We start from the raw sequence: 55,351 nt of genomic DNA, 5'->3' as shown, positions 1-55,351 counted from the left end.
TTTCTCTATCGGCGACGTCGTGCGACACCGGCTGTTCGACTTTCGCGGGGTGATCTTCGACGTGGATCCCGTGTTTGCGAACAGCGACGAATGGTATGCGGCGATCCCCGAGGATATTCGGCCGCGCAAGGACCAGCCGTTCTACCATCTGCTCGCGGAGAACATGGAGTCGAGCTACGTCGCGTACGTCAGCCAGCAGAATCTGGTGCCGGACGACAGCGACGAGCCGGTCGACCATCCGGCTATCGACGGGCTGTTCAGCGATTATGCCGACGGTCGGTACGCGTTGCGGCGGGTTCACCGGCACTAGAGGCGAATCGCCCTAGTCTAGCTAAGCTTGTTCTCCCGCGATGGCGGGAGTCTAGTCTGGGTCCCCGCCTTCGCGGGGAAACAATCTTGCGAAGTTGTGGTGAACGACCCTACGCCGCCCCTCTTTACGACCCTTTCCCGCCCCTTCGCGGTTGACAACGCCGCCCCCCTCCCTTAGCTGCCCGGCTTCTCCCGGCGGACCCTGCGTTCGTGGGGCACATGTATTTGGAAAGTGACAAGGGCCATGTTCGCAGTCGTGCGCACGGGCGGCAAGCAGTATCGCGTCGCCGCCGGAGATAAGATCGTCATCGAGAAGATCGAGGGCGATGCAGGTGCGTCGGTGACGCTGGGTGACGTTCTGCTGGCGGGCGAAGGCTCGGAGCTGCGGTCCGTCGAGGGCTTCGTCGTCGCTGCAGAGATCATCGCGCAGGCGAAGGCGGACAAGGTCATCGTCTTCAAGAAGCGTCGTCGTCATAACTATCGTCGCAAGAACGGCCATCGCCAGCAGCACACGATCCTGAAGATCGTCAGCGTTGGTGGCCAGACTGCCCAGGCGAACTCGGCGAGCAACGAGGGCGACACCGCCCCGGCCGCTCAGGCATAAGGAGTAGCTTCAGATGGCACATAAGAAAGCAGGCGGCTCTTCGCGCAACGGTCGCGATTCGGCAGGCCGTCGTCTCGGCGTAAAGAAGTTCGGTGGCCAGGCGTGCGTCGCCGGCAACATTCTCGTGCGTCAGCGCGGGACGAAGTTCTACCCGGGCACGAATGTCGGCATCGGCACGGACCACACGCTGTTCGCGCTGGTCGACGGCCGCGTCGTGTTCAGCCAGGGCAAACTCGGGCGCAAATTCTGCTCGGTCGAGCTGGCAGCGAACGATACTGGCGATATGGCAGCAGCAGCCGAATAACATCGGGTAACCATCCGGGTTGCCCACCAGGGTGACCCGGGTCGCGAAAGCGAACCTGAACAAGGGAGACGGGTCACCCCGGCTCCCTTTTTTATTGCTCCCTCCACGCGGCTGTCGCGGTCCCGTCATCCCGACGTGGCATGCGCGCAGCCAATGACGCGATAGGAGAGAGCCGTGTTCGCGCGCACCAAGAGACTGACATTGCGGCCGGGTTGGCCGGAAGATGCGCCTGCACTGGCGCGGGCGATCGGGCATGAGAGCGTGGTCGCCAAACTGGCGCGGGCGCCCTGGCCGTATGCGCTGGGGGATGCCGAGGCGTTTCTGGCGCAGCCGCGCGGGCCGCACGAACCACATTTTATGATTGAGACGATGGAAGCGGGGACGCCGCGACTCGTCGGCGGGATCGGAATCCGGGCGGCGGATGCCGGGCATGAGCTTGGCTATTGGCTGGCGCCGGACGCCTGGGGGCGCGGCTATGCGACCGAGGCTGGCGAGGCCGTGGTGGCGATGGCGCGGCATGCGCTGGGGCTTCACCGGCTGGATGCGTTTCATTTCGTGGATAACCCGGCGTCGGGACGCGTGCTGGCGAAGCTCGGGTTTCGGCCTACGGGGCGGGTCGAGGCTCGGACTTCGCGTGGGCGGGGTGGTGAGGCGCCAGCGGTGATGTTCGAGCTGGATCTGGATGACGACCGATGTGCGCCGATGCCTTTGGCGGCGTGATTTAGGCCGCCGTTTCCTGAGCACTTACCACCACCCCGGCGAAGGCCGGGGCCCAATTGGAAAGGTTGCAGTAACGGAACGATGTCCTTCGTTAGCAACGTCTCCGAATTGGGCCCCGGCCTTCGCCGGGGTGGAGTTTGTTGCCGACGGTACAGCCATCACTACCCGTTCCCCCGCGAAGGCGGGGGTCCAGGAATCACGGGCGGTGCCGTTTGGTACCCTGGGCCCCCGCCTTCGTGGGAGAACTAGGAGGGGAGGTAGAAGCCCGGAGTGCGCGCCTCAGGCCACCGCCACCGCCCGCTTCGCCACCGGCAGGACCGCCGCCTCATACTCGCTCTCCGCCAGCCCGATCAGCGCGCGGTCGTCGTGCTTCCACGGATGGAAGCCCGGCAGGAAATATGCCGCCCACACACCCGCCACCTTCCGCGCCATTCCCGGATTGCCGAACGCGTACCACGCCATCCGTGCCCACACCTTCGGCCCGGTCAGCCCGTCCTGTCGCAGAAGCTCCGCCATTCCCCGCGCCCTGCCGGTGAAGAAGCGCCACGTCGTGATCAGCATCACCAGCGACTTCACCCGCCAGCGCTTGAAGCGCGGCCAATCGCGAGTCGCGTGCAACCACGTGTCGTAGGCGACGCCCTTGTGCTCGATCTCCTCCGCAGCATGCCACAGCCACAGCGCCGCCGCCTGCTCGTCGCCACCGCGGAGATGGTTCGGGTTCGCGATCAGTTCGTGCGCCAGCATCGCGGTGAAATGCTCGAGGGCGGTCGTCGCCGCCAGACTAGCAATCTCCGGGCGCCCCTTGGTCAGCGCCAGGGCAGCGTCGACGTCCACGATCAACGGCGCGACGTCATAGCCCTGGTCCGTCACGTGGCGGTTGAAGGCGACGTGCTCGCGGGTGTGGATCACCTCCTGCTTGATGAAGGCGTTGATCTCGGCGTGAAGCTTGGCCGGCGTGCCCTCGCGGAACATCCGCACGCTGTCCACGAAATAGCCCTCGCCCTTCGGAAACGTCACCGACAGCGCGTTGTAGAACGCAGTCGCGATCGGATCGTCGTTCAGCCACCAGCGGCGAATCGCGGCACCGCGGCCGAAGCGGCGGTCGCGCGGGGTGATCGTCAGATCGGCAGGCGTGGTTGCTTTCGCCACGGAAACCTCCAAACAGGAATGAACACTCGTTACTTACATTGATGTAAATAGGTTTCCCGGTCCGTGACGTCAACTCCCCGCAAGCGCCTCTCCCCCACCGAATCGCGTGAAGCCGCCGTCGAGGCCGCGCGCGCGCTGCTCGTCGAGAGCGGTCCCGGCGCGGTGACGTTGAAGGCGGTGGCCGGCCGCGTCGGGCGTACGCATGCCAATCTGCTTCACCATTTCGGCTCGGCGGAGGCGCTGCATACCGCGCTGATCACGCGGATGGCGGCGGACATCGTCGGCACTATAGGTGCAGCGGTTCTGCGCGTGCGGGCGGGCGAGCTTGACCCGCGGGAGGTGGTGGAGATGACCTTCGACGCGTTCGGCAAGGGTGGCGCTGGGGCGCTGGCGAGCTGGATGATCCTCTCGGGCAATACCGACGCGCTCGATCCGATTCTCACCGCGATCCACGATCTGGTCGACGAGCTTGCGGAAGGTGACATGCCCGGCGACCAGCCGATCCAGGAACAGACTTTGACGCTGGTGCTGATGGCGCTCGGCGATGCGCTGATGGGGGCACCGATGGCGCGCGCGCTCGGGCTGCCGGTCGGGAAGGCGCGCGAACTGGCACTCGATGCGCTGCTCGCCAGCAAGGACGCGGCCGCCCCTGCCCGCTGCTGACAGCCCCGAATCGCAGAGGGTGGAGATTTTCGCCAATTTCGCTATGGGGCGGCGATGCATTTTCTAGACCAAGCCAAGATCTACGTACGTTCGGGTGAGGGCGGCCCCGGTGCCGTCAGCTTCCGCCGCGAGAAATATATCGAATATGGCGGCCCCGACGGCGGCAATGGCGGCAAGGGCGGCGACATCGTGTTCGAATGCATCGCCGGCCTGAACACGCTGATCGACTTCCGTTACACGCAGCATTTCCGCGCGCCGCGCGGCTCGGGCGGATCGGGCTCGAACCGGACCGGCGCGGGCGGCAAGGACCTCGTCATCCGCGTTCCGCTCGGCACGCAGGTCCTGTCGGAGGACAAGGAAGAGGTGCTGATCGACTTCACCGAGGTCGGCCAGCGCGAAGTGCTGTTTCGTGGCGGCGACGGCGGGCGCGGCAATGCGAGCTACAAGACCTCGACCAACCGCACCCCGCGCCAGCACGGCACCGGCTGGCCGTTCGGCGAGGCGTGGCTCTGGCTGCGGCTGAAGCTGCTCGCCGATGCGGGCCTCGTGGGCTTGCCGAATGCGGGCAAGTCGACCTTCATCAACCAGGTGACGAACGCGCAGGCGAAGGTCGGCGAATACGCCTTCACGACCACACGGCCACAGCTGGGCGTGGTGCGCCACAAACAGCGCGAGTTTGTGGTCGCGGATATTCCGGGGCTGATCCAGGGCGCGGCCGAGGGTGCGGGGATCGGCGACCGGTTCCTCGGGCATATCGAGCGGTGCCGGGTGCTGCTGCATCTGGTCGATGCGAACGACCGTGACGTGGCCGAATCGTACCGGATCGTGCGCGACGAGCTGGAGAATTACGGCGAGGGGCTCACCGACAAGAAGGTGATCGTCGCGCTGAACAAGATCGACATGCTCGATCCGGAACTGATCGCGGCACTGTCGGCGGAACTGGCTGAAGCGAGTGGTGCCGAGGTGATGGCGATTTCGGGGGCGAGCGGCGCGGGGATCGAGGCGGTGCTGGACCAGCTGATCGAGGCGATCGGGCCGGCGCCGGGCGCGCCGAAGGAATTGGAAGAAGGCGAAGTGCCGGTCGCATGGTCGCCGCTGTAGGCGCTTACTTAGCCCTCTCCCCTTCGGGGAGAGGGTTGGGTGAGGGGCTGTTCCGGGCGGTGTGCTGCTTGGCTGCCCCTCACCCCGGCCCTCTCCCCGAAGGGGAGAGGGAGCAGTGATGTTTCCACCTTCGTCTTGCGCAAGGCTGATCGTGAAGATCGGGTCGGCGTTGCTCGTCGATCCTAACGGGAGCGTCCGGCGGGAGTGGCTGACCGGTCTCGTTGCCGACATTGCTGCTCGGACTGGTGAAGGCCAGCAGGTTGCGATCGTGTCGTCTGGCGCGATTGCCTTGGGTGCGCGACGGCTTGGTCTCGCTAAGGGCGGTCGGGCGAGTCTCGAAGACGCGCAGGCCGCAGCCGCCACCGGCCAGATCGCGCTGAGCCAGGTCTGGGCCGAACTGCTCGCCGCGCAGGGGCTGAACGCGGCGCAGATGCTCGTCACGCTCGACGATCTCGAAGACCGCCGCCGCTATCTCAACGCCGCGGCGACGCTCAACCGGCTGTTGTCGCTGAAGGTCGTCCCCGTCATCAACGAGAACGACAGCGTCGCGACCGAGGAAATCCGGTTCGGCGACAACGATCGCCTTGCTGCGCGGGTGGCGCAGGCGGCGGGCGCGCAGGGCGTGATCCTGCTGTCCGACGTCGATGGGCTCTACACCGCCAACCCGCATGCCGATCCGTCCGCGACTCATATCGCCAGCGTACCGCGGATCGACGCGGTCGCGGGGATGGCGGACGACGGGTCGGGCTCGGGCATGGGCTCGGGCGGGATGGCGTCCAAGATCGCCGCCGCGCGGATCGCGACCGGCGCTGGCATTCCGCTCGCGATCGCGTCGGGTCGGATCGAGCATCCACTCTCCACCCCTGCCCGCCACACGATCTTCACCGCCGAACGCACCGCGTCCGCGCGGAAGGCTTGGCTGGCGGGTGGGCTGACCGCGAAGGGTGCGATCCATGTCGATGCGGGCGCTGCGGCAGCGCTTGGACAGGGGCGGAGTTTGCTCGCCACTGGCGCGACTCGGATCGACGGCGGGTTCACGCGTGGCGATCTCGTGACGATAGAGGGGCCGAACGGGACGGTTGCGCGAGGCCTCGCCGAATATGATGCTGCCGATACCGCGCGTCTGCTTGGCCGGCATAGCGACGATCATGCGGCGATCCTTGGTTACGCGCCCCGGTCTGCGCTGGTGCACCGCAATCATCTGGCGCTCATATGACCGGCCGCGTCTTGTTCACCCGCGAAGGCGGGTGTCCAGACTGGGCACCCGCCTTCGCGGGTGAACAAGCTTTTACCACGGGAGCGCCGGCATGATCCTCGCCATTACCGGCGGTACCGGGTTCGTCGGCAGCCATTTGATCGATCATGCGCTCGAGACCGGCCACACCGTTCGCGCGCTTGCCCGGAAACCGCAGGCGAAGCGCATCGGCGTGACCTGGATCGAAGGCGCGCTCGATCGGCCCAAGAGCCTCGCGACGCTGGTCGAAGGCGCGGACGTGGTCATCCACGTCGCCGGTGTCGTCAACGCGCCCGACCGCGCGGGCTTCGGCAAGGGCAATGTCGCCGGCACCGAAGGCATCCTCCAGGCAACGCGGGCGGCCGGCATCCGCCGTTTCGTCCACGTCTCGTCGCTCGCCGCGCGCGAGCCGACGCTGTCGAATTACGGCTGGTCGAAGGCCGAGGCGGAGACGCGCGTGCAGACATCGGGGCTGGACTGGACGATCGTCCGCCCGCCTGCGATCTTCGGCCCGCGTGATCTGGAGCTGCTCGACGTCTTCAAGGCCGCGCGGTCGGGCTTTGTGCCGATGCCCCCGTCCGGCACGCGCGTTTCGCTATTGTACGTTGAGGATCTCACCGCGCTGCTGCTCGCACTCGCCGAGAGTGTCGACGCGCCGTCGATCATGGAGCCCGATGACGGCGTGCCGAACGGCTGGGACAACCGCGATTTCGCACGCGCGATCGGCACGGCGGTGAACGGGGCGGTCGGCAAGCCGGTCAGGGTGTTCTCGACCCCCCGCCCCCTCCTGAAACTGGCATCCGCCGTCGACCGCCTCGTCCGCCGCCGCAGGGCCAAGCTCACGCGCGACCGGGTCAGCTATTTCTGTCACCCGGACTGGGTGTCGCACAAGCCGCCGCCCGCCGCGCTCTGGACGCCCTCGGTCCCGACGCCGCAGGCGCTCGCGCAAACCGCGGCGTGGTATCGCGCCGCCGGGCTGCTATAGCGCCGAAAAGCCGCCGCAATTTCCTGTCAGATATGCGTGGCGACACCCGGAAGGATTACGATGAGCGACCGCCAGCAGATCTACGACACCATCACCGCGCAGATCGAGCCGTTCAACAAGAAAGGCGTGGCGCTGACCGATGCGACGACGTTCCAGGGCGACCTGGAGTGGGACAGCCTGACGGTCATGGATTTCGTCGCCGCGATCGAGGACGAATTCGACATCATCATCACGATGAACATGCAGGCTGAGATCGAGACGGTCGGCCAGCTGGTCGACGCGGTCGCGAAGTTGAAGGCCGCCTGAGCAAGCCCAAGGCCCCCGCCCCCCGTTCGGGCTGAGCGCAGTCGAAGCCGCGCCCCAGGGGCCACCCTTCGACTTCGCTTAGGGCGAGCGGGGTGGTTGGGGGATCGACACATTCCAACCTCATGGAATCATTAGCATGACCGAAGCCGCCACCACCGCCCACGCCCTGCCCGTCGACGCTCCCGAATTCGCGCCGGAACGCGATCTCATGTCGAAATTCGACGCGCTGATCGCCGAACGCGAGGCACTGATCGCCAGTGGCGTGCGCAATCCGTTCGCGATCGTGATGGACGAGGTGAAGGGCCCGACCCAGGCGGTGATCCGCGGCAAGGACACGATCCTGCTCGGCACGTACAATTACATGGGCATGACGTTCGACCCCGACGTCATCCAGGCGGGCAAGGACGCGCTCGACGCGTTCGGATCCGGCACCAACGGCAGCCGGATGCTCAACGGCACGTTCCACGATCATATCGACGTCGAACAGGCGCTCCGCGAATTTTACGACATGACCGGCGCGATCGTGTTCTCGACCGGGTACATGGCCAATCTCGGGATCATCTCGACGCTCGCCGGCAAGGGCGAATACGTCATCCTCGACGCCGACAGTCACGCCTCGATCTACGACGGCTGCAAGCAGGGCAACGCCGAGATCGTCCGATTCCGTCACAACGACGTGAGCGATCTCGACAAACGCCTCGGTCGCCTGCCCAAGGAAGCCGGCAAGCTGGTGGTGCTGGAGGGCGTCTATTCGATGCTCGGCGACATCGCCCCGCTGAAGGAGATGGTCGCGGTCGCCAAGAAGCATGGCGCGATGGTACTGGTCGACGAGGCGCATTCGATGGGCTTTTTCGGCCCTAACGGCCGCGGCGTGTATGAGGAGATGGGGCTGACCGACGAGGTCGATTTCGTCGTCGGCACGTTCTCCAAGTCGGTCGGCACGGTCGGCGGGTTCGTCGTGTCGAACCATCCGAAGTTCGAAATGGTGCGCTTTGCCTGCCGCCCGTACATCTTCACCGCCTCGCTGCCGCCGTCGGTGGTGGCGACCGCAGCGACGTCGATCCGCAAGCTCATGCACGCGCACGACAAGCGCGCGCAGCTCTGGAAGAATGCGCGCCGGCTGCACGGCGGGCTGAAGGCAATGGGCTTCAAGCTCGGCACCGAAACGTCCGACTCGGCGATCATCGCGGTGATCCTCACCGACCAGCAACAGGCGATCGCGATCTGGCAGTCGCTGCTCGAAGGCGGGCTGTACGTGAACATGGCGCGCCCGCCGGCGACGCCTGCGGGGACGTTTCTGCTGCGGTGCTCGCTGTGCGCGGAGCATACCGACGAGCAGATCACGACGATCCTCGGGATGTTCGAGGCTGCTGGTCGCGCCGTAGGGGTGATCAGCTAAGCCGGCTAACGGTCCGGGCGTAAGTCTCGTCTGGGAATCTCGTCATCCTGACGAACGTCAGGACCCAGGGTTACGAATGCCGCGGTGCTTGGCTCTGGGTCCTGACGTTCGTCAGGATGACGAGGGACTTGAGTTCGATGCTCGCGCTCGAAGCACCGCCATCACCCCGCCGCCAAAAATCGAAGTCATTGCGCGGTAGCAACGACGCGTTAGGATGGCACCGTGACGCGAGACGAGGTCGAGACTGCGGTCCAGGTGGGCGGGGCAAGATGGCGCATCGCGATGCTGGTCGTCATGGGCCTGCTCGGTACGGCGGTACTGGTCGCGCTGATCGTGACCCTCGGCCACGCCAACCGCCAGCGTGATCGCGCGCTGGAGCTACAGGCGCACAGCTACGACGTGATGATCCTTGCCCGCACGCTGTCGGGCACGATCGCGCGGTCGGAGGCGTCGCTGGGCCGCTATGTGATCAGTGGCGACAAGCAATTGGGGCAGCTCTATTTCGACGAGTGGCTGCTCGCGGGCACGCAGATCGACCGGCTCGACCGGATCACCAACGACAATCCCGGGCAACAACCGCGTGTCGACCGGCTCCGTGCCGCCTATGATTCGCGCGGTCGGGAGCTGTCGCTGACTGCGCTCAACACGAGTTACGGCAAGAACGGCCAGGCGTTCGCGCGCTATTACCAGGCGCGAAAATCATCGACGCTCGCCGAGATCAACACCACCCTCGATACGCTGATCGCGGGCGAGCGCGCGCTGCTCGACGACCGGACCGCGGCGGCGATGGGGTCGGTCGAACGGTCGAGCTGGATCGCGCGCGTGCTGGCGATATTCGGCGTGCTGATCGTGCTCGGTGCGATCGTGCTCGGCTGGTTCACGATCCGCGCGGTCGGCGAGCGTGCGACCGCGCTGGCCGATGCCGAGCTGGAACGCGAGCGGGCCGACGAGCTGACCACCGCGGTCGCCACCGCCACCGCCGAACTGCGCGTGCAGGAGGCGAAACTGCGCCAGATCCAGAAGATGGAGGCGGTCGGCCAGCTGACCGGCGGGATAGCGCACGACTTCAACAACATGCTGGCAGTGGTGCTGGGGGGGCTAGAACTCGCGCGGCGCAACTTGGGTAACGATCCGAAGAGCGTCCGCCGGCATCTCGACAGCGCGACGGAGGGCGCGAACCGGGCGGCGGCGTTGACCCGTCGGTTGCTCGCCTTCAGCCGCGAGGATTCGCTGAAGGCCGAGACGATCGACGCCGCCGCACTGGTCGCCGGGATGTCGGACCTGCTCGACCGCACCTTGGGCGATGCGATCACCGTCATCGTGCGCGACGATGCGGCCGGCGGGTGCGTCCGCGCCGACCGCGTCCAGCTGGAGAATGCGGTCCTGAACCTCGCGGTCAACGCGCGCGACGCGATGAACGGTCGGGGCACGCTGACCGTCGCGACCGGCATAATGACGTTGGCAGCGGAGCAGGTCGGCCGGTGCGCGGCGGGCGATTACGTCACGATCATGGTCGGCGACGATGGTTGCGGGATGGCGCCGGACGTCGCCGAGCGTGTGTTCGAGCCGTTCTTCACCACCAAGGAAGTCGGCAAGGGCACCGGGCTCGGCCTCAGCCAGATATTCGCGCTGGTGCAACAGTTGCAGGGCGAGATCGGGATCGTCTCCGCACCGGGCGAAGGGACGACCGTCACGCTGTATTTCCCCCGTGCCGCCGGTCTGGTGGCACGCTCCCTGCCGGCCGCCCCGATCCCGGTGGTCGAGCCGATCGCACCCACGATGCCCGAGACGTTGCAGATCTTGGTCGTCGAGGACGATCCGCGCGTGCTGGCCGCGACGACCGGCGCGCTTGAGGAGATCGGCCATCACGCGATCGCGTGCGGCGATCCTCTCGCCGCGCCTGCGTTGCTGGCCGCGAACCCGGGGATCGGGCTGATCATCTCCGACGTGCTGATGCCGCGTCAGACCGGGCCGGAGATGATCGCGGCGCTGTCGCCGCTCTATCCGCACGTCGCGGTGCTGTTCGTCACCGGGTTTGCCGGCGAGGTGAACGTCGCGCAGTTCGGCGGGCACGAGGTGTTGCGTAAACCCTTCACGCTCAACGGGCTGGAGCGCGCGGTCGTCACGGCGATGGCGGCAGAGCGCGGCGAGACGAATCACCCGATCGCCGCGGAATGATCGTTCACTAGGGCGTTGCGATAGGGGATGACGCTTCGCCCCGGCGCCCCTATACCCGCGCGACCCAGCATACCGAGCCCAACCCGCGCATGAAATCCATCGACCGCTACATGGCCCGGCTGATCGCGGTGCCGCTCTTTTCGACGCTGCTGATCGCCGTCATGCTGTTCGTGCTCGATCGCATGCTCGGGCTGTTCAATTTCGTCGCGACGCAAGGGGGGCCGATCAGCGTCGTGTGGCGGATGCTCGCGAACCTGCTGCCGGAATATCTCGGGCTCGGTATCCCGATCGGGCTGATGCTCGGTATCCTGCTCGCCTTCCGCCGGCTGTCGACGTCGTCGGAGCTCGACGTGCTGCGCGGTGTCGGCATGAGCTACAACCGGCTGCTGCGCGTGCCGTACATGTATACCATCGCGCTGGCGCTTCTGAACCTCGCGATCGTCGGCTATGTCCAGCCGATTGCGCGCTATTATTACGAGGGCCTGCGGTTCGAACTGCGTACCGGCGCGCTCGGCGCGTCGATCAAGGTCGGCGAGTTCACCAATCTCGGCCAGCGGATGACGCTGCGGATCGAGGAGAGCAAGGACAAGGGCCGCGAGCTGTCGGGTATCTTCGTCCATGCGTCGAGCCAGAACGGCGACTGGTTGGGCGTCACCGCGGAGAAGGGCAAGTTCCTCGCAACCGACGATCCCAACGTCATCACCTTCCGGCTTGCGAACGGCACGCTCGTCCACAACAAGCCCGAGTTCAAGACGCCGCGCGTGCTGACCTTCACCAGCCACGACCTGCCGATCAACCTGCCCAAGTTCGAGAGCTTCCGAACCCGCGGCGGCCGTAATCTCGAATACACGCTGCCCGAACTCGCCAAGCAGGGTCAGCGGGGCGCGACGCTGGAGCAACGTGACGGCAGCCGATCCGAATTCCACTTCCGCCTTGCCGAGGTCGCGACGATGTTCCTGTTGCCGCTGCTCGCGCTGGCGCTCGGCGTGCCGCCCAAGCGATCCTCGTCCGCGCTCGGCGTGTTCCTGTCGATCGTGATGATCGTCACCTATCACAAGGTGAACCAGTACGCGGCGGACGTCGGCGAACTCGGCCGGATCGACCCGATCATCGCGCTGTGGGTGCCGTTCACGATCTTCGCCGGGCTGATCCTGTGGATGTACTACACGATCGCCTACGTTCCCGGCGGGCAACCGATCGGTGCGCTCGAACGCGTCTTCTCGAAGACGTTCAAGGCGATCACCAAGCGTATCCCGGGCTTCCGGCCGAAGTCGCACGGGGGCAAGACCGCATGAAACTCGTCAGCTTCTTCCCGTCGCGGACGGTCGCGATCTACATGGGCCGGATGTTCCTGGTGCGGACGTTCGCGGTCCTTGCCGCGCTCGTTCTGGTGCTTCAGGCGCTCGACCTGCTGAGCAACTCCGGCGACATCCTCGCCTTTCCGGGGAACGGCGATGCGCAGGTCTGGCAATACGTGTCGCTGCGTGCGCCGCAGATCGTCTCGCGTTTCCTGCCGTTCTCGGTCCTGCTCGGGACCATCCTGACGCTGATCACGATGAACCAGAACAGCGAGATCGTCGCGCTGAAGGGCTCCGGCCTGTCTGCGCATCAGGTGCTCGCGCCGTTGCTGGTGGCGAGTCTCGGTGTCGCGGTGATCAGCTTCGTGTTCAACGACCGCGTGGTTGCACGCTCCACCGCGACGCTGAACCAGTGGCAGAAAGTCAATTACGGCAAGCTGCCGATCGATCGCGGCGACCGTGCGAACGTCTGGGTGCGCGACGGCGACGACCTGATCGAGGTCGCGCAGAGCCGCGGGCGCGGTGACGCGACACGGCTCGGTGGGATCACGCTGTACGATCGTACGGGCGGCAACCTGGTCGCGATCCTGCGCGCGGATCACGGCAAGCGCGTCGCGAACGGTTGGGAGGTAAGCCCTGCGACCCGGTTCGACGTGCGGAGCGGCACCGTCCGCTCGCTCGGCGCGGTGGTGATCGCGAAGGACGTGCGGCCCGACCAGTTCACGCTGGCGAGCGTCGATGCGGACGGGCTGTCGTTCGGTGCGTTGAAGGCGGCGATCGGTGACCTGTCCGACGCGGGGCGGCCGACCAAGGCGCTCGAGGGATCGTTGTGGCACAAGCTGTCGGGGCCGCTGTCGTCGGTACTGATGCCGTTGCTGGGCGCGGTCGCGGCGTTCGGGATCGCGCGATCGGGCAAGCTGTTCGTCCGCGCGGTGATCGGCATGGGCCTCGGCTTCGCGTTCTTCGTCGCGGACAATTTCGCGTTGGCGATGGGCAATCTCGGCGCCTACCCGCCGTTCCTCGCCGCTTGGGCCCCGTTCCTGCTGTTCTTCCTCATTGGTGAGGCTGTGCTGATCCGGTCGGAGGAATAGCGCGCCGGTCCGCACGCCCTTTCACGCGGTGCCGCGCGTTCCTATCTGCTGGTCCGAACAACGCTCGGAGCAAGCATGAAATACCTCCACACGATGATCCGCGTGACCGACCCGGCGAAGACCATCGCGTTCTTCGAACTGCTGGGCCTGAAGGAGGTCCGGCGGATGGAGAACGAGAAGGGGCGGTTCACGCTGATCTTCCTGTCGGCGCCCGGCGACGAGAGTGCGGAGGTCGAGCTGACGCACAATTGGGATCCAGAAGAGTATGGCGAGGGCCGCAATTTCGGGCACCTCGCCTACCGCGTCGACAATATCTACGACACCTGCCAGCGGCTGATGGACTCGGGCGTGACGATCAACCGGCCGCCGCGCGACGGGCACATGGCGTTCGTGCGGACGCCCGACAATATCTCGATCGAGCTGTTGCAGGCGGACGGCGCGCTCGATCCCGCTGAGCCTTGGGCGTCGATGCCGAACACCGGCAAATGGTGACGCGCTGATGCTCGATATCGTCCGCGTGCCCGTGCTTTCCGACAATTACGCCTGGTTGATCCACGACACCGTCTCGGGCGAGACGGTTGTGGTTGATCCGGGCGAGGCGGGGCCGGTGATCGCCGCCGCAAAGATGCGCGATTGGCGGATCGACCGCGTGTGGACGACGCACTGGCATCCCGATCACACCGGCGGGAATGCCGAGATGAAGGCGTATGGCGCGACGATCGTCGGCCCGGCGGCGGAGGCGGATAAGATCCCGACACTCGACGAACAGGTCGGCGAACGCGATGTCGTTCGGCTTGGCGATCACGTCGCTACGGTGATGACCGTGCCCGGGCATACGCAGGGGCATATCGCGTTCCACTTCGCCGACGATGCGGCGATCTTCACCGGCGACACGCTGTTCGCGATGGGCTGTGGGCGGCTGTTCGAGGGGACGCCGGCGGACATGTTCGCGAACATGCAGCGCTATGCGGTGCTGCCAGACGAGACCGAGGTGTTCTGCGGGCATGAATATACGCAGAGCAACGGGCGGTATGCGCTGGTCGCCGAGCCGGACAATGCCGACATCGTCGCACGGATGGTTGAGGTCGATGCGGCGCGCGCGAAGGGCGAACCTACCGTGCCGACGACGATCGGGATCGAGCGCGCGACCAACCCGTTCCTGCGGGCGACGTCGGTCGAGCAGCTCGCACGCTATCGTGCGGCGAAGGATGATTTCCGCGGGTAAAGGGCGTATGAGGATGGCGGGGATTTTGAGGAGCGTTGCGATGCGGATGCGGACCCTGCCACTCTTGATGCTTCCGGCTGTATTGCTCGGCGCGTGTACGCAGACCCCGGCGGAGGTCGAGCGTGCGCAGGTGCGCGAGGCTGGCGTGCAGGAGAAGCTGGCGAAGGAGCTTGCCGGGCTGGTGCCGGGTAAGCCCGAGACATGCATCAGCCAGTTTCCGCAGAAGCAGAGCTCGGGATACGGCGCGACGATCCTGTACCGCGTGAATAGCGGGCTGGTGTATCGCAGCGACACGGCCGGCGGGTGCGAGGGGATTGGGCGCAGCGATATCCTGGTGACGCGGACGCCGAGCGGGCAACTCTGCCGCGGTGATATCGCGCAGACGTTCGACCAGGCTTCGCGCTTTCCGACCGGAAGTTGCAGCTTCGGCGAGTTCGTGCCGTATCGGAAGCCATGATGCGCGGGGCGGTTCTGGCGGCGGCGGCGCTGCTGACGGTGGGGATGCTCGGGGCGGGGAAGTCTGACCCGCTGGCGGGACGGATCGCGGGACCACCGGTGCGGTGCATCGATCTTCAGCAACTCAACGGCCCGGAAATCATCGATTCGCAGACGATCCTGTACCATCAGTCGGGAAAGCGGACCTGGAAGACGGGGCCGGTCGGGAAGTGCGCTTCGCTGCGGCCGCTCGATACGTTGATCGTCGATGTCTATGGTGGGCAGTTGTGCCGGAACGATCGGTTTCGGACGGTGTCGACGGGCATGTCGATTCCGTCGGGGTATTGCCGGTTTCGAGATTTCACGCCTTATGACCGGGTGAAGTAGGGGGTCGCCCGCCCTGCCGCGCCGCGCCCTTGCCTCGCATCACTCCGCCATCCGTATCGCACCACCCCGGCGGAGGCCGGGGCCCAATTGGGAGACGTCGCTGACCGAGGACGGCGCTCCGTTACTCCGGCCTTTCCAATTGGGCCCCGGCCTTCGCCGGGGTGGTTGGAAGTGGGTAGTGCCTTTCGATCACCAGTCCCCTCCCCCCGTCATCCTGACGAAAGTCAGGACCCAGGGTTACTGAGGGCCGCGCGTGGTACTCTGGGTCCTGACTTTCGTCAGGATGACGGAATACGGGTGGGTCACCCCGGACAACGGCAGGTCCACGCGCTCAGTCGGCGAACACTGCGGCGCGCTTTTCTATGTTGGCCCGCACCTGCTCGACCTGGTTGGGGGTGCGGATCACCTTTAGTTGCTCTTCCGTCTCGGCGAGCAGGACCGCTGCAGCGTCCGCATCCGCCGCGAGGTTGTAGAGGCGCTTCGAGCCCCGAATCGCGTGGGGGTTCCTTGCCGCGATCTCGCGGGCGAGCATCATCGCCTCGCCGAGCGGGTCTTCGGACAGGCGCGTGACGAAGCCGTGCCGCAAGGCCTCCGCGCCGTCGAACTCCCTCGCGGTGTAGGTGAGTTCGCGCAGCACGTCGTCGCAGGCGAGCGTGCGCCAGAGGGCGATGCCGGCCATGTCGGGGACCAGGCCCCAATAGGTCTCGCGGATTGCAAAGCGGGCGCTGGGGTGCGCGATGCGGATGTCGGCGCCCGACATGATCTGGAACCCGCCGCCGAACGCGACGCCGTGGACCGCGGCGATCACCGGCATCGGCAGGGTGCGCCAGCCCCAGGCGACCTGTTGGACGAGGTTCGCACCCTCCGCCGTTCGCTCGCCGAGTGCCAGCCCCGAGCCACCGCTTGCCATCGAGGCCATGTCGAGACCGGCGCAGAATGCCTTGCCCTCGCCTGAGAGAACCACGCAGCGGACTTCGGTCATCCCCTTGAGCCGGTCGATCGCGGCGGCGATGCCTTCGAACATCGCCGGGTCGATCGCGTTCATTTTCTCCGCGCGGGCGAGGCGGACGTCTGCGATGCCGTCGGCGACGGTTATGGTGACCCGGTCGTTCATTCTGGCGATCCTCTCGATCTTTGCCAGGACGCTAACCGCCCCTGCCCCCACCTGCAACGGCGCCCGCAATGTTGCGTGCGCTCACGCGGCGTGTAGAGGCTCCGCGCATGGCTGGTTTTGATCCACAATGGTTTGCGACGCGCGGGTTCGGCGGGCACGGTGCCGCGCTGGGGATGCGCTATCACGCGCATGGCGACGACTGGGCGGAGCTTGCGCTGCCCTATGACGAGCGGCTGATCGGCGATCCGGCGAGCGGCGTGATCGCGTCGGGGCCGATCATCACGATGATGGACATGGCGACGAGCCTCGCGATCTGGATCAAGCGCAACGCGTTCGTGCCGCATGCGACGCTCGATTTGCGGGTGGATTATTTGCGCCCCGCGACACCGGGGAAGACCGTGATCGGGCGCGGCGAATGCTACCGGATCACGCGCTCGATCGCGTTCGTGCGGGGGCAGGCGCATGACGGCGATCCGGGCGATCCGCTCGCGCATGTCGCGGGGACGTTCATGGTTGTCGGCGATGTCGCGGGCATGGGTCTCAACAGAAGGAGCGAGGCATGACGATCGGCCTACCGCCCTATGCTGAGATTCTCCGCGTGTCGGTCGAAGCCGAAGACGGCGCGCCACCGGTACTGCTGATGCCGTTTGCGGATGACGTGCTGGGGCGGCCTGGGTTCTTGCATGGCGGTGCGATTGCGGGGTTGCTGGAAATGGCGGCGATTGCGGCGTTGCAGCATGCGCTTGAGGCTGAGGGTGGCGGGCGGATCAAGCCAGTGAACGTCACGGTCGATTTCATGCGGGGTGGTCGGGATAAGCCGACGCGGGCGGCGGGCGTGGTGACGCGGCTGGGGACGCGAGTGGCGAATGTCGAGGCGACCGCGTGGCAGGACGAGCGGGACAAGCCGATCGCCGCGGCGCGGATGAACTACCTGATCGTGCGCGACTGACTTCCTCCCCTCCCGCTTGCGGGAGGGGACCGAGGGGTGGGCGCGCGGTTCCGGCACTGGCTGACGGTGCAATGAAGATTCGCAAACTGCAAAGATGACGCTGGAGGTGAGCGCGTGCCCACCCCTAGCCCCTCCCGCTTGCGGGAGGGGGATGGCGTTGTGGCTTACTTCGCGGTCAGTTTGATCAGGCGGCCTTGCGATTCACCGCCGTCCTCGAGCACCCAGATCGCGCCGTCGGGGCCTTGTTCGACTTCGCGGATACGGGCGCCCATGTCCCATTGGTCGCCCTTCGCGGCGTTGGTGCCGTTCAGGTCGACGCGCACCAGCGCTTTCGACGACAGGCCGCCGATGAACGCGTCGCCCTTCCACTGCGGGAACATCGCGCCCGAATAGATCATAAGGCCGCCGGGGGAGATCACCGGGTTCCACGATACCTTGGGCGGCTCATACCCATCGCCGGGCTTGTGGTCGGGGATGTCGCGGCCGTCATAGTGGCTGCCGTTCGAGGCGTTGGGCCAGCCGTAATTGAGGCCGGGCTTGATCAAATTGACCTCGTCGCCGCCCTTCGGCCCCATCTCCTGCTCCCAGAGATTGCCCTGCGCGTCGAACGCGATCCCGAGCAGGTTGCGGTGGCCGTAGCTCCAGATTTCGGGTGCGAAGCCCTTCGAGACCAGCGGGTTGCCGGGGGCGGGCTTGCCGTCGAGCGTGAGGCGCAGCACCTTGCCGAGCGTCATCTTCGGGTCCTGCGCCGGCGTAAACTTCTGGCGCTCGCCATTGGTGAAGAACAGATATTTACCGTCGGGCGAGAAGGCGATGCGGCCGGAGTAATGGCCGTTGCCCTCGACAAAGGGCCTCGCGCTGAAGATTGTCTCGATATCGCCGAGACGCTCGCCGCCGCCACCGTTCGCACGCAGGCGACCCCGCGCGAGGACGACGCCCTTGCCGCCCTCACCGGCGGTCGAATAGCTGAAATACACGCGCTGGCTGGTGGCGAAATCGGGGGCGAGGACGACGTCCATCAGCCCGCCCTGCCCTGCCGAATCGACCGTGATCGTCGCGACCGTCTGGCGCGACTTGCCGTCGGCGGAGACGAGCAGCATCTGGCCCTGCTTTTCGGTCACCAGCATGCGCTTGTCGGGCAGGACCGTCATCGCCCAGGGCGAATCGAAATCGGCGACGACCGTCTCCCTGAACGGCTTGCCCCCCGGCGCCGGTTGCGCGGAACAGGCCGTGGAGGCGAGCAGCGTGGCAGTTAGCAAACCCGTGGCGAACAGTGTGTTGCGAATCATGATCTTCTCCCGGAAATCTCTTCGCCAACGCGGCGTTACCAATGAAGGTTGCGCCGGCTTGCGGACCAGCGCCACCCCGCGTATAGAGGCACCACTTCTCTACATCGCCAGATGAAGAGGCTGCGGGGCTTGCTCCGCGGCGGCAATCACCTGTGCTTTGGCCCTGTTTGGAATTTCGATGGCGAACATCGCCCTGCTGACCGACCTGATCGAACCCGAGGCGAAGGCGCTTGGCCTCAGCCTCGTGCGCGTGCGCATGCAGGGCGGCAAGTCCGATCCGACGTTGCAGGTGATGGCCGAGCGCCCCGACACGCGCCAGTTGGTGATCGAGGATTGCGCCGAGCTGTCGCGCCGCATCTCGGACAAGTTCGATGCGCTCGAAGCCGAGGGCAAGGACCCGGTCGGCGAGGACGCGTACCGTCTCGAAGTATCGAGCCCTGGTATCGATCGCCCGCTGACGCGGTTGCAGGACTTTGCCGACTGGGAAGGCCAGGAGGCGCGTATCCGCCTCGTCGAGCCGTTCGAGGACCGCAAGCAGATCTCGGGTAACCTGATGGGCGTCGAGGGGACGAAGATCACCGTCGACGTCAACAAGCACAAGATCATGACGATCGACTTTTCGCAGGTCGCCGACGCCAAGCTCGTCATGACCGACCGACTCATCGCCGCGACCGCGCCGCTTTCGATCGAAGGCGCGGACGAAGTTTTCTATCAAGACGTGGCCGAGCCTGATGCTCAGGGCACCGAGACCGAAGAAGGACAGCATTGATGGCCACGGCAGTCACCGCAAACCGCGCGGAACTGATCGCGATCGCGAATTCGGTCGCGTCGGAGAAGATGATCGACAAGGCGATCGTGATCGAGGCGATGGAGGACGCGATCCAGCGCGCCGCGCGCTCGCGCTACGGCGCCGAGAACGACATCCGCGCGAAGCTCGATCCGAACACCGGCGATCTGCGCTTGTGGCGCGTCGTCGAAGTGGTCGAGGCGGTCGATGACTATTTCAAGCAGGTCGACGTCAAGGGCGCGCAGAAGCTCCAGAAGGACGCGGCACTCGGCGACTTCATCGTCGATCCGCTGCCTCCGATCGAGTTCGGCCGCATCGCCGCGCAGGCCGCCAAGCAGGTCATCTTCCAGAAGGTCCGCGACGCAGAGCGCGAGCGCCAGTTCGAAGAATATAAGGACCGCGCGGGCGAGATCATCACCGGCGTCGTCAAGCGCGTCGAGTTCGGCCATGTCGTCGTCGACCTGGGCCGCGCCGAGGGCGTGATCCGGCGCGACGCGCAGATCCCGCGCGAAGTGGTGCGCGTCAACGACCGCATCCGCTCGCTGATCCTCAACGTCCGCCGCGAGAACCGTGGGCCGCAGATCTTCCTCAGCCGCGCGCACCCCGACTTCATGAAGAAGCTGTTCGCGCAGGAAGTGCCCGAGATCTACGACGGCATCATCGAGATCAAGGCCGCGGCCCGCGATCCGGGTTCGCGCGCGAAGATCGGCGTCATCTCGCATGATTCGAGCATCGATCCGGTCGGCGCGTGCGTCGGCATGAAGGGCTCGCGAGTCCAGGCCGTCGTGCAGGAGATGCAGGGCGAGAAGATCGACATCATCCCCTGGTCGCCCGACATCGCGACCTTCGTCGTCAACGCATTGCAGCCGGCTTCGGTCAGCCGCGTCGTGATCGACGAGGAAGAAGAGCGCATCGAAGTGGTCGTTCCCGACGACCAGCTGTCACTGGCGATCGGTCGTCGTGGCCAGAACGTGCGGCTCGCGTCGCAGCTGACCGGCAAGGCGATCGACATCCTCACCGAGGCCGATGCGTCCGAGAAGCGCCAGAAGGACTTCGTCGAGCGCTCGGCGATGTTCGAGAAGGAGCTCGACGTCGACGAGACGCTCGCACAGCTGCTGGTCGCCGAAGGGTTCACGAACCTTGAAGAGGTCGCCTATGTCGAGGTCGAGGAGATCGCCGGCATCGAGGGCTTTGACGAAGATTTGGCGGGCGAGTTGCAGAACCGTGCGACCGAGGCTTTGGAGCGTCGCGACGCAGCGAGCCGCGAGGAGCGCACCGCGCTCGGCGTGGAGGACGCGCTGGCTGGCATGCCGTATCTGAACGAGGCGATGCTGGTCACGCTCGGCAAGGCGGGCATCAAGACGCTCGACGACCTCGCCGATCTGGCGACCGACGAGCTGGTCGAGAAGAAGCGCGTTGAGCCACGCCGTCGCAATGAAGATGCGCCGAAGCGTCCTGAGCCTAAGGGCGGGATCCTCGCGGAGTACGGCCTCAGCGACGAGCAGGGCAATGAGATCATCATGGCCGCTCGCGCGCACTGGTTCGAGGACGAGGCTCCCGAGTCTTCGGCTGACGACGTTGAGGCGGACGAGACTCCGATGGAAGAGGCTTCTGCTGATGACGCTGTTGTCGAGGACGCTGCGGTTGAAGAGACGACGGCCGACGAAGCCGTGGCTGAGGACGCTTCGGCGGACGACGCTTCGGTCGAGGACGCTGCGGACAAGACCGACTCGAAGAGCGAGGGCGACAAGGCCTGATGCCCTTCGTCAGCATCCGCATCTCGGGGTCCGCCACCAAGGACCAGAAGTCCGGCATCGTCGCCGACGTCACCCAGTCGCTCGTGCAGCGGCTGGGAAAGAACCCGGCTGCGGTGCAGATCGTGATCGAAGAGGTCTCGACCGAGAATTACGGCGCGGGCGGCCAACTCCTGGTCGACCGCGACGCTCCAAAGACGGCCCCGAATACTCCGGCGCAGGAGGACGCACATGCGGAACCCTCCCGATGAGGCGCTAGGCGCTATCGACACTACTCCTTCCTCCCCTCCCGCAGGCGGGAGGGGACCGAGGGGTGGGCGCCCGGCTTCCGGTAAAGCCAAGGGCGGCAATGGGGGTGAGCGCGAGCCCACCCCTAGCCCCTCCCGCATGCGGGAGGGGGATGACGATATGCCCGTTCGCAAGTGCATTCTTTCGGGTGAGCGCGACGTCAGGCCGCATCTGGTGCGACTCGCGTTGTCGCCGGACGGTCAAATTCTGCCCGACGTTCGCGCCAAGGCTCCAGGTCGCGGCGCGTGGATCGGGGTGACTCGGGTCGAACTCGAAGCCGCGATCAAGAAGGGCAAGCTCAAGGGCGCTCTTTCGCGCGCGTTCAAGACCGGCGAGTTCACCATCGATCCCGAGCTTCCAGCCAAGATCGAATCCGCGCTGGAACGTAACGCGCTCGACCGGCTCGGGCTCGAATCGCGCTCGGGGACGGTGTTGATCGGCTCCGACCGGATCGAGCAGAACGCGCGGCAGGGGAAGCTGAAGACGCTGTATCATGCGTCCGATGCTGCCGAGGATGGCAACCGCAAGCTCGACCAAGCCTGGCGCATCGGCAACGATGAAGAAGGCTCGGGTTTGCGGGGGTTGGCACTCCCTGTGTCGCGCACCATATTGGCATTGGCGCTGGGGCGGGAAAATGTGGTACACATTGGCCTGACCGACCGCGCTGCAGCAAAGCGGGTGAGCGAAGCGCTCGACCGTTGGCTGCATTTTATCGGCCCCGAACCTTCTTCCGTGTCTTGCGAAACGGCCTCGCAGGGCGCATCGGCGTCACCACAAAATGGGGCGCCACCGATACAACAGGCGTCCGGATCGACCGGAACACGCCCGGCCGTGGACATGACTGAGGAATTTGAGTGAGCGACACGGACAACGAGAAGCCGAAACTTGGCATGCGCGCACCTTTGGGTGTGAAGCGCACGGTCGAGACCGGCCAGGTGAAGCAGAGCTTCAGCCACGGCCGATCGAATACGGTGATCGTGGAAACCAAGCGTGCGCGCGTCCTGCGCCGTCCGGGCGAGCCCGACGTGCAGGTTGCGGACGCCCCGGTTGCCGCGCCCGCCCCGGCCGCGGCGCCCGCCGCTCCGACACCACAGGCGCGCGCACCGCAGCCTGCGCCCGCCCCCGTGCGTCAGCAGCAGAGCAATCTGTCGCCGCAGGAGCGTCAGGCCAAGCTGCTCCGCGAGGCCGAAGAGCAGCGCATGAACACGCTGGAAGAAGGCCGTCGTCGGCAGGAAGCCGAGCGCGCGAAGGCGATCGAGGACGAGCGTAACCGCGTCGCCGATCGTGCGCGTGCCGAGGCTGAAGCCAAGGCGCCCGCGCCGAAGCCAGTCGAGGCCCCTGCGCCTGCGCCCGCACCAGCCCCGGCGGTCGAAGCGGCTCCCGCTCCGGTCGAAGCACCGACGCCAGCGCCTGCGCCGGCTCCGGTCGAAGCGCCTGTAGCCGCGGCGCCCGCCCCGGCTCCGGTCGCTGCACCAAAGCCTGCGCCCGCGCCGGTCGCGGCGGCTCCTGCACCGGCTCCCAAGCCTGTGCCGGCCCCTGTCGCACCGCCGGCACCGCCGCCCATTCTGGAACTGACCCGCGATCCGGCGTTCCCGGCACCGCGCCGGTTCTCGCCGGTCGCGCGTCCAGAGCGCCCTCCGCCGCCGCCAAAGCCTGTCGCAGCACCTGCTGTCGCAGCGCCAGCAACGACGGGCAACGCCGGCACGACCGCCGCTCGCCCTGGTGCGACCGGTGCGAATGCTCCGGCCGGTGGCGTCCGTCGCGATGCCGTCCCGGCGCGTCCGCAGCAGCGTGACCGCAAGGGCGACGATCGTCGCACCTCGGGCAAGCTCACCGTCAACCGCGCGCTCGGCGATGGTGATGGCGCACGCGCTCGCTCGCTCGCCGCACTGAAGCGTGCACGTGAGAAGGAGCGTCGTGGTACCGGTGGTCCGCGCGAGGCGCAGGCCAAGCAGATCCGCGACGTCGTCGTTCCAGAGGCGATCACGGTCCAGGAACTCGCCAACCGCATGGCCGAGAAGGGTGCCGACCTCGTCAAGGCGCTGTTCAAGATGGGCATGCCCGTCACGATGACGCAGACGATCGACCAGGATACCGCCGAGTTGCTCGTCACCGAGTTCGGCCACAACCTGACGCGCGTCAGCGATGTCGACCAGGATCTGGCCAACGACACGATCGACGATGCCGAGGAGACGCTGCGCCCACGTGCCCCGGTCGTCACGATCATGGGTCACGTCGATCACGGCAAGACGTCGCTGCTCGATGCCCTGCGCGGCACCGACGTGGTGCGCGGCGAAGCGGGTGGCATCACCCAGCATATCGGCGCGTACCAGGTCACGCTGAAGGACAAGTCGAAGATCACCTTCCTCGACACCCCGGGCCATGAGGCGTTCACGCAGATGCGTGCGCGTGGCGCGGACGTCACCGACATCGTCATTCTGGTGGTGGCGGCGGACGACGGCCTGATGCCGCAGACGGTGGAGGCGATCGCCCACACCAAGGCGGCGGGCGTGCCGATGATCGTCGCGATCAACAAGATCGACAAGGAAGGCGCCAATGCCCAGAAGGTGCGCGAGCGCCTGCTGAGCGAGGAGATCGTGGTCGAGGACATGGGCGGCGACGTCCAGGACGTCGAAGTCTCCGCGACCAAGAAAATCGGTCTCGATGCGCTGATCGAGAAGATCCAGCTTCAGGCCGAACTGCTCGAACTGCGCGCCAATCCGGATCGCGCGGCCGAGGGTACGGTGATCGAGGCCAAGCTCGACAAGGGCCGTGGTCCGGTCGCGACGATCCTCGTCAACCGCGGTACGCTGCGGGTCGGCGACATCTTCGTGGTCGGCGGCGAGAGCGGCAAGGTCCGCGCGCTGGTCGACGACAAGGGCAAGCAGATCAAGGAAGCGGGTCCGGCGATGCCGGTCGAGGTCCTCGGTCTGTCGGGTGTCCCGCAGGCGGGCGATCCGTTCCAGGTCGTCGAGAACGAGGCACGAGCCCGCGAAGTCGCGGAATATCGTCGCAGCGTGAAGACCGACAAGCGGACGGCTTCGGTTCCTGCCAGCCTCGAGAGCATGTTCTCGGCGCTGAAGGAAAAGCAGGCGATCGAATATCCGCTGGTCGTGAAGGCGGATACGCAAGGCACGGTCGAGGCGATCGTCGGGGCGATCAACAAGATCTCCACCGATCTGATCAAGGCGCGCGTGCTGAGCTCGGGCGTTGGCGGCATCACCGAGTCGGACGTCACCCTGGCGGCCGCTTCGGGCGCACCGATCATCGGCTTCAACGTTCGTCCGAACGCCAAGGCACGCGAGATCGCCGAGCGCCAGAAGGTCGCGTTCAAGTACTACGACGTGATCTACGACTTGATCGACGAGATTCGGGCGGGGATGGCCGGCGAGCTTGGGCCGGAAGCGTTCGAGACGGTGGTCGGTCGTGCCGATATCCGCGAGGTCTTCTCGGCGGGCAAGCACGGCAAGGCGGCAGGTCTGCTCGTTACCGAGGGCAACATCCGCAAAGCACTCAAGGCGCGCATCACGCGCAACGACGTCATCATCTACCAGGGCGAAATCGCATCGCTGCGTCGCTTCAAGGATGATGTCGCCGAGGTCCGTGCGGGGCTGGAGTGCGGCGTGACGTTCACGTCGAACTTCGTCGACATCAAGGCCGGCGACGTCCTCGAGACGTTCGAAGTCGAGATGCGCGAACGCACTTTGTAACTTACTGCTCCCCCTCCCGCTCGCGGGAGGGGGCTGGGGGGTGGGCACCCGCCATCCACGGCACGATACGCTGAGGCCGGGCGCCCACCCCCGGCCCCTCCCGCAGGCGGGAGGGGAGTTAAAGATTATGAAAACCGATACCCCAGAAGCAAAGGCCGTCCGCTCGTTGCGAGTCGGCGAACAGGCGCGTCATGCGCTGTCGGACATCCTCGCGCGCGGCGACGTCCACGATCCCGTGCTCGAGAAGCACCTCGTGACGATCACCGAGGTCCGCATGTCCCCCGACCTCCGCCACGCCACCGTCTTCGTGAAGCCGTTGCTCGGCAAGGACGAGGAGAAGGTGCTGAAGGCGCTGCGGACCAACACCGCCTACCTCCAGCGCGAGGTCGCGAACCGGGTGCAGATGCGGTATGCCGCCAAGTTGAAGTTCCTGGCGGACGAGAGCTTCGACGAGGGTACCCATATCGATACGCTGCTGCGTGACCCGCACATCGCGCGGGATCTCACGGAAGATTGACTTCAAGCTTGGTAAGACGCATCTTACCTCGATGAATTTTCAAACTAAAATGTCGGAAAAGGGCCAAGTCGTCATCCCCAAGGATGTGCGCGATTCGCTTGGCTTGAACCCCGGTCAGCAGTTCGACGTCCTGCAAACGGGTGGCGACATTGTATTGCGACCAACGGGTAGGACGACTGGAAAAAGCGTTGCGGAGGTGATGACCGACCTGCGTGCGCGCGTTCGGTACGAGGGGCCGGCCATTCCTGTCGACCAATTGAGCTGGTCGCCTGATTTCGACGAGGACGGTCGTTCGGCGTGAAAGCCGTCGACACCAATATTCTCGCGCGTTTCATCCTTGCGGACGACGAGCGTCAGTCTGCGATGGCGTCCGACATACTGAGCGCACCAGTCTGGGTCGGCCTGACCGTCTGGCTCGAACTCGGGTGGGTGCTGTCGACGCGCGCCGCGCTCGGTCGTGCGATGGTGGCCGATGCGATTGAAACGCTGCTCCAGTTGGGGACTATCCATACCGCGGATCGCGATGGTCTGGCCTGGGCGGTCACGCGATACCGAGCGGGGGCAGATTGGGCCGATATGATTCATCTCGTTTCAGCTCGGTCGGTCGCGGACGGCTTCGTGACGTTCGATCGCGGGATCGCGACCTATGCCGTGCAATCGCCCCTACCTGTCGAGACGCTGATCTGATGGCCAAGCTGTATTTCTACTACGCCTCGATGAACGCGGGGAAGTCGACGAACCTGTTGCAGGCGGACTTCAACTACCGCGAGCGGGGGATGCGGACGATGCTGTTCACGGCGGCGATCGACGATCGGTTCGCGGCGGGGACGATCACATCGCGGATCGGGCTGGAGGCGCCGGCGATCGCGTTCGATGCGGGGACGGATATCGGGGCTTGCGTGGTTCGGCAGCACGGCGCGGACGCGATTTCGTGCGTGCTGGTGGATGAGGCGCAGTTTCTGACTTCCGCGCAGGTCGATCAGCTTGCGCATATCTGCGACGTGGTTGGGATTCCGGTGCTGGCGTATGGCTTGCGGACTGATTTCCAGGGGGCGCTGTTTCCGGGGTCGGCGCGGTTGCTGGCGCTGGCGGACTCTTTGGTGGAGATCAAATCGGTGTGCGGATGTGGGCGCAAGGCTACGATGAACCTGCGGGTCGATGGGAGCGGGCGGGCGATCGCCGAGGGGCAGCAGACCGAGATTGGTGGGAACGACCGCTATGTCGCGCTGTGTCGGCGGCATTTTTGTGAGGCTTTGGGCTGAACCTTGCTCCCCTCCCCGTTCGTGCTGAGCGAAGTCGAAGCACCTTTGCCCCGTGTCCTTCGACTTCGCTCAGGACGAACGGGGGGACACCAATATTCTAGGACTGACGCGCATGCATGGCTGGATCATTCTCGACAAGCCGCTGGGGCTGGGGTCGACACAGGGGGTTTCGGCGGTGAAGCGTGCGTTGCGAAGCGGCGGGTATGGGAAGTTCAAGGTGGGGCATGGGGGGACGCTCGACCCGCTGGCTACCGGCGTTCTGCCGATCGCCGTTGGGGAGGCGACCAAGCTTGCCGGGCGGATGCTCGATAGCGACAAGATTTATGATTTTACGGTGATGTTCGGGATGCAGACCGATACGCTGGATGCGGAGGGGGTGCCGGTGGCTACCTCTGACGTGCGACCGACGATGGCGGCTGTCGAGGCGGTGCTTGCGCAGTTCACAGGGCCAATCTCCCAGGTGCCGCCTGCTTACTCCGCGCTGAAGGTGGATGGAGAGCGGGCTTATGATCTGGCGCGGGCCGGGCATGAGGTGGTGCTCGCGAGCCGGAATGTGACGATCCACAGCTTGAGATCCTCCCCGGCACGGGGAGGGGGACCAGCGCAGCTGGTGGAGGGGGGCTTCCGCGAGCGTTCCGCTGGTGACGCGCCCCCCTCCACCACCGTCCAAGCGGACGGCGGTCCCCCTCCCCGTTCCGGGGAGGAATTGCAGCCCACCCTGCCCCACGCCCCGCTCGAAGAGGTCACGCTTACCGCGCATGTCTCGAAGGGCACCTACATCCGCTCTCTCGCGCGCGACATCGCGATCGCGCTCGGCACCGTCGGCCACGTCACGATGCTCCGCCGTACCAAGGCCGGTCCGTTCGACCTCTCGCAGGCGATATCGCTGGACAAACTGGACGAACTCGCTAGAGGCAACGCGCTTGAAGATGTACTTCTGCCCTTGAGGGTGGCGCTGGACGACATCCCGGCTCTCTCCCTCACCCCCGACCAGGCAGGGGCGCTCCGACAGGGGCGTATCTTGGCCGGGATCGCCGCAGACGATGGCCAATACTTCGCCGAACTGGACGCTGTCCCGGTCGCGCTGGTCGAGGTCGAGGACGGAGACGTCCGGGTCGTTCGCGGTTTCAATCTGTGATGTCGAGGACATGAATTCATGACGATTACCGCTGAACGCAAGACCGAGCTCGTCAAGGAGCATTCGCGCGCCGAGGGCGATACCGGTTCGCCGGAAGTCCAAGTCTCGATCCTGACCGAGCGCATCAAGAACCTGACCGAGCACTTCAAGGCCCACAAGAAGGACAACCACTCGCGTCGTGGTCTTCTCATGATGGTCAACAAGCGCCGGACGCTGCTGGATTATCTCCGTCACAAGGACGGCCAGCGCTACCTGGATCTGATCGCGAAGCTCGGTCTCCGCAAGTAACCAAGTAACCAGAGGGGCGGCCGAAAGGTCGCCCCTTTTGGCATTATGGCAAAAAGAATTTAAACTGGCGGCGCGCGCGACAAGCAGCGTACCCCAATTGGGCCCCGGCCTTCGCCGGGGTGGAATTTAGGGAGAGGCAATTCGGCCGATCCCTTTAGGAGCGACAACTCGCTCCACACCGCCGCGGGCCGGCTAAGCCCGCACATAGGCCCCAAACGCATCTGGCGTTTGGAGTGAAGGAAAAAGAATGTTCGATACCAAGACCGTAAGCGCCCAGTGGGGCGGCAAGACGCTGACGCTCGAAACCGGCCGCGTTGCGCGCCAGGCCAACGGCGCAGTGCTCGCCACCCTCGGAGAGACCGTCGTTCTGTGCGCCGTGACGGCTGCACGGACCGTCAAGGAAGGGCAGGATTTCTTCCCGCTCACCGTCCATTACCAGGAGAAGTTCTCCGCGAGCGGCCGCATCCCCGGCGGCTTCTTCAAGCGTGAGCGCGGCGCGACCGAAAAGGAGACGCTGACCAGCCGTCTCATCGATCGTCCGATCCGTCCCCTCTTCCCCGAGGGTTTCTACAACGAGATCAACGTGATCTGCCAGGTTCTGTCGTATGACGGCGAGAACGAGCCGGACGTCCTTGCGATGGTCGCAGCCTCCGCAGCGCTGACGATCTCGGGCGTGCCGTTCATGGGCCCGATCGGCGCAGCACGCGTCGGCTACGTCGATGGCGCCTACATCCTCAACCCGACGCTGGAAGAAGCCAAGGCTGGCGATCTCGACCTCGTCGTCGCCGCCACCGGCCAGGCCGTGATGATGGTCGAATCGGAAGCCAAGGAGCTTTCGGAAGAGATCATGCTCGGTGCCGTGCAGTTCGCCCACAAGGCCTGCCGCGAAGCCGCCAACCTGATCATCGATCTGGCCGAGATGGCCGCCAAGGATCCTTGGGAAATGGCCGAGCAGGCTGATCTCTCGACCGCCAAGGACAAGCTGAAGAAGCTGATCGGCAAGGACATTGCGGCCGCCTACAAGGTGACCGACAAGTCCAAGCGTTCGGACCTGCTGAACGCGGCGCGTGCGAAGGGCAAGACCGCATTCGCCGATGCCTCGCCGCAGGACCAGATGGCAGCCGGCAAACTGATGAAGAAGCTGGAGGCGGAGATCGTCCGCGGCGCCATCCTGAAGGACGGCACCCGCATCGACGGCCGCACCACCACGCAGATCCGTCCGATCGAGGCGATGGTGCATTTCCTCCCGCGCACGCATGGTTCGGCGCTGTTCACGCGCGGCGAGACGCAGTCGATCTGCACCACCACGCTCGGCACGCGCGATGCTGAGCAGATGATCGACGGCCTGAACGGGCTTTCGTACGAAAACTTCATGCTGCACTACAACTTCCCGCCCTACTCGGTCGGTGAAGTCGGTCGCTTCGGGGCGCCGGGTCGTCGCGAAGTCGGCCACGGCAAGCTCGCCTGGCGCGCGCTGCATCCCGTGCTGCCGTCGAAGGAAGACTTCCCGTACACGATCCGCGTCCTGTCGGACATCACGGAGAGCAACGGCTCGTCGTCGATGGCGACGGTCTGCGGTGGTTCGCTGAGCATGATGGATGCGGGCGTTCCGCTGAAGCGTCCGGTGTCGGGCATCGCGATGGGCCTGATCCTCGAGGGCAAGAACTTCGCGGTTCTGTCGGACATCCTGGGCGACGAGGATCACCTCGGCGACATGGACTTCAAGGTCGCGGGCACGTCCGAGGGCATCACCACGATGCAGATGGACATCAAGATCGCCGGCATCACCGAGGAGATCATGGGCAAGGCACTGGCGCAGGCCAAGGAAGGCCGCGCGCACATCTTGGGCGAAATGGCCAAGGCGCTCGACCACACCCGTGAGGAACTCAGCGCCCACGCACCGCGCATCGAGAGCTTCCAGATCGACAAGTCGAAGATCCGTGAAGTCATCGGCACCGGCGGCAAGGTGATCCGCGAGATCGTCGCGCAGACCGGCGCCAAGGTCGACATCGACGACGAGGGCGTGATCAAGGTGTCGTCGTCCGACCCCGCGCAGATCGAAGCCGCGATCAAGTGGATCAAGGGCCTCGTCGAGGAAGCCGAAGTCGGCAAGGTCTATGACGGCAAGGTCGTCAACCTGGTCGATTTCGGTGCGTTCGTGAACTTCATGGGTGGCAAGGACGGTCTCGTCCACGTGTCCGAAATCAAGAACGAGCGAGTCGAGAAGGTCAGCGATGCCCTGAGCGAAGGCCAGGAGGTCAAGGTCAAGGTTCTCGAGATCGATCCGCGCGGCAAGGTGCGCCTGTCGATGCGCGTCGTCGACCAGACGACCGGCGAAGAGCTGGAGGACACGCGTCCTGCACGTGAGCCCCGTGAGGGTGGCGATCGTGGTCCGCGCGGTCCGCGTCGTGATGGCGATGGCGGTCGTGATGCCGGCAACGGCGGTGGTCGTGATGGCGGCGGTCGTGGTCCGCGCGGCGAAGGCGGCGGCGGTGACCGCGGCTCGCGTGGTCCGCGTCGTGACGGCGACGGCGGCCGTGACGCAGGCGGCAACGGCGGTGGCCGTGGCCCGCGTCGTGACGGCGGCGGCAACGGCGGTGGCGAGCGTGCTGCACGCACCGATGGCGACAAGGCTCCCGAGTTCGCGCCGGCGTTCCTGACGGGCGATCGCGACTAAGCCTTTGCTGCATATGGCAATCGATGGAGGGGCTCGGGAAACCGGGCCCCTTTTTCATGAAGGGCTCGCTTCGCCCCGTTTAGTTAAGGAAGACGATTAATATCGGAACGGAGTAGCATGCCGGATGTTCGAACCGCCATGGTCGCTATTTCCAAGTCCGTGATTCTCGTCGTCGACGACGATGCCCTGGTTCGGGTCCATTCCAACCTCGCGCTGGAGGATGCCGGCTACGAAGTCGTAGAAGCCAGCAATGCGGCCGACGCTTTGGTGAAGCTCGAGGAGCGTCCCGACATCTCAGCCTTGTTCACCGACGTCCGCATGCCGGGAATACTAAACGGCATCGACCTGGCCAAATTGGTGCATGCACAACGCCCGGATATCGCGATCCTCGTCACCTCGGGCGCCGACAATGGTACGACCGACGCACTGCCAAAGGCAGCCCGGTTCGTACAGAAACCCTATACGGGCGCACAACTGAGCAGGCTTCTCCAACTCTGAACGGCGACGGTTAGGAACACTAACCTACGATATCGCACCGACTATTCTCGGTAAGCCTCTACACATCATAAACGTTGCCGCTCGGCTCTATTAGGATCATCCTCCCTGATCTGAGGATCGACTCGCGGGGGCGGCATGATGGCAACGCAGGACATTACGAAGCCACTGCGAAGCAACGTCGTCGCAAGCGAGCGCCGTTTCTTTCTTGGCATGGCGATAGCGATAGCGGTTACGGTCATCTTCGGATTCACGCTGAACGCCGCGCGGATGCACTGGACGTTTCTCGAACTGCCGGCCCAAGTCCACTTGCACGCCGCCGTGTTCTCTGCGTGGATCATACTCTACGTCATGCAGAACTGGCTGATCGTCCGTGGCTCGATCACGCGACATCGTCAACTTGGCATGCTCGGCGCGGCTATCGCGGTATCGATGGTCGTGCTCGGCATCGTCACTACGGTCGCGGCGGTCGAGCAACACCGGGTACCGCCCTTTTTCCCGCCGGGCGTTTTTCTCGTGCTCGACGTGCTGGGGATCGTCGGCTTCGGTATCCTGACGGCGTGGGCGATCGTACTGCGAAAGCAGGCAGCGTGGCATAAGCGCCTGATGCTGTGTGGGACGATCCTGATCATGTCGCCCGCGCTCGGGCGGATCCTGCCCTTGCCGTCGCTGGGCGAGTTCGCACCGCTCGCGGTGTTCGCGTCGATGGCGGTGTTCGTCATCGCGGGGATGATCTACGACCTGCGCCTGCACGGGAGAATCCATCCGGCCTATTATTGGGGTGGTGGCGTGCTGGTCGTCGCGAATGGTCTGGTAGGGCCGCTCGGCTTCAGTCCGCCGGTGCTGCGGTTGGTCGAACGCCTAGCCGCTTGATCGAGGGCGCATGATCCAGAGAGTGGGGAGCTTCTGTTGCTCGGTGCCCCCCGTACCGCCGGTTTCCACTTCTGTTGCCCGGTGTGGCCCGAACCGCGCTTTCGTCCGTATAACTTAGGTCGTTAGACCGTCAGTTATGCGGCAATTGCGAGTGCTTCGTTATCGTTGGCACTTGTGTATGGGCCGTTGCGGTGGTCCCATTCCGAGCGAAACATAGCGTCGTTGAACACACGTCGATCCTAGTTCGACCCCGTCATCGTCCCCCTCTTGCGAAGAGGGCGGTGGTGGAGTCGCCGGGTACTGCCCCCGGGTCCGCTGTGTCTATGACACGCCACGGTTTATCGCCATAGCCGCCAAGAGAAGATTCCCCCGACGGCATGCCCGATATAGGCGCGCCGCAACGCGATGAAAAGCCCGAGCCCCGATGGTTTTTTATCGAGAAACGTCAGTGCCGTAGCATGCGGCATGCCAAACCGCCTTCCGCTCGCCACAAAGCGCGTGCATAGCAACCTGCATTATGTTGACGCAGCGCTCCCGCTACGCGCTTCGCGCGATGATCTTCCTTGGCGGTGCCCCCGCCGGTGGCCCGCCCATCCCGATGACGCGCATCGCCGCCGAGGCGAACGTGCCGCGGAAATTCCTCGAGCTGATCCTCGCCGACCTGCGCGAGTCCGGCCTGTTGCACAGCCATCGCGGCAAAATGGGCGGCTATCGCCTGTCGCGCCCGAGCCACCTGATTTCGCTCGGCGAGATCATCCGGATTATCGAGGGGCCGCTGGCGCTCGTGCCGTGCGTGAGCCGGACTGCTTACCGGCCATGCCTCGACTGCAAGAGCGAGGCGGATTGCGCGATCCGCTATGCGATGATGCGCGTGCGAGACGAGACCGCGCGGATCCTCGACGGGACGAGCCTGGCGGACGCCAACGCCGAGGATCTGGTGGCGGCGTGACCCTGTCCTTCTCCCCTCGGGGAGAAGGTGGCGCGGCAGCGCCGGATGAGGGGGCGTTGGGATCCCGTCCCGAGCCTCAAGCCCCTCACCCTTCCGTCGCCTACGGCTCCTCCCTCCCTCTCCCCACAGGGGAGAGGGAGGGAGGCGATCACCCTCTCGCCTTCAGTTCGTCACGGATCTCACGCAACAGCGCGATCTCAACAGGTTCTGGTGCAGGCGCGACTGGGGTGGCTTCTTCCTCGCGCTTCAACCGCGCAGTCTCCCGCTCGATCAGCGCCGCCGTCCGGTTCACCACCCGCAGGATCATGAAGATGATACCTGCAACGATCACGAAATTGACCAACTGCGTCGCGAACGCGCCGTACCCGAGCAACGGCACGCCGGCCTTCTTCAACGCCGCGTAATCGCTCAGCGAGCCCGCATAATTCGCCGGCACCGCCCCCATCCGCCAGAAATAGCTCGAAAAATCGAGCCCGCCGAAGATCTTGCCGATCACCGGCATCAGCACGTCGTCGGTCAGCGACGTGACGATCTTGCCGAACGCCGCGCCGATGATCACCGCGATGGCGAGATCGAGCACGTTGCCGCGCATGATGAACGCTTTGAACTCTTTGAGCATCTACGCCCCTCTCTGTTGCAAGCCCAAGGCTAACCACCGATTTCGGTTTCGCCAACCCTGCCGACTGTCCTATGAGGGTGACACAGGTATTCAGGAGAGCCCCGATGTCACGTACCCCAATCGTCCGCGGTACCGCCGCGATCCTGCTCGCATCGGCACTGGCCGGGTGCGGGATCAACAGCGTTCCGACCGCAGAGGAAAACGCCAAGGCGCGCTGGGCTGACGTCCAGAACAACTATCAGCGTCGCGCCGACCTGATCCCCAACCTCGTCGCGACGGTGAAGGCGGCCGGCGCGCAGGAGAAGGATATTCTCGTCGAGGTGACGCAGGCGCGCTCGGCTGCGAACTCGGTGCAGGTTTCGGCCGCCGATCTGTCCGATCCGGCGAAGATGGAGCAGTATCAACGCGTCCAGGGTGCCGTCGGCGTATCGCTGCAACGTTTGCAGGAGGCGTATCCCGAGCTGAAGAGCCAGGGCAACTATACCACGCTGATGAGCCAGCTGGAGGGCACCGAGAACCGCATCACGATCGCCCGACGCGATTACAACGGCGCAGTGCAGGACTATAACACCAAGATCCGTACCTTCCCCGACGCGGTCGGCGCGAAGATCTTCTACGGTGCCAAGCCGATGGTGCCGTTCGCGGCGACCACGCCCGGTGCGGAAACCGCGCCGACGGTAAACTTCGGCAACGCGAGCTGATCGGGGCATTATGCTCCGCCACCTCCTGACGCTGGCGTTCGCGGTGCTGCTAGGAAGCAGCGCCGCTAGTGCTCAGACGCTTCCCAAGTTCACCGGCTTCGTCGTGGATGCTGCGAACGTGATCCCGCCCGATCAGGAAGCGGCGCTGACCAAGCGGCTCGACGACCTGCAAAAAACGACCGGCAACCAACTGGTCGTCGCGACCGTGCCCGATCTCGACGGCTATCCGATCGAGGATTACGGCAATGCGCTGATCCGGAGCTGGGGCGTCGGGCTGAAGGATGCGAACAACGGCGCGATCCTGCTGGTCGCGCCGAACGACCGGAAGGTGCGGATCGAGGTCGGCTACGGGCTCGAACCGGTACTGACCGACGCGTTCTCGAGCGTCGTCATCAACCAGCAGATCCTGCCGCGCTTCAAGGCAGGGGATATCCCCGGCGGGATCGTCGCGGGGACGAACGCGGTGGCGGACCAGCTCGCGCTGCCCGATGCGGAGGCACGCGCGAAGGTTACGGCGGCGGCAGCGGAGTATGACAAGACGCATCGTCGCTCGAATTCGGGTGGCGGCGGCGTGCCGATCGGGCTGATCTTCTTCGGGATCGTGCTGGCGGCGATCGTCATTCCGATGATCTCGCGGCGCGCGGGTGGAAAGCATTATGTCGATGGCGGCAGCCGCGGCGGTGGCAGCGGTGCCTTGCCGATCGTGCTGTGGAGCATCGCCGACGCGATGACCCGTGGTGGCGGCGGCGGCGGTGGCTTCGGCGGCGGCGGCGATAGCGGCGGTGGCTGGGGCGGCGGTGGCTTCGGTGGCGGCGGCGGTGGATCCGGCGGCGGCGGCGGCGCATCGGGGAGTTGGTGACATGCGGCTGAGCGAAACCGATCACGACCGCGTCACCGCGGCCGTGACGCAGGCGGAAACCGCGACGACCGGCGAGATCGTCACGATCGTCGCGCGGCAGTCGGATGCGTATCACGACGTCTCGATGCACTGGGCGGTGCTGGCGATGCTGCTGACGCTGGCGCTGCTCGCGTTTCACCCGGTCGCGGCCGACCAAATCTATGCGCTGGTCGATCCCTGGCAGGCGGCACCGCAGGGTGCGCTGTACGTGGTCGCGCTGATGCTGGTGACTTTGGTGTTTCTGGCGGTGCGGCTGGTGTTGGCGGCGACGTCGGTGCGGGTGGCGCTGACGCCGGGTGCGACCAAGGCGCGACGCGTGCGGCGGCGGGCCTTGCTGCTGTTCCGTGCGGGGGCCGAGAAGCGCACCAAGGGCTCGACCGGCGTGCTGCTGTACCTGTCGCTCGCCGAACACCGCGCGGAGATCATCGCCGACGACGCGATCCACTCGCGCGTGCCGAACGAAACCTGGGGCGCGGCGATGGCGGCGGTGCTCGCCGGCGTCCGCGACGATCGTCCCGCCGACGGCATGGCGGACGCAGTCGCGCAGATCGGAGCGGTGCTCGCCGAACATTTCCCGAGAACCGGTGCGCCGGTCAACGAACTTCCCGACAGGCTGATCGAACTATGAGCAAGACCGTATGGGCCGGCAAATTCCTGACCGTGCAGACCGAAGGCACGTGGGAGTTCGCCGCACGCCAAGGCCAGATCGCGGCGGCGGTGATCGTCGCGATCGACGATGGCGACGTGATCCTGGTGGAGCAGTTCCGCGTACCGCTGGGCCGCGCGTGCCTGGAGCTGCCGGCCGGCCTGGTCGGTGACGAAACCGCGGGCGAGAGCGTCGCGGTGGCGGCCGGGCGCGAACTGGAGGAGGAAACCGGCTACCGCGCGGACGCGATCGAGGATCTGGGGGTGTTCTATTCGTCGCCGGGAATGACGTCGGAATGCTTCACGCTGGTGCGCGCTACCGGGCTGACGAAGGTCGGCGATGGCGGCGGCGACAGCGACGAGAACATCACCGTGCACCGGGTGCCGCTGGCGGATGTGCCGGCGTTCGTCGCGGAGAAGAGAGCGGCGGGCGTGGCGATCGATACCAAGATGCTGCTGATCCTGGCAGGGTCGATCCTTTAGCACTGCCCCGGGCCGTCATCCTGGGCTTGACCCAGGATCCAGAGCCACGGGCGTCCATGCCTGTAACTCTGGATCCCAGCTTTCGCTGGGATGACGATAAGAAACATACGCGCAGCGTGCGCGGTCGGCTTACTTGAAGTTATCCGCGTAGCTCTGCAGCTTCAGCGTCTTCTGCGGCGCCGGGACGACGGTGTAGCCGAAGCCTTCCCGCTCGCAATGCGCGATCGCTGCTTCGGCGGTCGGGAACAGCAGGCGCACCTGGTCGCGGGTGTCGCCGCTGCCGGCCCAGCCGGTGAGTGGGTCGGGGCGTTTCGGCTCTGAGGGTTCGAATTCGAGCTGCCAGGCGTCGGTCCGGTGCTTGCCGGACTGCATGGCGTTCTTGGGGCGCTGGAAGATACGGGCGGTTGGCATGAGACCCCCTTATCGCGAACCGGCGGCCCTTGCATCCGCCTTTTTCGTGCGCAGCGTCGCGGATGCCACCGCGGGGTCGTCGGGCCAGGGATGCTTGGGGTAGCGCCCGCGCATTTCCTTCGCCACCGCGGTCCAGCTGCCCGCCCAGAAACCGGGGAGGTCCCGGGTCGTCTGGATCGGGCGACCGGCCGGGGAGGTGAGGCTGAGGACCAGCGGCACGCGCGCCTCGCCGATCGTCGGATGGATGGCGAGACCGAACAGCGCCTGGACGCGAAGTTCGACGCGAGGGCCGCCTTCGGCTGCGTAGTCGATCGCGTGCGTGCTGCCGGCGGGGCTGGTGAAATTGGGCGGGGCGAGCCGGTTGATGGTCTGCATCGCGTCCCAGCCGAGCACGTTGCGAAGCGCTTCGGCGAGCGCGCCGGGGGCGATCGCGTCGAGGCGGCGCTTTCCGGCGAGCAGGGGTGCGAGCCATTCGTCGGCGCGGTCGAGCAGGGTCGCGTCGTCGAGCGGTACGCCGGCATAGGCGGCACGGTCGCGCAGCGCTTGGGCGCCGTCGCTCCACGGGAGCAGCGCGAGGCCGTGCTCGCGGACACCTTCGATGAGCGCGGCGAGGATCGCGTCGGGGTCGGCGCCGCTGTCGGGGCCGCTGGAGAGCCGGATCGCGCCGAGGCGGCGTTCTCGGAGGGCCTGGATGCCGCCGGTTGTGTGGTCGAACGTCACGGTGCGGCGGGATTCGATGCGGTCGGCGAAGAGGGTTTCCACCGTGGCTTGGTCGATCGCTACCGCGGAGAGGATGCGCGCGCCGGCGGCGGACCCTTGCGTGTCGGCGACGGCGAGCCATTCGGAGCGGGCGAGCGGCGAGGTCGGGTCGAGCTTGAACCCACGGCCGCCGACCGAGGCCCAGGTTTCGCCCGACGCATCGCGGCGGCGCGCGACGCGGTCCGGGAAGCCGAGCGCGACGCACACTTCTGCCCCCCCGCCCGCAAGCGGGAGGGGGTTGGGGGGTGGGCGCCCGGTCTCGACGTCGCGCGACGAGGATGGCGCGAGCCCACCCCCCAGCCCCCTCCCGCTTGCGGGAGGGGGGGCAAGTTTCGCCCACCTATCCGCCATTGCGCGTGCCGCTTGCGCCTTTGGTCCGCGTTCGGTTTTCCAATGGCGGAGGCGGGTTTCGAGGTCGACGTCCTGGCCGCCTATGCCGCGTTCGCCGAGCAGGACTGCGATTTGGGCTGCCACCGACGCCAGGCCGCGCTCCCCCGCCCTTAGCAGCATGTGCGCAAGTCTCGGCGGCATCGGCAGCTTGGCTATCGCGCGGCCGTGCGGGGTTGGGCGGCCATCCTCGACCGCCTCCAGCGTCGTCAGCCGCGCCATCGCCTCGTCGATAGCCGCGGCGGGGGGCGGGTCGATCCATCGGAGGTCGCGCGGATCGCCGACACCCCATAGTGCGCACGCGAGCACCAGAGCAGACAGGTCCGCCTCTAGGATCTCGGGCGGATCGTAGCGCGGCAGGCCGGCGGTCGCGGCTTCTTCCCACAAGCGATACGCTATGCCGGGCCCGAGGCGCGCCGCACGGCCGGCACGCTGGATCACGGCGGCCTGGCTCGCGCGTTCGGTGACCAGCCGCGTCATCCCCGCCGCGCGGTCGTAGCGCGGGCGTCTCGCCAGCCCCGAGTCGACGACGATGCGGATGCCGTCGAGCGTCAGGCTGGTCTCGGCGATGCTGGTAGCGAGCACGACCTTCCGCCGACCATCGGGTTCGGGGAGGATCGCGGCACGCTGCGCTGCGGGGTCGAGGCTGCCGTGGAGTTCGTGGAGGATGATGTCGTCCGGCAAATTGGCGAGGCGGTCGGCGGTCCGTTCGATCTCCGCGACGCCGGGAAGGAAGGCGAGCACGCCGCCATCCGCTTCGCCGAGCGCGCGGCGGATGGCGGTGGCGACTGAATCCTCGATCCGCAGTTCGGCTTGGCGGCCGATGTGGCGGAGGGTGAGTGGATAGCTGCGGCCTTCGCTTTCGATGACGGGGGCGTCGTCCATCAGGGCGGCGAACCTCGCACCGTCGAGCGTTGCCGACATCGCGACGATGCGGAGGTCCGGGCGGAAGCCGGCCTGCACGTCGAGCGCCAGCGCGAGGCCGAAATCACCGTCGAGGCTGCGTTCGTGGACTTCGTCGAACAGGACGGCGGAGACGCCGGCGAGTTCCGGGTCGGCTTGGATACGGGCGACGAAGATGCCTTCCGTGATGACCGTGACGCGGGTCGCGGCGGAGCGCTTACTGTCCATGCGGGTGGCGTAGCCGAAGGTCTGGCCGACGGGCTCGCCTGCGGTCGAGGCCATGCGTTCGGCGGCGGCGCGGGCGGCGAGGCGACGCGGGGAGAGGAGCAGGATCTCGCCGATGCACCAAGGTTCGGTGAGGAGAGCCGGGGCGACTGCGGTGGTCTTGCCTGCGCCTGGAGGAGCGACGAGGACCGCCGAAGTGCGCTCGCGCAGGGTTGCGAGGAAGTCGGGGAGTACGGTGAGGATCGGGAGCGGCGGCGGGGTCATCGGGGCCTGCTGCCACAGTGAAGGTTTGGGTGACAGGCTTTGTGAATGCGCGTGCGTGTCGTTCCGGCGTCGATCAGCACCTTAACTTCGCGATCCTCCCCCGCCAGGGGGAGGTGGCTGGCGCTTGCCAGACGGAGGGGGCGGTAAGCGACGACCTCGGCCCCCTGTCCTCCCCCTCCGTCACCTTCGGTGCCCCCCCCCCCTGGCGGGGGAGGATCGTTGGGTTGGGCAGACGTCGATGGGCTCTTTGCCATCAATCTAACCGAAAGCCGCACCACCTCACCAAAACCACCTCCCCGGCGAAGGCCGGGGTCCAGTTGGGAAACGTTGCTGACGACGGTTGCGCGCCATTGCTAGGACCTTTCCAACTGGGCCCCGGCCTTCGCCGGGGAGGTGCACTTTCTCTGATAGACGATACCCGCCGCATAAATCCCGTGAGATCATGTGCAAAGGCGGGCGCCCACCCCCCATCGCACCGAAGGCTGGCAAGCGTCCCCGAACCTGCTAGATGCGGCGGCAGTAATCATGGCGTCCGATCCCTCCCCCAACTCGACGACGGCGACAGGCCGCACCAGCGACCGGCTACGCGGCGGGTTCGCGCGCGCCTGGTCGAGCCGTTGGACCAAGGCGGCGCTGGCGCTTGCCGTACTCGGCGTGGTCGCGATCTTCGCGTTCTGGTTCGCGGTCATGCGCGACCTGCCATCCGTGGATACGCTGCGCACCTACGAGCCACCGCTGCCGACCAACGTCCGCGGGATCGATGGCGCGCCGATCCACAGCTACGCGCGGGAACGTCGCGTCGAGCTGAGCTATGCCGAATATCCGCCGCTGCTGGTGAAGGCGTTCCTCGCCGCCGAGGACAAGTCGTTCTTCGAGCATCACGGCGTCGATTATCCCGGTCTCGCCGGCGCTGTGTACGACTATGTGACCAAGCTCGGCACCGGCAAGCGCGCCAAGGGCGGCTCGACCATCACGCAGCAGGTCGCGAAGAACCTGTTGATCGGCAACGCCTATTCGCCGTCGCGTAAGCTGCGCGAGGCGGTGCTGGCGTACAAGATCGAGGATACGCTCACCAAGCCGCAGATCCTCGAGCTGTACCTCAACCAGATCGCGCTCGGGCGTAACGCGTTCGGCGTCGAGGCGGCAAGCCATGCGTATTTCGACAAGGAACTCGACCAGCTCGATCTCGCGCAGATGGCGTATCTCGCGATCCTGCCCAAGGGGCCGTCGAACTACGATCCGGTGCGCAATACCGAGCGCGCGATGATCCGGCGCAACTACGTGCTGAACCGGATGGTCGACAACGGCTTCATCACACCCGCGCAGCGCGATCAGGCGAACGCCGAGCCGCTCGGCGCGGTACTGCGCCGAACACCGAAGTTCGAGAGCGTGGGCGGGTATTTCGTCGAGGAAGTCCGCCGCCAGCTGATGGCGAAGTTCGGCGAGAACGCAAAGGACGGCCCCTACAGCGTCTATTCGGGCGGGCTGTGGGTGCGGACGTCGTTCGACGCGAAATTGCAGGAACTGGCGCAGCAGGCGTTGCGCGACGGGCTGGTCCGGTTCGACAGCGGACGCGGCTGGAACGGGCCCATTCGCCATGTCGAGATCGAAGACGACAACTGGCTCCAGCCGTTGCTGAACAGCAATATCGCGCTGGATTACCGCGATTGGATCGCGGCGATCGTCACCGGCAAGGACGGCAATACCTGGAACCTCGGCTTCCGCACCGGCAAGACCGGCACGCTGCCGCGCTATGCGGCGCAGATGGCGGTCCGCGGCAAGGGCGGCAACGCGTTCGGCGCGATCGAGGTCGGCGACATCATCGCGGTGGCGCCCGAAGGCGGCCAGTTCGCGCTTCGGGCGATCCCGAAGGTCTCGGGCGCGTTCGTCGTCGAAGAGCCGGCTTCGGGCCGCGTGCTGGCGATGCAGGGCGGCTTCGACGACCGGTTGCAGGCGTTCAACCGCGCGACTCAGGCGATGCGCCAGCCGGGCTCCACCATCAAGCCGATCGTCTATTCGGCCGCGCTCGATAACGGCATGACACCTGCCTCGATCATCGTCGACGGGCCGTTCTGCGTCTATCAGGGCGCGCGCCTCGGGCAGAAATGCTTCCGCAACTTCGGCAATTCGCGCGGCGCCGGGCCGCATACGATGCGCTGGGGCATCGAGCAGTCGCGCAACCTGATGACGGTGCGGACGGCCGCGCAGACCGGCATGCCCAAGGTCGTCGCGACCATCAAGAAGATGGGCGTCGGCGATTACTCCCCCTACCTCTCGTTCGCGCTCGGAGCCGGCGAGACGACCGTGGGGCGGATGGTCAACGCGTATTCGATCCTCGCGAACAACGGCAAGGGCGGCCCGCCGTCGCTGATCGACTTCGTCCAGGATCGTCACGGGAAAGTGATCTGGCCGGAGAATTGGCGCCCCTGCGATCGCTGCAACGCGCCCGACTGGGACGGCAAGGCGATGCCCCGCCCGGTCACGCGCCAGCGCCAGGTGCTGAACGCGATGACGGCGTACCAGATGGTCCACATCACCGAGGGCGTCGTCCAGCGCGGCACCGCGGTGACGCTGCGCGATCTCGACCGACCGATGTTCGGCAAGACCGGCACCAACAATGGCCCGACCGACGTTTGGTTCATCGGCGGCACGCCGCAGTTCGTCGGCGGGCTGTATATCGGCTTCGATACGCCGCGGAATTTAGGTGGAGCCGCGCAGGGCGGGACGCTGGCCGCGCCGATCTTCAAGCAGTTCGCAGTGAAGGCCTACGAAGGTCTGCCCAAGCTGCCGTTCCGCGCGCCGCCGGGTATTCGCATGGTCCGGATCGATCGCGGGAGTGGCCGCCCGGTCTATGGCACGTGGCCGAACACCGACGATCCGAAGCCCGCGGTGATCTGGGAAGCGTTCAAGCCCGAGAGCGAACCGCGCCGTGCCGCTCGACGTTCCGACGCCCCCCCGGCTGCGGCGACGACCACGACCGTGGTGAAGAAGGCCGAAGCCCCACGCGACAGCGATTTCTTGCAAAGACAAGGCGGAATCTACTAGCGCGCTTATATAGACGCCATCCCGGCGCCCGCCGGAGACCCGACCCGTTCGCGGGACGGCGATCCCGGCGTCCGCCGGGAAGACGGAATTTTTGGAGAATATCATGCGCGCCGAAGCGCAGGCTCACGTAGACACCATCAACGACGCGCTGGCGCTGCTGCGCCGCTTCCTCGACTGGGACCGCGCGCTGCGTCGTCTCGACGAGCTGAACGCGCGCGTCGAGGATCAGGCGCTCTGGTCCGATCCCAAGGCCGCGCAGGAGGTGATGCGCGAGCGTCGTCGTCTCGACGAGGCGATCAGCGCGACGCGTGCGATCCAGAGCGAACTGTCGGACACGGCCGAGCTGATCGAGATGGCCGAGGCCGAGGGCGATACCGCGATGGAGGCGGACGGCGTCGCCGCGCTCGCCGAACTCGCCGCGCGTGCCGACCGGGACAAGATCAAGGCGCTGCTCGCGGGCGAGGCGGACGCCAACGACACCTATATCGAGGTCAACGCCGGCGCCGGCGGGACCGAGAGCCAGGACTGGGCGGGCATGCTCAGCCGGATGTATTCGCGCTGGGGCGAGCGCCACGGGCTGAAGGTCGAGCTGGTCGACCAGCATTCGGGCGAGCAGGCAGGGATCAAGTCCGCCACGCTGCTGCTGAAGGGCGAGAACGCCTATGGCTACGCCAAGACCGAGAGCGGCGTGCACCGGCTCGTGCGGATCAGCCCGTACGACTCGGCGGCACGGCGGCATACGTCGTTCGCGAGCGTATGGGTGTACCCGGTCGTCGACGACAATATCGAGGTCGAATACAACGAGAGCGACCTGCGCATCGACACATACCGCGCGTCGGGCGCCGGCGGGCAGCACATCAACACGACCGACTCGGCGGTGCGCATCACGCACATCCCGACCGGTATCGTCGTGCAATGCCAGAACCAGCGGTCGCAGCACAAGAACAAGGCCGAGGCATACAACCAGCTCCGCGCGCGTCTGTACGAGCGCGAACTCGCGATCCGCGAGACCGCGGCGAACGCCGAGAATGCTGGCAAGACCGATATCGGCTGGGGTCACCAGATCCGCTCCTACGTGCTTCAGCCGTATCAGATGGTGAAGGATTTGCGCACCGGCGTCGTCTCGACCAGCCCGTCCGACGTGCTCGACGGCGACCTCGAAATGTTCATGGCGGCGGCGCTGTCGCAGCGCGTGACGGGCGAGGCGGTCGAAGTGGAGGACGTCGATTGACGCTCAAGGGTGCCCTTGCCCTGATGCTGGCGCCGGTGTTCCTGCTCCCATTATTCGCATTGGGCGCGTGTGACGGGACCAAGCCGCTGATCAAGCGCGAGCCGAAGGAACCGGTGTTCCCCGCCGCCGACCGTCCGGTCGCGTCGATCGTGTCGTCGCGCTGGTCGAACGAAGAGGCCCGCGACCGACTGAACGAAGCCGGCGAGGTGATGAACAAGGCCGAGATCCGCAAGGGCATGACGGTCGCTGATATCGGCGCGGGCGAGGGATATTATACGATCCGCATGGCCGCACGCGTCGGCAAGGAGGGCCGCGTGCTGGCCGAGGACATTGTCGCGAGCGTCCGCGACACACTGGCGGAACGCGTCGCGCGCGAGGATCTGGCGAACGTCAGCGTGAAGCTGGGCGAGGCTAACGATCCCAAGCTGCCCGAGGCGAGCTTCGACCGCGTGCTGATGGTCCACATGTATCACGAAATCGAGCAGCCATACGAGTTCCTGTGGCGGTTGCGGCCGTCGTTGAAGCCGGACGGGCTGGTGGTGGTGGTCGATGCGAACCGCCGGACGCAGGACCACGGCACGCCGCCGGCACTGTTGAAGTGCGAGTTCGCGGCGGTAGGGTACACGCAGGTGGACATGGACGACATGCCGTCGGCGGGTGGCTATCTGGCCACGTTCCGCGCAACGGGGCCGCGGCCGGCTCCGGAAGCGATCCGGGCGTGTCGGTTGAAGTGAGAGAAGTTAGTTGCACCACCCCGGCGAAGGCCGGGGCCCAATTGGAGAGGTCGCAGTAACGGCTTCCTGCGCGTAGTTGGCAACGTCCCCCAATTGGGCCCCGGCCTCCGCCGGGGTGGTGCAAGCGGGGGAAGCATTCTTCACACCACCCCCATCGCCCGCAGGCTCGTCACCTCGTCCCCCGCGATCACCAGATGATCCAGCAGCACCACCTCCAACGTCCGCAACCCCGCCGCCAGCGCCCGCGTGAACGCCACATCGCGCGCACTCGGCGTCGGATCCCCGCTCGGGTGGTTATGCGCCATCACCACGCCCACCGCCCCGAACCCCAGCGCATCCACCGCGACCGTCCGGATCGAGATCGCCACCTGATCCCGCCCCCCGACGACATGCCGCATCCCGAGAAGCCTCCGATTCGGATCAAGATACGCGACTGCCACCGTCTCGACCGTGGCATCACGCAAGCCAGCGAACAGCGCGCGTGCCGCATCGAGGTCGGCGATACGTGGGGAAAGCTCGGGCAGCGGCGGCACATACCCGCCTGCCCCGCGGCACGCACCGCCGCACGCGCAACTACATCCGCTTGAGCCCGCCCGCGCACCCGACTACGCACGCACGATGCGCCAATATCTAGACCTCATGGACCGCGTGCTCTCGACTGGCATCGAGACGATGGACCGCACCGGCACCGGCACGCTCAGCGTCTTCGGCGCGCAAATGCGCTTCGACCTCGCGCAGGGCTTCCCCGTCCTGACCACCAAGAAGCTCCACCTCCGCTCGATCATCGTCGAGCTGCTATGGTTCCTGCGCGGCGACACCAATGTCCGCTGGCTGCAGGACCGAAAAGTCGCGATCTGGGACGAGTGGGCGGACGAGACCGGCGATCTTGGCCCGGTCTACGGCAAGCAATGGCGCGACTGGGTCGCAGCGGACGGCCGTCACATCGACCAGATCGCCGAGCTGATCGAGCAGATCAAGGCCAACCCCGCCTCGCGCCGCCAGATCGTCAGCGCCTGGAACCCCGGCGACCTGCACGCGATGGCGCTCGCCCCGTGCCACTGCCTGTTCCAGACGCACGTCGCCAACGGCAAGCTCTCGCTCCAGCTCTACCAGCGCTCGGGCGACATCTTCCTCGGCGTGCCGTTCAACATCGCCAGCTATGCGCTGCTCACGCACATCCTCGCGCAGCAATGCGGGCTAGAGGTCGGCGAGTTCATCTGGACCGGCGGCGATTGCCACCTCTATTCGAACCATCTGGAGCAGGCACAACTGCAACTGACGCGCTCGCCGGGACCTCTCCCCCGCCTCGAGATCGTCCGGAAGCCGGACTCGATCGATGCGTACGAATATGAGGATTTCGTCCTCCACGATTACGTCGCGCAGGCACACATCAAGGCGCCGGTCGCGGTCTGAACAGAGAGCGACCCCTCGGCAGCGCCGCGCGACCGAATCGCAATAGGAACCGCCCGTGCGCTGTGCGGTTCAGACGCGCATGGACATTACCCAACTCATTCTCGACGAACATGCGCAGCAGCGTACCCTCTTCGCGCAGATCGATTCGATCGACGCCAAGGACACCGAGGCACTGTCCGCGCTGTGGACCCGCCTCAAGAACCTGCTCGACGCGCACGCCGAGGCGGAAGAACGCTTCTTCTACCCGCGGCTGATGAAGATCGGCACCGGCGGCAATGACGCCGACTCCGCCGCCGAAGAGACCGAGGACGCGATCGAGGATCACAATGACATCCGCGAGACGGGCGAAGCGGTCGACAAGCACCCGGTCGGGTCCGACGCGTGGTTCGAGGCGGTCGGCGAGTGCAACAAGGCGAACAGCGATCACCTCGCCGAGGAAGAACGCCAGGGCCTGACCGACTTCCGCAAGCATGCGACGCTGGAGGAGCGGCACGAGCTCGGCGTGCGGTTCGCGGCATTCGAGGCGAATCATCTGAACGGGGTGAAGGTCGTCGAGAAGGACCCCGAGGCGTATGTGAAGGAACACGCGCCGGGGTGATTCCCGCTGCTTACCTACGCCCCTAACTTACTTACCACCCCGGCGAAGGCCGGGGCCCAATTGGGGAACGTCGCTGATTGGCGTTGCGTGACGTTACCCTGGCCTTGCCAATTGGGCCCCGGCCTTCGCCGGGGTGGAGTTAGCGGCATGGCTGCTGGCTGAAACGGGAGAGTAGCTCCCCGCCCCCCAATCCGGCATGACCACCGCCATGATCACCTTCTACCTCGCCCGCGCCAGCAACGGCGTCATCGGCCGCGACGGCCACCTCCCCTGGCGCATCCCCGCAGACCTCAAGCGCTTCAAGGCGCTGACGATGGGCAAGCCGATGGTGATGGGGCGCAAGACCTTCGAAAGCTTCCCGAGCCCCCTCCCCGGCCGCCGCCACATCGTTCTCACCCGCGGCGACTGGACGGCGGCGGGTGCGGAGGTCGCGCATTCGGTCGAGGAGGCACTGGCAATGGCGGGCAACGATGTCGCCGTGATCGGTGGCGCGCAGATCTACGCGCAGATGCTCCCCCGCGCGGATCGGATAGAACTGACCGAAGTCCACGCCGAACCCGAAGGCGACGCCACCCTCCCTGCCTTCGACGGCTGGCAAGAGATCGCCCGCGAGGATCACCCAGCCGAGGGTGAACGCCCCGCCTACAGCTTCGTCACTCTGACACGCTGACTTCCCCCCTCCCTGAAAGGGAGGGGCCGGGGGTGGGTCGGCCAGTTTGTGCCATCGGCGTCTGGCGCTTGCGCCCTAACCCCTCCCTTCCAGGAAGGAGAACACGTCGTATCCAGTGACACCTAGCGCCACCCTTCCCGCCCCCCTATAGCCCGCCCCCATGCAGCGGCTCGACGGCGGCGCGCCCATTCCTTCGCATCTCGCGAACGGGATCGTCGCGCTGGGCAATTTCGATGGATTTCACCTCGGTCACCAGGCGGTGGTCGCGCGCGCGATCGCCTGGGCCAAGGCCGAGGGTCGCCCAGCGCTGGTCGCGACGTTCGATCCGCATCCGGTCCGCCATTTCCGCCCCGCCACCGCGCCGTTCCGCCTCACCACGCTGGACCAACGCGAGCGGCTGTTCGCCGACGCCGGCGCCGATGCGATGGTGGTGTTCCACTTCGACGGCGATCTCGCCGCGCTGACCGCCGAGCAGTTCATCGCCGACCGCCTGGAGCGCAACCTGCGCGTCGGCGGCGTGGTGACCGGCGAGGACTTCACCTTCGGCCACGCCAAAAGCGGCACCGTCCACACGCTCGCCTCACGCGGCCCCTCGCACGGGTTTCGCGCGGAGACGGTCGGCGCGGTCGCGCTGAACGGGGAGACGGTGTCCTCCACGCGCATCCGCGACGCGCTGCGCACCGGCGACATGGCGACCGCCACGCGCCTGCTCACGCGGCCGTTCGCGATCGAGGGCGACGTTCAGCACGGCGACAAGCTCGGCCGCACGATCGGCTATCCGACCGCCAATATCGACATGGGCAACTATCTGCGCCCTGCGTACGGGATCTACGCGGTGACCGGGCGCCTGGAAGACGGGCGCGTGCTGAAGGGCGCCGCGAACCTCGGCATCCGCCCGAGCTTCGATCCGCCCAAGGAACTGCTGGAGCCGTATTTCTTCGACTTCGCGGAAGATCTGTACGGCCGCCGTGTTGAGGTCTCGCTGATCGAATATCTCCGCCCCGAAGCCAAGTTCGACAGCCTCGAAGCCCTGACGACCCAGATGGACGCCGACTGCGCGCGGGCAAGAGAGATACTGGCGTAAAACCCCTCTCCCTTAGGGGAGAGGGAGGGGCTCGCGCGAAGCGTGGGAGGGTGAGGGCACGCGGACCCGGCGATCCTGCGCTGACTTCCCCCCTCCCTGAAAGGGAGGGGTCGGGGGTGGGTAGGCCGGTTGGCTGATGTCGTCCCCGCCTCAAGCCAACCCACCCCCAGCCCCTCCCTTCCAGGGAGGGGAGCAAGAGCGGGACGGGGGATGGCAACGCGCGCCCCTCTCGGCTACAGCCCGCCCCACTTATGACCGATACTCCTGCGCCCGCCCGCGATTACCGCGACACCGTCTTCCTGCCGAAGACCGACTTCCCGATGAAGGCGGGCCTCGCCGCCAAGGAGCCGGCGATCCTCGAGCGCTGGGCCAAGCTCGGCATCTATGACCGGTTGCGCGAACAGCGGCTCGGGCGCGAGCGGTTCATCCTGCATGACGGGCCGCCCTATGCGAACGGCGACATCCACATGGGCCACGCGATGAACAAGGTCCTGAAGGACATCATCGTCCGCTCGCAGTCGCTGATGGGCAAGGACGCGCCCTACGTCCCCGGCTGGGACTGCCACGGCCTGCCGATCGAGTGGAAGGTCGAGGAAGCGTATCGCGCGAAGAAGCTCAACAAGGACGACGTCCCCGTCGCGCAGTTCCGCGCCGAATGCCGCGCCTATGCCGAGAAATGGGTGGCCGTGCAGAAGGCCGAGTTCGAGCGGCTTGGCGTGATGGGCGACTGGGCCGATCCGTACCTGACGATGAAATATGAAGCGGAAGCCACCATTGTTGGCGAGCTGCTCAAGTTCGCCGAGAGCGGCCAGCTATACCGCGGCGCCAAGCCCGTGATGTGGTCGCCGGTCGAAAAGACCGCGCTCGCCGAGGCCGAGGTCGAGTATGAGGACATCGTCTCGACGCAGATCGACGTCGCATTCGAGATCGTGGACGCGCCGAACGCGCCGGATTTGGTCGGCGCGCATGCGGTGATCTGGACGACGACGCCGTGGACGATCCCGGTGAACCAGGCGTTGAGCTATGGGCCTGAGATCGAGTATGTTCTGGTCGCGGACGGCGATCGTCGTTTCTTGGTCGCAGAGGCGCTGATCGACAGCTTTTTTGCCCGTACCGCCCGTCATCCCGGCGGAAGCCGGGACCCACTTACCAACGACGGAGACCGCGGCGAGGTGGGCCCCGGCGTCCGCCGGGGTGACGGAGCGGAGGGTGGCGCTGTAATCCTTTGGCGCGGGAAGGGTTCCGACCTCGCCGATGCAACCGCACGACACCCGATGCACGCACTCGGCGGGTTCTTCGCAAAGCCGCGCCCGTTCCTCCCCGGCGAGTTCGTCACGACCGACGCGGGCACCGGCCTCGTCCACATGTCGCCGGATCACGGCGAGGACGATTTCGAACTCTGCAAGCAATACGGCATCGACCCGGTCTTCGCGGTCGACGGCGCGGGGATGTACCGCGCCGACTGGGCGTGGCGCGGGGGTGAGGGCAGCGTCATCAACAAGAAGTTCGTGAGCGCGGACGGCCCGATCTGCACCGACCTGCGCGAGATCGGCGCGTTGCTGGCGGCGAGCGACGACTTCAAGCACAGCTATCCGCATTCGTGGCGCTCGAAGGCCAAGGTGATCTTCCGCGCGACCCCGCAATGGTTCATCCCGATGGACTCTTCTTCTTCCCCCCTCCTGCAAGCGGGAGGGGCCGGGGGTGGGCACGCGCTCTCGACCGGTGCTGACGGGGATGGCGCGAGCCCACCCCCCAGCCCCCTCCCGCAAGCGGGCGGGGGAGCAGAAAGTGGCAACGGAGCAACCCTCCGCGAGATCGCGCTCGACGCGATCGCCGCCACCACCTGGATCCCCGCGCGCTCTGAAAACCGGATCACGTCGATGGTCCAGGGCCGCCCCGACTGGGTCATCTCGCGCCAGCGCGCCTGGGGTGTCCCCATCGCGCTGTTCGTAAACCGCGCCACCGGCCAGTACCTCAACGACCCCGCCGTCAACGCCCGCATCGTCCAAGCCTTCCGCGAGAACGGCGCGGACGCGTGGTACTCGGACGGCCACCAGGCGCTGCTCGGCCCCGACTACGACCTCGCCGACTATGAGGTCGTAAAGGACATCCTCGACGTCTGGTTCGACTCCGGCTGCACGCACGTCTTCACCGTCGAGGCACGCTACGGCGAAGGCACGCGCGCGAACCTGTATCTCGAAGGCTCGGACCAGCATCGCGGCTGGTTCCAGTCGTCGCTGCTCGAAAGCTGCGGCACGCGCGGTCGCGCACCCTATGACGCGGTCCTCACCCACGGCTTCGCGCTCGACGGCCAGGGCCGGAAGATGTCGAAGTCGCTCGGCAACGTCGTCGATCCGCTCAAGATCATCGGCGAGTCCGGCGCGGACATTCTCCGCATGTGGGTCGCCTCGACCGACTATTTCGACGACGTGAAGATCGGCAAGGAGGTGCTCGCCACCGCCTCCGACGCGTATCGGAAACTACGCAACACGTTCCGCTACATGCTCGGCGCACTCGAAGGCTTCGAGGAGTCGGAGCGCGTCGCAGTGTCCGACATGCCCGAGCTGGAGCGCTACGTGCTCCACCGCTTGCGGATGATCGACACCGAATTGCGCCAGGCGGCCGAAGCCTACGAGTTCAACCGCTACACGCGCCTGCTGACCGACTTCGCGAACGAGGACCTGTCCGCGTTCTTCTTCGATATCCGCAAGGACTCGCTCTATTGCGACGCGGGCGACGACATCAAGCGCCGGTCGTACCGCACCGTCCTCGACGTGCTTTTCCACGCGCTCGTCCGCTACGCCGCACCGGTGCTCTGCTTCACCGCCGAGGAAGTATGGCAGTCGCGCTTCCCGAGCGACGACAGCTCGGTCCACTATCTCGAATGGCCGGCACTGCCGTCGCTCGATGCCGACGACGTGGTCGGCAGCAAATGGCATGAAATCCGCCAATTGCGCGTCGCCGTCACCGAAGCGATCGAACCCTTGCGCCGCGAGAAGACAGTGCGTTCCAGCCTCGAGGCCGAAATCACCGTGCCGTCGATGCTGCTCGACGCGGACGCACTGGCCGAGGCGTTCATCGTCGCCAAGGTCACGCCGGGCGACGCGGTCACCGTGACGCGCACCGACTTCCACAAATGTGGCCGCTGCTGGCGTCACCTCCCCGAGGTGACGGTCGATGGCGACCTCTGCAATCGGTGCGAAGAGGTGGTGGCGCATGCGTAACCTGCCAAAGGCCGGGTTCGGCGCGGCGATCGCGCTGTTCCTTGCCGACCAGCTTAGCAAATGGGCGGTGACCAAGCCGCTCGGGATCGACTCGCTCGGCGATGCGCAGACGATCACCACGTTCTTCGACCTGCGCTTCGTCCCCAACATCGGCATCTCGCTCGGGCTGCTGCCCGCCGACGGGCACCTCACTCGCTGGGCGCTGGTGCTGCTGACCGGCGCGATCGCGATCGGCGTCGCGGTGTGGATGACGCGCGAGAAGAACCCCGCGGATCAGGTCGCGCTCGGCTTCGTGCTCGGCGGTGCCGTCGGCAATATCCTCGACCGGATCCGCCTCGGTTACGTGGTCGATTTCGCCGACCTGCATATCGGCGAGTGGCGTCCGTTTTTGGTCTTCAATGTCGCCGATGCAGCGATTACTGTCGGCGTGCTCGTCCTGCTTGTTCGGGCGCTCCTCGTGCGCGAGAAGCCCCCTGTGGAGAATTCCCATGCGTAAGTTCGTACCCCTGGCCGCCGGCCTCACTTGCGTCGCGCTGCTCTCGGGCTGCGGGGCAGGCCGAAGCCTCGATCGCGCGCGCCCGGACGAGTTCGCGGTCGCGCGCCAGGCACCGCTGGTGATCCCGCCCGACTTCGCACTGGTCCCGCCGCAGCCGGGTGCAGCCCGCCCGCAGGATACCGCCGCCAACGCCCAGACGCTCGACGCACTGTTTGGCGGCGCTGCGCCGCGTAGCGCCGCCGAGACCGGTGTCGTCAACGATGCCGGCGCGGACAACGACGATCCCGGCATCCGGTCCAACGTTGGCGATCCCGACACGACGGTCGTCGACAAGGGCTCGACGACGCGCGACATCGTCGCCGCCCCAGAGGGCGACGGCCAGGACGCACGCACCACCGCGAACTGATCGCGGTTCGGCCGACGAAAAAAGGGCGGCTCCTCGCGGGGCCGCCTTTTTTCGTGTCCGACGATCTCGTTCCACCGCCGCCGCCCCACTCCGATCGAAAAACTTCGGGCCGCGGCAGTACGCCCTTCCTTGTTCTCCCGCGAAGGCGGGAACCCCGACTGGATCCCCGCCTTCGCGGGGAAACAAGCTTGTGGGTCTGAGATGGGGCGCGGGAAGTTTGTCGCGCCCCTCTCTTTAGGGCGTTCAGAACGCCGCGGTCAGCGACACCAGCACCTTGCCGTTGGCGATCGAGCCATTCCCGTCCTGCCCCCGGCTGAAGCTAGGCTGCAAATACGCGGACTCGCCCTTGCCGATGTCGGTATCCACATACGCCACGCCCAGCGTCAGCGGCGTGCTCGGGATCACGTAGTCCGCCCCGAACAGCCAGTCCCAATATTCGCCGGTCGGCGACACGCTGGTCGCGAACGGGCCGAGGCCTTTGTTACCGTTCGAATAGCCCACATGCGCCTTCACGGTCAGTCCGGTATTGGGAACGCCGCTGCTGACATCGCCCCACAGATACAGGTTCGAATCCTTGGCGTTCACGCGGTCGTAGACACCAGCCGCCGCCGATGCGCCGTTCGAGTACCACGGACCCAGCGCCTGCTGCTTCGGCGCGTAGGCTACGCCGGCGGTCAGTGCGACCGGGCCGGCGGTGCCAGACAGCTTGGCATAGGGCTCGATGAAGTCGGTGTTGTCGAAGCCGCTCGGGTACATGTACCAGGTCGCGCCGACGTCGAGCACGCCGCCGCCGACCGGGACCTTGTAGCCCGCGATCAGGTCGAGCTCCATGTTCGCGCCGCCGAACGTGCCCCAGCCCGCGAGGTTGGAGCCCCAGGTGCCGATATACAGCCCGCTCTTGTGCGTGATCGTGATGCCGCCCTGGACGGCGAGGTTCTCGTCCGACTGCGACACGCCGCGGAAGCGATAGTCGCTGACGAGCCCGACGGCGCCGCTGACGGTGACCTCCTTTGGAGGCGCGGTGTCGTCCTGCGCGAACGCGGGGGCGGCAATGGCGAGCGAGAGGCCGCCAAGAAGGATAGTGGAAAAGCGCATCGTTTCCCTTTCGAAACCGGAAGTCGATGTCCGCCCTGCAATCGCGGACGTCGCATCTCTCGAAGTTTGCCTCGGAGCGCGATCTTTCCTGCGATGACGCGTATGTGACAGCGCGTGGTGCGCCGCACAAGGTAATATTGCGCAATATTCGGCTTGCGCATAACGTATGTTGCGCCGTTGCCACAGTATTGATGCCGCCATTGATGGCGCCGACCGTAGCTATCCGGCCGGCGCCTATGGGTCAGCGCTTGGCTTCACCCAGCAACTTGACCAGTTCCACGGCTGCGGGGCCCGACGACGCGGGGTTCTGACCGGTGATCAGCAGGCCGTCGCGCAGCACGTACACGCCCCAGTCGTCGGTCTTCGAATACACCCCGCCGCTCTCCTTGAGCATGTCCTCGACCAGGAAGGGAACGACGTCGGTCAGGCCGACCGCGGCCTCTTCGGTGTTGGTGAAGCCCGTGACCGTCTTGCCGGCGACGATCGGGCTGCCATCGGGCGCCTTCACGTGACGCAATACGCCTGGCGCGTGACAGACCGTGGCGACCGGCTTGCCGGCGGCGATCGCCTGCTCGATCAGCGCGATCGAGGTCGCATCCTCGGCAAGATCCCACAACGGGCCGTGGCCGCCTGGATAGAAGACCGCGTCGAAATCGGCGATCGCGACGCTGTCCAGCCGGTGCGTATTCGCGAGCAGCGCCTGTGCCTCTGCATCGGCCTCGAACCGGCGCGTATCGTCGGTCTTCGCGCTTTCGTCCGCGCTCTTCGGATCGAGCGGCGGTTGGCCACCCTTTGGCGAGACGAGCGTCAACGCGGCGCCGGCATTCTTCACGACGTAATAGGGCGCGGCGAGTTCCTCCAGCCAGAAGCCGGTCTTCGCACCCGTATCGCCGAGCTGGTCATGCGAGGTCAGCACTATCAGAATCTTCATTGCAGTCTCCATCGGGCCGGCGTTCGTCGGCGGCCGGTAGATGGGGGCGATGGCGCCGATTACCATCGACGCGCGCCCAGTCGGTCGATGACCGCGTCCCGCCCCGTCTTGATTATCCGCGCACCGCGACGAACGCGGCGAGCCCGGCTTCGAGGTCGGCGATCAGGTCTGCGGGGTCTTCCAGGCCGATCTGGAGGCGGACCATCGGGCCTGCCGCGTCGCGCTTGGTGACGCTGCGGTGGCGTTGCGGGTCGGCGGGGATGGCGAGGCTTTCGAAACCGCCCCAGCTATAGCCGATGCCGAACAGTTGCAGCGTGTCGATCAGCGCGGCGCGCGATGCTTCGTCCCCGCCGTTGAGGACGAACGAGAACAGGCCGCTCGAGCCCTTGAAGTCGCGGACGAACAGGTCGTGGCCGGGGCAGTCGGGAAGCGCAGGGTGGAGAACCTGCGCGACTTCGGGGCGCGATTGCAGCCACTTGGCGATGGTCAGCGCGCTCGACTGGTGTTGCGCAAGACGGACCGCCATCGTGCGCAGGCCGCGGCTGCCTAGCCAGCAATCGTCGGGGCTGGCGACTTGGCCAAGCTGGAAACTCGTCTCGCGCAGTTTCTTGAAATGGCCCGGGCCGGCGGTGACCGAGCCGAGCATCACGT

At 66.2% G+C, this 55,351-nt stretch carries 58 protein-coding genes and 1 other RNA gene (2 of these 59 running past the window's edge); 48 read left to right on the top strand and 11 right to left on the bottom strand.

Going from position 1 to position 55,351, the window contains the following annotated elements; genetic code table 11:
- The 4 genes from hspQ to U1708_RS12575 all read left to right on the top strand — a co-directional run.
- Window positions 1–310, top strand: partial view of a heat shock protein HspQ gene (hspQ, locus tag U1708_RS12590; RefSeq protein ID WP_307089140.1) — the 3' portion only. It extends 86 nt beyond the left edge of the window; the window shows 310 of its 396 coding nt (coding positions 87–396); its start codon lies off the left edge, out of view; it ends in the stop codon at window positions 308–310.
- A gap of 243 nt (window positions 311–553) precedes the next feature.
- On the top strand, window positions 554–913 hold the full coding sequence (gene rplU / locus U1708_RS12585; RefSeq protein WP_332746193.1) for a 50S ribosomal protein L21: 360 nt from the start codon (window positions 554–556) through the stop codon (window positions 911–913).
- A gap of 13 nt (window positions 914–926) precedes the next feature.
- The gene (gene rpmA / locus U1708_RS12580; protein ID WP_332746190.1) at window positions 927–1,217 is read left to right on the top strand and encodes a 50S ribosomal protein L27; all 291 of its coding nucleotides are present in this window, start codon (window positions 927–929) and stop codon (window positions 1,215–1,217) included.
- 174 nt (window positions 1,218–1,391) lie between these two features.
- On the top strand, window positions 1,392–1,937 hold the full coding sequence (locus tag U1708_RS12575; RefSeq protein ID WP_332746188.1) for a GNAT family N-acetyltransferase: 546 nt from the start codon (window positions 1,392–1,394) through the stop codon (window positions 1,935–1,937).
- A gap of 279 nt (window positions 1,938–2,216) precedes the next feature.
- Here the strand turns inward: U1708_RS12575 and U1708_RS12570 are convergent, their stop codons facing one another.
- Window positions 2,217–3,086, bottom strand: a complete 870-nt coding sequence (locus tag U1708_RS12570) for a metal-dependent hydrolase (protein WP_332746186.1) — start codon at window positions 3,084–3,086, stop codon at window positions 2,217–2,219.
- 63 nt (window positions 3,087–3,149) lie between these two features.
- Between U1708_RS12570 and U1708_RS12565 the strand changes: the two genes are divergently transcribed.
- The 13 genes from U1708_RS12565 to U1708_RS12505 all read left to right on the top strand — a co-directional run bounded on the left by U1708_RS12565 (window position 3,150) and on the right by U1708_RS12505 (window position 15,388).
- Complete coding sequence (locus U1708_RS12565; RefSeq protein ID WP_332746184.1) at window positions 3,150–3,749, top strand: TetR/AcrR family transcriptional regulator; 600 nt, start codon at window positions 3,150–3,152, stop codon at window positions 3,747–3,749.
- 54 nt (window positions 3,750–3,803) lie between these two features.
- Window positions 3,804–4,850, top strand: coding sequence for a GTPase ObgE (obgE, locus tag U1708_RS12560; protein WP_332746182.1), 1,047 nt, complete (start codon window positions 3,804–3,806; stop codon window positions 4,848–4,850).
- 118 nt (window positions 4,851–4,968) lie between these two features.
- Entirely contained in the window at window positions 4,969–6,066 is a 1,098-nt protein-coding gene (gene proB, locus U1708_RS12555; RefSeq protein WP_332746231.1) for a glutamate 5-kinase, read from the top strand.
- 91 nt (window positions 6,067–6,157) lie between these two features.
- Window positions 6,158–7,069, top strand: coding sequence for an NAD-dependent epimerase/dehydratase family protein (locus U1708_RS12550; protein WP_332746180.1), 912 nt, complete (start codon window positions 6,158–6,160; stop codon window positions 7,067–7,069).
- A gap of 60 nt (window positions 7,070–7,129) precedes the next feature.
- On the top strand, window positions 7,130–7,375 hold the full coding sequence (locus U1708_RS12545; protein ID WP_307089123.1) for an acyl carrier protein: 246 nt from the start codon (window positions 7,130–7,132) through the stop codon (window positions 7,373–7,375).
- A gap of 136 nt (window positions 7,376–7,511) precedes the next feature.
- Entirely contained in the window at window positions 7,512–8,774 is a 1,263-nt protein-coding gene (gene spt, locus U1708_RS12540; RefSeq protein ID WP_332746177.1) for a serine palmitoyltransferase, read from the top strand.
- Window positions 8,775–9,056: 282 nt separating this feature from the next.
- Window positions 9,057–10,952 (top strand): ATP-binding protein, encoded by a 1,896-nt coding sequence (locus U1708_RS12535; RefSeq protein WP_443030045.1) that lies wholly within the window; start codon window positions 9,057–9,059, stop codon window positions 10,950–10,952.
- A gap of 89 nt (window positions 10,953–11,041) precedes the next feature.
- The gene (lptF, locus tag U1708_RS12530) at window positions 11,042–12,247 is read left to right on the top strand and encodes an LPS export ABC transporter permease LptF (protein ID WP_307089120.1); all 1,206 of its coding nucleotides are present in this window, start codon (window positions 11,042–11,044) and stop codon (window positions 12,245–12,247) included.
- Window positions 12,244–13,341 carry an LPS export ABC transporter permease LptG gene (gene lptG, locus U1708_RS12525; protein ID WP_307089118.1) on the top strand — a complete coding sequence of 366 codons (1,098 nt, stop codon included), beginning with the start codon at window positions 12,244–12,246 and terminating at the stop codon, window positions 13,339–13,341. Before lptF ends, lptG begins: the two co-directional genes overlap by 4 nt.
- Window positions 13,342–13,416: 75 nt before the next feature.
- Complete coding sequence (locus U1708_RS12520) at window positions 13,417–13,833, top strand: VOC family protein (RefSeq protein ID WP_332746172.1); 417 nt, start codon at window positions 13,417–13,419, stop codon at window positions 13,831–13,833.
- 7 nt (window positions 13,834–13,840) lie between these two features.
- A complete protein-coding gene (gene gloB, locus U1708_RS12515; protein WP_332746170.1) occupies window positions 13,841–14,566 on the top strand; it encodes a hydroxyacylglutathione hydrolase in 726 nt (241 codons plus the stop codon).
- 40 nt (window positions 14,567–14,606) lie between these two features.
- Window positions 14,607–15,023 carry a hypothetical protein gene (locus U1708_RS12510; protein WP_332746168.1) on the top strand — a complete coding sequence of 139 codons (417 nt, stop codon included), beginning with the start codon at window positions 14,607–14,609 and terminating at the stop codon, window positions 15,021–15,023.
- Window positions 15,020–15,388, top strand: coding sequence for a hypothetical protein (locus U1708_RS12505; protein ID WP_332746166.1), 369 nt, complete (start codon window positions 15,020–15,022; stop codon window positions 15,386–15,388). Before U1708_RS12510 ends, U1708_RS12505 begins: the two co-directional genes overlap by 4 nt.
- Window positions 15,389–15,719: 331 nt before the next feature.
- Here the strand turns inward: U1708_RS12505 and U1708_RS12500 are convergent, their stop codons facing one another.
- On the bottom strand, window positions 15,720–16,502 hold the full coding sequence (locus tag U1708_RS12500) for a crotonase/enoyl-CoA hydratase family protein (RefSeq protein ID WP_332746164.1): 783 nt from the start codon (window positions 16,500–16,502) through the stop codon (window positions 15,720–15,722).
- Between the two features lie 107 nt (window positions 16,503–16,609).
- Here U1708_RS12500 and U1708_RS12495 point away from each other — a divergent pair, with 107 nt between their 5' ends.
- Together U1708_RS12495 and U1708_RS12490 are read left to right on the top strand one after the other, a co-directional pair.
- Entirely contained in the window at window positions 16,610–17,065 is a 456-nt protein-coding gene (locus U1708_RS12495; protein ID WP_332746162.1) for a PaaI family thioesterase, read from the top strand.
- Window positions 17,062–17,451: a PaaI family thioesterase gene (locus U1708_RS12490; protein ID WP_332746160.1), complete on the top strand. Its 390-nt coding sequence runs from the start codon at window positions 17,062–17,064 to the stop codon at window positions 17,449–17,451. The genes U1708_RS12495 and U1708_RS12490 overlap by 4 nt, the downstream gene beginning before the upstream one ends.
- Window positions 17,452–17,615: 164 nt before the next feature.
- Here the strand turns inward: U1708_RS12490 and U1708_RS12485 are convergent, their stop codons facing one another.
- Entirely contained in the window at window positions 17,616–18,740 is a 1,125-nt protein-coding gene (locus U1708_RS12485; RefSeq protein WP_332746158.1) for a PQQ-dependent sugar dehydrogenase, read from the bottom strand.
- A gap of 178 nt (window positions 18,741–18,918) precedes the next feature.
- Between U1708_RS12485 and rimP the strand changes: the two genes are divergently transcribed.
- The 14 genes from rimP to U1708_RS12415 all read left to right on the top strand — a co-directional run bounded on the left by rimP (window position 18,919) and on the right by U1708_RS12415 (window position 32,529).
- Window positions 18,919–19,509, top strand: coding sequence for a ribosome maturation protein RimP (gene rimP, locus U1708_RS12480; RefSeq protein WP_332746156.1), 591 nt, complete (start codon window positions 18,919–18,921; stop codon window positions 19,507–19,509).
- The gene (nusA, locus tag U1708_RS12475; RefSeq protein ID WP_332746155.1) at window positions 19,509–21,284 is read left to right on the top strand and encodes a transcription termination factor NusA; all 1,776 of its coding nucleotides are present in this window, start codon (window positions 19,509–19,511) and stop codon (window positions 21,282–21,284) included. Before rimP ends, nusA begins: the two co-directional genes overlap by 1 nt.
- Complete coding sequence (locus U1708_RS12470) at window positions 21,284–21,532, top strand: tautomerase family protein (RefSeq protein WP_332746153.1); 249 nt, start codon at window positions 21,284–21,286, stop codon at window positions 21,530–21,532. Before nusA ends, U1708_RS12470 begins: the two co-directional genes overlap by 1 nt.
- A 136-nt stretch (window positions 21,533–21,668) precedes the next feature.
- Window positions 21,669–22,427 carry a DUF448 domain-containing protein gene (locus U1708_RS12465; protein ID WP_332746151.1) on the top strand — a complete coding sequence of 253 codons (759 nt, stop codon included), beginning with the start codon at window positions 21,669–21,671 and terminating at the stop codon, window positions 22,425–22,427.
- On the top strand, window positions 22,424–25,279 hold the full coding sequence (gene infB / locus U1708_RS12460) for a translation initiation factor IF-2 (RefSeq protein WP_332746149.1): 2,856 nt from the start codon (window positions 22,424–22,426) through the stop codon (window positions 25,277–25,279). Before U1708_RS12465 ends, infB begins: the two co-directional genes overlap by 4 nt.
- A 127-nt stretch (window positions 25,280–25,406) precedes the next feature.
- On the top strand, window positions 25,407–25,796 hold the full coding sequence (gene rbfA, locus U1708_RS12455) for a 30S ribosome-binding factor RbfA (protein ID WP_121904291.1): 390 nt from the start codon (window positions 25,407–25,409) through the stop codon (window positions 25,794–25,796).
- A gap of 31 nt (window positions 25,797–25,827) precedes the next feature.
- Entirely contained in the window at window positions 25,828–26,097 is a 270-nt protein-coding gene (locus U1708_RS12450) for an AbrB/MazE/SpoVT family DNA-binding domain-containing protein (protein ID WP_332746147.1), read from the top strand.
- Window positions 26,094–26,483, top strand: a complete 390-nt coding sequence (locus tag U1708_RS12445; RefSeq protein ID WP_332746144.1) for a type II toxin-antitoxin system VapC family toxin — start codon at window positions 26,094–26,096, stop codon at window positions 26,481–26,483. The genes U1708_RS12450 and U1708_RS12445 overlap by 4 nt, the downstream gene beginning before the upstream one ends.
- A complete protein-coding gene (locus U1708_RS12440) occupies window positions 26,483–27,058 on the top strand; it encodes a thymidine kinase (RefSeq protein WP_332746142.1) in 576 nt (191 codons plus the stop codon). The genes U1708_RS12445 and U1708_RS12440 overlap by 1 nt, the downstream gene beginning before the upstream one ends.
- A 112-nt stretch (window positions 27,059–27,170) precedes the next feature.
- Window positions 27,171–28,196 carry a tRNA pseudouridine(55) synthase TruB gene (gene truB / locus U1708_RS12435; protein WP_332746139.1) on the top strand — a complete coding sequence of 342 codons (1,026 nt, stop codon included), beginning with the start codon at window positions 27,171–27,173 and terminating at the stop codon, window positions 28,194–28,196.
- A gap of 18 nt (window positions 28,197–28,214) precedes the next feature.
- Window positions 28,215–28,484, top strand: coding sequence for a 30S ribosomal protein S15 (rpsO, locus tag U1708_RS12430; protein WP_307089093.1), 270 nt, complete (start codon window positions 28,215–28,217; stop codon window positions 28,482–28,484).
- 247 nt (window positions 28,485–28,731) lie between these two features.
- Window positions 28,732–31,161, top strand: coding sequence for a polyribonucleotide nucleotidyltransferase (pnp, locus tag U1708_RS12425; protein WP_332746136.1), 2,430 nt, complete (start codon window positions 28,732–28,734; stop codon window positions 31,159–31,161).
- A 138-nt stretch (window positions 31,162–31,299) separates the two neighbouring features.
- Window positions 31,300–31,659: a response regulator gene (locus U1708_RS12420; protein ID WP_332746134.1), complete on the top strand. Its 360-nt coding sequence runs from the start codon at window positions 31,300–31,302 to the stop codon at window positions 31,657–31,659.
- Window positions 31,660–31,869: 210 nt separating this feature from the next.
- A complete protein-coding gene (locus tag U1708_RS12415) occupies window positions 31,870–32,529 on the top strand; it encodes a hypothetical protein (RefSeq protein ID WP_332746132.1) in 660 nt (219 codons plus the stop codon).
- Window positions 32,530–32,589: 60 nt separating this feature from the next.
- Here the strand turns inward: U1708_RS12415 and ssrA are convergent.
- Window positions 32,590–32,945: a transfer-messenger RNA gene (ssrA, locus tag U1708_RS12410) on the bottom strand.
- A 101-nt stretch (window positions 32,946–33,046) separates the two neighbouring features.
- Between ssrA and U1708_RS12405 the strand changes: the two genes are divergently transcribed.
- A complete protein-coding gene (locus U1708_RS12405; protein WP_060526568.1) occupies window positions 33,047–33,478 on the top strand; it encodes an RrF2 family transcriptional regulator in 432 nt (143 codons plus the stop codon).
- Window positions 33,479–33,626: 148 nt separating this feature from the next.
- Here U1708_RS12405 and mscL read toward each other — a convergent pair whose 3' ends face one another.
- Window positions 33,627–34,097, bottom strand: a complete 471-nt coding sequence (mscL, locus tag U1708_RS12400) for a large conductance mechanosensitive channel protein MscL (protein ID WP_332746128.1) — start codon at window positions 34,095–34,097, stop codon at window positions 33,627–33,629.
- A 104-nt stretch (window positions 34,098–34,201) separates the two neighbouring features.
- Here mscL and U1708_RS12395 point away from each other — a divergent pair, with 104 nt between their 5' ends.
- Genes U1708_RS12395 through U1708_RS12380 form a run of 4 tightly spaced genes read left to right on the top strand, consistent with a single transcriptional unit; the run spans window position 34,202 to window position 36,824 of the window.
- Window positions 34,202–34,798 carry a LemA family protein gene (locus U1708_RS12395; RefSeq protein ID WP_332746126.1) on the top strand — a complete coding sequence of 199 codons (597 nt, stop codon included), beginning with the start codon at window positions 34,202–34,204 and terminating at the stop codon, window positions 34,796–34,798.
- A 10-nt stretch (window positions 34,799–34,808) separates the two neighbouring features.
- Window positions 34,809–35,657 (top strand): TPM domain-containing protein, encoded by an 849-nt coding sequence (locus tag U1708_RS12390; protein ID WP_332746124.1) that lies wholly within the window; start codon window positions 34,809–34,811, stop codon window positions 35,655–35,657.
- 1 nt (window position 35,658) lies between these two features.
- Window positions 35,659–36,324: a TPM domain-containing protein gene (locus tag U1708_RS12385; RefSeq protein WP_332746122.1), complete on the top strand. Its 666-nt coding sequence runs from the start codon at window positions 35,659–35,661 to the stop codon at window positions 36,322–36,324.
- A complete protein-coding gene (locus tag U1708_RS12380; RefSeq protein ID WP_332746120.1) occupies window positions 36,321–36,824 on the top strand; it encodes an NUDIX hydrolase in 504 nt (167 codons plus the stop codon). Before U1708_RS12385 ends, U1708_RS12380 begins: the two co-directional genes overlap by 4 nt.
- Window positions 36,825–36,953: 129 nt before the next feature.
- On the opposite strand, the gene U1708_RS12375 is transcribed toward U1708_RS12380, so the two are convergent.
- Window positions 36,954–37,235, bottom strand: a complete 282-nt coding sequence (locus U1708_RS12375; RefSeq protein ID WP_187503982.1) for an ETC complex I subunit — start codon at window positions 37,233–37,235, stop codon at window positions 36,954–36,956.
- Window positions 37,236–37,244: 9 nt separating this feature from the next.
- Entirely contained in the window at window positions 37,245–39,773 is a 2,529-nt protein-coding gene (hrpB, locus tag U1708_RS12370; RefSeq protein WP_332746118.1) for an ATP-dependent helicase HrpB, read from the bottom strand.
- Window positions 39,774–40,298: 525 nt separating this feature from the next.
- Between hrpB and U1708_RS12365 the strand changes: the two genes are divergently transcribed.
- The 3 genes from U1708_RS12365 to U1708_RS12355 all read left to right on the top strand — a co-directional run bounded on the left by U1708_RS12365 (window position 40,299) and on the right by U1708_RS12355 (window position 44,783).
- Window positions 40,299–42,818: a penicillin-binding protein 1A gene (locus U1708_RS12365; RefSeq protein ID WP_332746116.1), complete on the top strand. Its 2,520-nt coding sequence runs from the start codon at window positions 40,299–40,301 to the stop codon at window positions 42,816–42,818.
- Between the two features lie 103 nt (window positions 42,819–42,921).
- Window positions 42,922–44,049, top strand: coding sequence for a peptide chain release factor 2 (gene prfB, locus U1708_RS12360; RefSeq protein WP_060526781.1), 1,128 nt, complete (start codon window positions 42,922–42,924; stop codon window positions 44,047–44,049).
- A 23-nt stretch (window positions 44,050–44,072) separates the two neighbouring features.
- On the top strand, window positions 44,073–44,783 hold the full coding sequence (locus tag U1708_RS12355; protein WP_332746229.1) for a class I SAM-dependent methyltransferase: 711 nt from the start codon (window positions 44,073–44,075) through the stop codon (window positions 44,781–44,783).
- Window positions 44,784–44,923: 140 nt separating this feature from the next.
- Here U1708_RS12355 and U1708_RS12350 read toward each other — a convergent pair whose 3' ends face one another.
- Window positions 44,924–45,316 (bottom strand): JAB domain-containing protein, encoded by a 393-nt coding sequence (locus U1708_RS12350; protein WP_332746110.1) that lies wholly within the window; start codon window positions 45,314–45,316, stop codon window positions 44,924–44,926.
- 85 nt (window positions 45,317–45,401) lie between these two features.
- Here U1708_RS12350 and U1708_RS12345 point away from each other — a divergent pair, with 85 nt between their 5' ends.
- The 7 genes from U1708_RS12345 to U1708_RS12315 all read left to right on the top strand — a co-directional run bounded on the left by U1708_RS12345 (window position 45,402) and on the right by U1708_RS12315 (window position 52,674).
- Window positions 45,402–46,196, top strand: a complete 795-nt coding sequence (locus U1708_RS12345) for a thymidylate synthase (RefSeq protein WP_332746108.1) — start codon at window positions 45,402–45,404, stop codon at window positions 46,194–46,196.
- A 79-nt stretch (window positions 46,197–46,275) separates the two neighbouring features.
- Window positions 46,276–46,794 carry a hemerythrin domain-containing protein gene (locus tag U1708_RS12340; RefSeq protein WP_307089065.1) on the top strand — a complete coding sequence of 173 codons (519 nt, stop codon included), beginning with the start codon at window positions 46,276–46,278 and terminating at the stop codon, window positions 46,792–46,794.
- A 208-nt stretch (window positions 46,795–47,002) separates the two neighbouring features.
- Window positions 47,003–47,464, top strand: coding sequence for a dihydrofolate reductase (locus tag U1708_RS12335; RefSeq protein ID WP_332746228.1), 462 nt, complete (start codon window positions 47,003–47,005; stop codon window positions 47,462–47,464).
- Between the two features lie 160 nt (window positions 47,465–47,624).
- Window positions 47,625–48,548, top strand: coding sequence for a bifunctional riboflavin kinase/FAD synthetase (locus U1708_RS12330; RefSeq protein WP_332746105.1), 924 nt, complete (start codon window positions 47,625–47,627; stop codon window positions 48,546–48,548).
- A 251-nt stretch (window positions 48,549–48,799) separates the two neighbouring features.
- Window positions 48,800–51,772 carry an isoleucine--tRNA ligase gene (locus tag U1708_RS12325; protein WP_332746103.1) on the top strand — a complete coding sequence of 991 codons (2,973 nt, stop codon included), beginning with the start codon at window positions 48,800–48,802 and terminating at the stop codon, window positions 51,770–51,772.
- A complete protein-coding gene (lspA, locus tag U1708_RS12320; RefSeq protein ID WP_332746101.1) occupies window positions 51,765–52,268 on the top strand; it encodes a signal peptidase II in 504 nt (167 codons plus the stop codon). The genes U1708_RS12325 and lspA overlap by 8 nt, the downstream gene beginning before the upstream one ends.
- Window positions 52,261–52,674 carry a DUF3035 domain-containing protein gene (locus U1708_RS12315; RefSeq protein ID WP_307089059.1) on the top strand — a complete coding sequence of 138 codons (414 nt, stop codon included), beginning with the start codon at window positions 52,261–52,263 and terminating at the stop codon, window positions 52,672–52,674. The genes lspA and U1708_RS12315 overlap by 8 nt, the downstream gene beginning before the upstream one ends.
- Before the next feature lie 243 nt (window positions 52,675–52,917).
- Here U1708_RS12315 and U1708_RS12310 read toward each other — a convergent pair whose 3' ends face one another.
- The 3 genes from U1708_RS12310 to metC all read right to left on the bottom strand — a co-directional run.
- Window positions 52,918–53,769: a TorF family putative porin gene (locus U1708_RS12310; RefSeq protein ID WP_332746097.1), complete on the bottom strand. Its 852-nt coding sequence runs from the start codon at window positions 53,767–53,769 to the stop codon at window positions 52,918–52,920.
- Window positions 53,770–54,010: 241 nt separating this feature from the next.
- The gene (locus U1708_RS12305) at window positions 54,011–54,700 is read right to left on the bottom strand and encodes a type 1 glutamine amidotransferase domain-containing protein (RefSeq protein ID WP_332746095.1); all 690 of its coding nucleotides are present in this window, start codon (window positions 54,698–54,700) and stop codon (window positions 54,011–54,013) included.
- A 112-nt stretch (window positions 54,701–54,812) separates the two neighbouring features.
- Window positions 54,813–55,351, bottom strand: the 3' portion of a protein-coding gene (gene metC, locus U1708_RS12300) for a cystathionine beta-lyase (RefSeq protein ID WP_332746093.1). 658 nt of this gene lie beyond the right edge of the window; 539 of the gene's 1,197 nt are visible here — the last part of the coding sequence; the start codon falls outside the window, past its right edge; its stop codon occupies window positions 54,813–54,815.

Origin of the sequence: Sphingomonas arabinosi, from assembly GCF_036663715.1 — a bacterium.
In the GTDB taxonomy this organism is placed as follows: domain Bacteria; phylum Pseudomonadota; class Alphaproteobacteria; order Sphingomonadales; family Sphingomonadaceae; genus Sphingomonas.
Note: the sequence above shows the minus strand (reverse complement) of the source record. Positions and strands in the feature narration are given on the sequence as shown.

What these genes read in the sequence shown, in the direction of transcription:
- U1708_RS12340 (WP_307089065.1), top strand. Translation starts at nt 46,276, where the DNA reads ATGGACATTACCCAACTCATTCTCGACGAACATGCGCAGCAGCGTACC.
- truB (WP_332746139.1), top strand. Translation starts at nt 27,171, where the DNA reads ATGCATGGCTGGATCATTCTCGACAAGCCGCTGGGGCTGGGGTCGACA.
- rpmA (WP_332746190.1), top strand. Translation starts at nt 927, where the DNA reads ATGGCACATAAGAAAGCAGGCGGCTCTTCGCGCAACGGTCGCGATTCG.
- U1708_RS12325 (WP_332746103.1), top strand. Translation starts at nt 48,800, where the DNA reads ATGACCGATACTCCTGCGCCCGCCCGCGATTACCGCGACACCGTCTTC.
- lptG (WP_307089118.1), top strand. Translation starts at nt 12,244, where the DNA reads ATGAAACTCGTCAGCTTCTTCCCGTCGCGGACGGTCGCGATCTACATG.
- U1708_RS12385 (WP_332746122.1), top strand. Translation starts at nt 35,659, where the DNA reads ATGCGGCTGAGCGAAACCGATCACGACCGCGTCACCGCGGCCGTGACG.
- U1708_RS12510 (WP_332746168.1), top strand. Translation starts at nt 14,607, where the DNA reads ATGCGGATGCGGACCCTGCCACTCTTGATGCTTCCGGCTGTATTGCTC.
- U1708_RS12465 (WP_332746151.1), top strand. Translation starts at nt 21,669, where the DNA reads ATGCGGGAGGGGGATGACGATATGCCCGTTCGCAAGTGCATTCTTTCG.
- U1708_RS12550 (WP_332746180.1), top strand. Translation starts at nt 6,158, where the DNA reads ATGATCCTCGCCATTACCGGCGGTACCGGGTTCGTCGGCAGCCATTTG.
- U1708_RS12330 (WP_332746105.1), top strand. Translation starts at nt 47,625, where the DNA reads ATGCAGCGGCTCGACGGCGGCGCGCCCATTCCTTCGCATCTCGCGAAC.
- U1708_RS12355 (WP_332746229.1), top strand. Translation starts at nt 44,073, where the DNA reads ATGCTGGCGCCGGTGTTCCTGCTCCCATTATTCGCATTGGGCGCGTGT.
- spt (WP_332746177.1), top strand. Translation starts at nt 7,512, where the DNA reads ATGACCGAAGCCGCCACCACCGCCCACGCCCTGCCCGTCGACGCTCCC.
- U1708_RS12365 (WP_332746116.1), top strand. Translation starts at nt 40,299, where the DNA reads ATGGCGTCCGATCCCTCCCCCAACTCGACGACGGCGACAGGCCGCACC.
- obgE (WP_332746182.1), top strand. Translation starts at nt 3,804, where the DNA reads ATGCATTTTCTAGACCAAGCCAAGATCTACGTACGTTCGGGTGAGGGC.
- U1708_RS12415 (WP_332746132.1), top strand. Translation starts at nt 31,870, where the DNA reads ATGGCGATAGCGATAGCGGTTACGGTCATCTTCGGATTCACGCTGAAC.
- U1708_RS12315 (WP_307089059.1), top strand. Translation starts at nt 52,261, where the DNA reads ATGCGTAAGTTCGTACCCCTGGCCGCCGGCCTCACTTGCGTCGCGCTG.
- U1708_RS12305 (WP_332746095.1), bottom strand. Translation starts at nt 54,700, where the DNA reads ATGAAGATTCTGATAGTGCTGACCTCGCATGACCAGCTCGGCGATACG.
- lspA (WP_332746101.1), top strand. Translation starts at nt 51,765, where the DNA reads ATGCGTAACCTGCCAAAGGCCGGGTTCGGCGCGGCGATCGCGCTGTTC.
- U1708_RS12390 (WP_332746124.1), top strand. Translation starts at nt 34,809, where the DNA reads ATGCTCCGCCACCTCCTGACGCTGGCGTTCGCGGTGCTGCTAGGAAGC.
- hrpB (WP_332746118.1), bottom strand. Translation starts at nt 39,773, where the DNA reads ATGACCCCGCCGCCGCTCCCGATCCTCACCGTACTCCCCGACTTCCTC.
- rimP (WP_332746156.1), top strand. Translation starts at nt 18,919, where the DNA reads ATGGCGAACATCGCCCTGCTGACCGACCTGATCGAACCCGAGGCGAAG.
- proB (WP_332746231.1), top strand. Translation starts at nt 4,969, where the DNA reads ATGTTTCCACCTTCGTCTTGCGCAAGGCTGATCGTGAAGATCGGGTCG.
- U1708_RS12420 (WP_332746134.1), top strand. Translation starts at nt 31,300, where the DNA reads ATGGTCGCTATTTCCAAGTCCGTGATTCTCGTCGTCGACGACGATGCC.
- U1708_RS12545 (WP_307089123.1), top strand. Translation starts at nt 7,130, where the DNA reads ATGAGCGACCGCCAGCAGATCTACGACACCATCACCGCGCAGATCGAG.
- U1708_RS12485 (WP_332746158.1), bottom strand. Translation starts at nt 18,740, where the DNA reads ATGATTCGCAACACACTGTTCGCCACGGGTTTGCTAACTGCCACGCTG.
- U1708_RS12440 (WP_332746142.1), top strand. Translation starts at nt 26,483, where the DNA reads ATGGCCAAGCTGTATTTCTACTACGCCTCGATGAACGCGGGGAAGTCG.
- mscL (WP_332746128.1), bottom strand. Translation starts at nt 34,097, where the DNA reads ATGCTCAAAGAGTTCAAAGCGTTCATCATGCGCGGCAACGTGCTCGAT.
- U1708_RS12345 (WP_332746108.1), top strand. Translation starts at nt 45,402, where the DNA reads ATGCGCCAATATCTAGACCTCATGGACCGCGTGCTCTCGACTGGCATC.
- U1708_RS12450 (WP_332746147.1), top strand. Translation starts at nt 25,828, where the DNA reads ATGAATTTTCAAACTAAAATGTCGGAAAAGGGCCAAGTCGTCATCCCC.
- U1708_RS12520 (WP_332746172.1), top strand. Translation starts at nt 13,417, where the DNA reads ATGAAATACCTCCACACGATGATCCGCGTGACCGACCCGGCGAAGACC.
- prfB (WP_060526781.1), top strand. Translation starts at nt 42,922, where the DNA reads ATGCGCGCCGAAGCGCAGGCTCACGTAGACACCATCAACGACGCGCTG.
- rbfA (WP_121904291.1), top strand. Translation starts at nt 25,407, where the DNA reads ATGAAAACCGATACCCCAGAAGCAAAGGCCGTCCGCTCGTTGCGAGTC.
- U1708_RS12405 (WP_060526568.1), top strand. Translation starts at nt 33,047, where the DNA reads ATGTTGACGCAGCGCTCCCGCTACGCGCTTCGCGCGATGATCTTCCTT.
- U1708_RS12310 (WP_332746097.1), bottom strand. Translation starts at nt 53,769, where the DNA reads ATGCGCTTTTCCACTATCCTTCTTGGCGGCCTCTCGCTCGCCATTGCC.
- pnp (WP_332746136.1), top strand. Translation starts at nt 28,732, where the DNA reads ATGTTCGATACCAAGACCGTAAGCGCCCAGTGGGGCGGCAAGACGCTG.
- U1708_RS12380 (WP_332746120.1), top strand. Translation starts at nt 36,321, where the DNA reads ATGAGCAAGACCGTATGGGCCGGCAAATTCCTGACCGTGCAGACCGAA.
- U1708_RS12505 (WP_332746166.1), top strand. Translation starts at nt 15,020, where the DNA reads ATGATGCGCGGGGCGGTTCTGGCGGCGGCGGCGCTGCTGACGGTGGGG.
- U1708_RS12500 (WP_332746164.1), bottom strand. Translation starts at nt 16,502, where the DNA reads ATGAACGACCGGGTCACCATAACCGTCGCCGACGGCATCGCAGACGTC.
- U1708_RS12335 (WP_332746228.1), top strand. Translation starts at nt 47,003, where the DNA reads ATGATCACCTTCTACCTCGCCCGCGCCAGCAACGGCGTCATCGGCCGC.
- nusA (WP_332746155.1), top strand. Translation starts at nt 19,509, where the DNA reads ATGGCCACGGCAGTCACCGCAAACCGCGCGGAACTGATCGCGATCGCG.
- rplU (WP_332746193.1), top strand. Translation starts at nt 554, where the DNA reads ATGTTCGCAGTCGTGCGCACGGGCGGCAAGCAGTATCGCGTCGCCGCC.
- U1708_RS12470 (WP_332746153.1), top strand. Translation starts at nt 21,284, where the DNA reads ATGCCCTTCGTCAGCATCCGCATCTCGGGGTCCGCCACCAAGGACCAG.
- U1708_RS12395 (WP_332746126.1), top strand. Translation starts at nt 34,202, where the DNA reads ATGTCACGTACCCCAATCGTCCGCGGTACCGCCGCGATCCTGCTCGCA.
- rpsO (WP_307089093.1), top strand. Translation starts at nt 28,215, where the DNA reads ATGACGATTACCGCTGAACGCAAGACCGAGCTCGTCAAGGAGCATTCG.
- U1708_RS12490 (WP_332746160.1), top strand. Translation starts at nt 17,062, where the DNA reads ATGACGATCGGCCTACCGCCCTATGCTGAGATTCTCCGCGTGTCGGTC.
- U1708_RS12375 (WP_187503982.1), bottom strand. Translation starts at nt 37,235, where the DNA reads ATGCCAACCGCCCGTATCTTCCAGCGCCCCAAGAACGCCATGCAGTCC.
- lptF (WP_307089120.1), top strand. Translation starts at nt 11,042, where the DNA reads ATGAAATCCATCGACCGCTACATGGCCCGGCTGATCGCGGTGCCGCTC.
- gloB (WP_332746170.1), top strand. Translation starts at nt 13,841, where the DNA reads ATGCTCGATATCGTCCGCGTGCCCGTGCTTTCCGACAATTACGCCTGG.
- U1708_RS12535 (WP_443030045.1), top strand. Translation starts at nt 9,057, where the DNA reads ATGCTGGTCGTCATGGGCCTGCTCGGTACGGCGGTACTGGTCGCGCTG.
- U1708_RS12495 (WP_332746162.1), top strand. Translation starts at nt 16,610, where the DNA reads ATGGCTGGTTTTGATCCACAATGGTTTGCGACGCGCGGGTTCGGCGGG.